This window comes from Acinetobacter sp. KB005 (assembly GCF_049949095.1).
GTDB lineage: Bacteria > Pseudomonadota > Gammaproteobacteria > Pseudomonadales > Moraxellaceae > Acinetobacter > Acinetobacter calcoaceticus.
The window spans coordinates 1441000-1498670 of the sequence record NZ_CP188191.1 but is presented as its reverse complement, the minus strand read 5'-3'; the positions used below and the strand labels follow the sequence as shown (position 1 = coordinate 1498670).

The window sequence follows — 57671 nt, the reverse complement described above, 5'->3', positions numbered from 1 at the left end:
CTTATTTAAACGCTGCAAGTAACATCTTGGCCTGCGGAATGAAACCTCGCGCTGTGTATTTATGGACATTACCGCTTTTCCATTGTAACGGTTGGTGTTTTGCATGGAGTATCGCAGCCAGCGGTGGAACAAATATTTGTTTGCGCAAGGTCGACCCAGAATTAGTCATACAACTCATTGCAAAACATAAAGTTGATTATTTCTGTGGTGCCCCTATTGTTCTTTCAATGATTATTAACTTACCTAAAGAAAAGCAAACTGACTTTGATCACCATGTTGAAGTAATGGTTGCCGGAGCCGCTCCTCCAGTTGCTATTATTGAAGGTATGCGCAATATGGGAATTAACGTAAACCATGTGTATGGCTTAACTGAAACTTACGGGCCTTCTGCCTTATGTGCTTCGCAATCTGGATGGAATGAGCTTTCAATTGCTGAACAAGCCCAACTTCATTCCCGTCAAGGCGTGCCCTATCCATTACAAGACAGTATGCGTGTATTAGACCCAGAAACCATGCAACCTGTACCAAACGATGGACAAACCATGGGAGAAATCATGTTCCGTGGCAATATTGTCATGAAAGGATATTTAAAGAATCCCCAAGCAACCCAAGAAGCTTTTGCTGGTGGATGGTTCCATACGGGAGACTTAGCAGTTTGCCATCCCGATGGTTATGCAAAAATTACTGATCGCTCGAAAGACATTATTATTTCTGGTGGAGAAAATATTTCATCTTTAGAAGTAGAAGATGTGCTGTATAGGCACCCAGCTGTTTTAACTGCTGCTGTCGTCGCCAAACCCGATGCTCGTTGGCAAGAAGTACCCTGCGCATTTATTGAATTAAAAATGGGCGCTACAGCAACCCCTGAAGAAATTATTGCACATTGTCAAAAAGAGTTAGCTCGCTTTAAAGTTCCCAAAGATGTGGTCATTACAGAAATTCCAAAAACATCGACCGGCAAATTACAGAAGTTTATTTTGCGTGAATGGGCAAAAGAACGCGCTGAGAATATATAAATAAAAAAAGCGACGCCTTGAGCGTCGCTTTTTTTATTTAAGTGCATTTAGCCTTGATCAGACAATAATGCAATTTGCTGTACATAGTTAACAAATTTAACTTTTGATGCCTCAATATCTGCTTCACTCGCCTGTTGAGTTTTATCGCGATTGATTCTCAACACATGCTGACGCAAGGTGTGACGTTCCGATGCATTATAAATTTTACTAAATTCAGTAATTGCAGGATCACCCTGTTCAATCATGCGGTCAACCCAACGCATTAATTGAGCCTGTCTTTTTGCGCCTTGCTGCGGGGTTAAATAAGACAAAATTACGGTCTCATCTTCATTGCGCAATAACTTACCAATACGTTGAAATTGGCGACGACGTGCTTCAAAAGAACTAATGTTCTGCACTTCCATTAAAGCATCAATTAAACGCTCATCAACTGGAAGTTTCTGAATTTGTTTAATAGAAAGTTGTGCGAGTTGCTCACCTAAAGCAGCCATGCGTTGCACTGCTTTTTTCTGTTCGGTTTTGCTTGCACGTCCTTCTAAAGAACCGAAATCTTCTTCAGTATAACGTTGGGAACCACGTGCCACGATTAATCTGCCTCATAAAATTTTGCTGCGAATAACGCCAGTACTTCATTTAATGCCTGTTCTTCGTCGGTACCATCAATGACCAATCGCAAAGTGGTCCCTTTACCTGCACCTAACATCAGCAAAGACATAATATTTTTTGCATCTACCAAATGATCGCCTTTCCCAATCTGGATCGACGAACGAAACTTTGTAGTGACCTCTATCAGTTTTCCTGATGCACGAGCATGTAAACCGAGTTTATTAATTACATCAACAGTTGTGTCTATCATGACCAGTGCTTCATTTCTCTGTGTAAGACCTGAACAGACCATTCTGCCTCAAGTGCTTGTTTTAGTCTATCTACGATATAAACCGAACGATGTTGCCCCCCAGTGCAACCAATAGAAATCGTCATATAGTGACGATGTCCTTCAGCAAATGCGGGAAGCCATTTTTTTAAGAAGTGAAGAATATCATCAAACATTTCGTTTGCTTGCGGACTTGCTTCTAAAAATAGTCTTACTGGCTCATCCAAACCAGAAAAACGTCTTAATTCTAAATCCCAATGCGGATTTGGTAAATGCCGTACATCAAAAACATAATCGGCATCTAAAGGAATGCCATGTTTATATCCAAATGACTGCAATATGACAATAAGCTTATCTGACTGCCCCAATTTAGACAGTAAAATATGCTTTAAATCATGAACGCTTTTATCTGTTGTATCAATATGAACCGTAGCGCGAAACTGAATTGGAAGCAGCAACTGCTTTTCTTCATGAATACATTGCAACAGACTTTTAAAACGGTTGGCTAATGGATGTGGACGACGCGATGCACTAAAACGCGCAATCAGATCCTGATCTTGCGTAGTAAGGTAAATAACATCAACCGTGCCATGTCTTTGTAATTGCTCAAAAACATGATCGAACTCTTGCATATCTGCCCGAGTACTTCTTACATCCACACCTAAAGCCAATTGCTCTAGGTTATTTTCATGATCTAGCTTTGCCACAATTTCAGGCAGCAATGCCAAAGGCAAATTATCAATACAGTAATAGCCCAAATCTTCTAATACTTGAAGGGCCGAAGATTTTCCTGAACCAGACTGTCCTGTCACGATAAGTATACGCTTCATGGCATGGCTGTCCTTTGATCTCTTTATTGGGGTGTAAAGGCAACTTCTAAATTGTCAATCAAACGGGTTGCACCCAGTTTTGCCGCGACAAACAACACAATATCACGATCAAATTGAGTAGCAGGTAACAGATTTGTCTGACGAGCTTCGACATAATCAACAACAAAACCATTATCTGTCAACTGAGTTTTGATATCTTCTACAACTTGTTGCAAATCTTTGCCTTGATGTAACTGTTGCTCTGCCTGCTTCAAACTTTGATAAATAACCGGAGCAATCTGACGGTGCTCATCGCTTAAATAACCATTTCTTGAGCTAAGTGCTAAGCCATCTGCTGCACGAACGATTGGCACACCAATCACTTCTAAAGGAATATTTAAATCTTGCACAAACTGGCGAATAACTGCTAACTGCTGGTAATCTTTTTGTCCAAAGAAAGCGTAGTTAGGTTGCACAATATTAAAGAGCTTAGTTACCACCAAAGCTACACCATCAAAGTGTCCCGGACGTGAACTACCACATAAAGCATCTGTAATCTGGTTTACACTTATGTTCGTTAAACGTGGTTGTGTACCGTACATTTGCTCAACTGATGGTGCAAAAATAATGTCACAGCCTACATCAGCCAATAGACGACTATCTTGTTCTAAAGTACGAGGATAGTTATCAAAATCTTCACCCGGTCCAAATTGAGTCGGGTTTACGAAAATGCTCACAACCACAACATCACATAACTTTTTCGCTTCACGAACAAGTGTGAGATGTCCTTCATGTAGATTTCCCATTGTTGGGACAAAACCAATAATTTTACGTGCAGCTCTAGCAGGATTTAAAGAAGCTGCAAGACCTTGTATGGTGGTTTCTGTTTTCATGAATTACAGCTCAACGTGAAAAGTATGTTCTTTGGCAGGGAATGACTGATCCTGCACAGCAGCATGGAAAGCTTTAAAAGCATCTAAAATGGCAGTTTCACCTGATTGCTCTTTCATAAAGTTACGTACAAAACGTGCAACTCGACCAAAAGTTAAACCCAACATATCTTGTACAACTAATACTTGACCATCGGTTGCATTACCTGCGCCAATACCAATTACAGGCGTATTTGGGAATAATTCAGCAATTTCTTGACCCAACTGGGCAGGAACACATTCAAGTAATAATACCGCTGCGCCGGCCTCAACCACTGCTGTACAATCAGCAATAAGCTGATCTGCTGCTTCACGTGTTCTAGCTTGTAATTTATAGCCACCGAATACATGCACAGATTGAGGCGTTAAGCCTAAATGTACACAAACAGGTACACCATTACGGGTTAAAACCTGCACGATTTCACTTAACCATGCACCGCCTTCGATTTTCACCATTTGAGCGCCAGCTTGCATGACTGTTCTTGCATTTTGCAAAGCATCATTCAAGGTTGCATAACTCATGAATGGTAAGTCTGTCATAATCAAGGCATGTTGATTACCACGGCGCACCGCTGCCGTATGATAAGCCATATCTTCAACGGTTACTGGCAAAGTTGAATCTCGCCCTTGAATTGCCATTCCAAGAGAATCACCAATTAAGATTGTATCAATTTCAGCAAGTTCCATTGCTTTTGCCATGCTTGCATCGTAACAAGTTAGACAAGAGAACTTACGTCCTTCGGCTTTAAATTTTCTTAAGTCACTTAGACTAATCATGATGATATCCTCTACAGGAGTTTGCAGAACATAATGAATCGAGAGCTTAAGCCCAAGACTCATCCGCAAGTACAGTCAGCGTTGGCTGCTGTATCAGTTCTAAATTTTTAAGTGGCTGATCATTAATTTGTAAATCAGCATCTAAATCTAATAAAGGAATTACAACAAAATCTCGTTGTAGAATGCCTATGTGCGGCACAGTTAAGCGCTCATTGTGAATTTTTTCATTGCCATATATAAGCAAATCCAGATCTAAGGTTCGCTCACCCCAACGACGAAGTCGTACACGACCAGCTTCTTGCTCAAAACGTTGTAAATGATCTAGCAAATCTAAAGGCGCAAGATCCGTATTTAATTCTGCAACTGCATTTAAATAATTTGGCTGGTCTTGAGGCCCCATAGGTGGACTTTGATAAAGTCTAGAAACTTTAACCATTCCTAAGGTTTTAAGCTTGGCAATGGCTTCAGATAAAATTTGACGGGAATCGCCTAAATTACTTCCTAAACCAATATAAGTGGTTATTGTCATTGCGTTGGCCCAAAAACAACTTGGCTTAAATCGCGTTGTACCCGCTTACGTTTTAAAATTGGATGATCGCCTATCACGCCTGCTTCAGAAGTAGTCGCTTTTTCAACAAATCGGCCAACTGCCTGATCTTGTCTAGTACGTTCTTTTTTCCCACGGCGAGTACGTGGTTCCGGAATATCAACCAACGGTTCAATTTCCGTATCAACTTTATTATTTTCAATAGGCTCAGCGGCAGCTTTACGACGGTTTCTAGCTTTCTGACGATTATAGTGGCTAATAGCAGCTTCTTTTTCGTCATTTGACATTTCTTGGTAGGATTCCCACCAGCTTCCCATTCCTTGTGTTGTGTCATCACCTGACTTTTCACGGAGTAATAAGAAGTCAAAACCAGCACGGAAGCGAGCATGCCCTGCCAATGCTTCTATTTGCTGTGGTTTTGGATTGAGCAAACGAGTTTGCATTTCCCAAACTTCACGAATAAAAGTTTCTGCAAAACGAGGAATAACTGTACGTGTCGCTTGACGTTTTAAGACATCTAAACCAGCCTGTGCACGCGCTTCGGCTGGCACAATACCTTTAGATAAATAAAATTCACAACGCTCTAAAAACGGCTGCCACAATAAAACCGCATAGAAAAATGCAGGGTTAATTGTTTTACCCACTTGTATACGTTGATCTGTATTCTTTGCTGCTCTTAAAATAAATGCAGTGAGATTAGGCTGAATATCGGCAAAAAGTTGCTTCCAGACACCGAACTCAATCAACATTGGCAAAACACGCGCCAAATGTCCCATTGTGAACAGCTTCTGAGATTCATCATATAAACGATGCGGCGAGACATCACGCAATAATTGCGTCATTTCAGCATCAAATATATCGAGAATATTTGAATCAATTTTGAAATTTAACTTGGCTGCAAAGCGTAAAGTTCGCAGCATACGCACAGGGTCTTCTTCAAAACGCTGTGTTGGATCACCCAATAAACGCAAAGTTTTGTTTTTAACATCGTCAATTGCTTTGCAAAAATCGAGCACAATAGCCTTACGCGGTTGGTAATATAAGGTATTGATAGAAAAGTCACGTCGAGCAAAGTCTTGTTCGATGGTACCCCAGTTATTGTCACGTAAAATCATGCCTGAGGCACTCGTAACTGCTTTTTTAGGAGGGGCACGGAATGTTGCAACTTCAATCAGCTCACGTCCTGAATAGACATGTGCCAATTCAAATCGACGACCAATGATTCGGCAACGTCGGCCAAAAACTTCTTTAATTTGAGCAGGTGTCGCATTGGTGACTGCATCGAAATCTTTAGGATTAAACCCTAGCATTAAATCACGGACACCACCCCCAACAATATAAGCTTCATAGCCAGCTTTAGTCAGGCTATCGATCACATCTAAAATCGAAGAAGGAAGTTGGGCTGTGGACAAACCACATTTTGACGCTCGCAAGGTTTGCAAAAGACGCTGTCTCCTACGTCAGGACGTAAATAACAAGTTGTCGCTAATCATAGCTCTAACGCACACAAAGGGCAATTTGATTCTCTGTAGTTTGCGCATGAAATGACAATTGACAAACACATGATTTATAAACTCAACCGCGTTTTATTCTTTTCAAAAATGGCTGGACCAATGCCCTTTACGTTTTTAAATTCATCAATATTTTTAAAACCACCATTCTTTTGGCGGTATTCTACAATCGCCTGAGCCTTTTTCTCACCAATCCCTTTTAGCTTTTGAAGCTCATCAATATTGGCTTGATTCAAGTGAACTTGCCCTGAAGAATCAGTCATTGTTGAACTTTTTGGGGCATTAGAGTGAGAGGAATGCTGCGTGCTTAACTTCTGATCATACATCTGCTGTTTAGCTTTCCACTCCTTAAAATTTTGATCAAAAGATTGGGCCTGAACAAAGCTTGAAGAAATCAGGCTCCAAAATAAAACAATAAAAATATAATACTTACTCTTCCAAAGATTCATGCTGAGCTGCATGTGTTTTTTCCCCTAACTTTAACTGCCGCTTTGCCTGATTCCACAATTCATCCATTTCAGACAAGGTCATGTCTTCTAATGTTCTTTGCTGTTTTTTCGCTTGATCTTCAATAAAAGCAAAACGGCTTCTAAATTTATGTATTGTTGATAAAAGTGATGTTTCACTTGAAATCGCAAGTTTACGTCCTACATTGACTAATGAAAACAGGCAATCTCCAAATTCATCTTGAATTTCATCAATATTTTGATTTTTTAGTGCTTGCTTAAACTCGTCTAACTCTTCTTCTAGTTTTCCATAAGCATCTTCTACGGTTTCAAAGTCAAACCCAACTTTTGCTACATTTTCTTGAATTTCTTGTGCCTGCAATAGGGCTGGTCCATGCTTTATTTCATCTAATCTTGATTGCGGCTTGCCTTGTTTTTCTTGCTGTTTAATTTGTTTCCAAAGCTCACTTACTTGCTCTGGCGTTAAGTTATTAAATTGATCTGCCTGAAAAACATGTGGATGGCGGCGAATTAACTTTTCACTTATTGCCTCAACAACATCTTGAAAGTTAAAAGCACCTTGCTCACTAAACATTTGTGATTGAAACACGACTTGTAATAACAAATCGCCTAGCTCATTTCTGATTTCATCGATATTACCCTGACGGACAGCAGCCTCAACTTCATATGCTTCTTCAATCGCATATTTAGTCAGTGACATTGGGGTTTGTTCTTGATCCCACGGACATTTTTCTCGTAACTCTTGCATAATTTTAAGCAATTTATCCATGGTAACCCTCAAGTTTAAAAAGTCGGTCAGTAAAACTAAGATCTTAATTTGTTATGATCAAAATCAAAGCGATTAAATCAGTCGCACTATTGTACTGACAAAGAGAAAAAAGATGAGATACAGTATTCTGATTAGTGGTGCCGCTCAAGGTATTGGGGCTGAAATTGCACGCGTATTTTACAAACAAGGATATAAAGTAGGCATTTATGATATTAATGAATCGCTTGCTCAAGAATTGGCAAACGACTTAGGGCCAAATGCCCGTGCCGGCTATCTGGATGTAAGTGATTACAATCAGTGGCAACATATATTAAAAGAATTTACTAAATGGGCTGGCGAACTCAACATCTTAGTAAATAATGCAGGTATTTTATATTCTGGTGCATTTGAAACGACTGATATTAAAGCTCACCAAAGAACAATAAATATTAATGTAAACGGTGTTATCAATGGCTGTCACGCGGCCCTACCTTATTTAAAGCAAGCGTCTTTTGCACGCGTTATCAATCTCTCTTCAGCTTCTGCAATTTATGGGCAAGCTGATTTGATTTCTTACTCAGCCAGTAAATTTGCTGTTCGCGGAATTACTGAAGGTTTAGATGTGGAATGGAAAAAATATGGTATTCGCGTTTTAGATGTGATGCCGCTATTTGTGCAAACTGCAATGGTTAACAATATGGATGCAGGTACAATTCAAAATATGGGGGTAGATTTAACTCCAAATGATATTGCTCAACAGGTGCTTTCACTTGTAGAGAAAAAGGCTCATTTCTGGACGCCAACTCACACTCCAGTTGGCATAAAAACCAAACTGCTTTACCAACTTTCAACTTTAAGCCCTCAGTTTTTAAACCGACTTACTAACATTTATTTATCGAGAAAATAATCCAATATAAAAAAGGCTGTCATTTGACAGCCTTTTTATTAAAAATATATTCATAATACAATAATTAAAAATACTAAAATTTAAGTTATTCTAAATCTAAAGCTCAAATAAAAATAAATAAAAGCAGCAACTGATTAAAAAATCTAAAAAAACAAAACATAAATATTAACAAAAACCAACCACTTCAATTATTTAAATTTACAAATTCATTTAAATCTAAATAAAATTTCAAATACACTTCAATAGTTAAGATTCAAATTATTATAAAAATTTAATTAGATGATTTATCAAACAAATAAACACTTAAAATATAAAACTTCAAAAACATTCAATGCTATATGACACAAGACTTTGCGGTTATTTTTCAATAGAATACATAAAACTAATAATAAATAAAATTATTGAAATACTCATCTTATAAAATTATAGTTCGTTTATTTTTGTAAACTTATGGGTGTTTTTTGTGACAAATTCTCTAATAAATAAACAATCACAACTACACAAAAAATTTCTTATCACTGCTCTATTCAGCAGTCTTTTTCCTATCGCTCACGCTGGTTTTTTTGATGATTACAATCAAACAGCTCAAAGCTTCCGTGCAAATATCAACCAACCCATTCCAGAAGAAACTCATAAGTTTTTAGATAAAAAAGTCAAAAGCAGTGATGCAGCACTCTACCTACTTGAAAAAGCTCGTTTGCAACAAGCTAATCATCAGTATGAAGAAAGCAAACAATCCTTTGAAGCTGCGTTTGCTCTGTTAGAACAAAGGAATAATAAAGCAAAGATCAGTGCTTCAGAACTTGGATTTAAAGCTCTTTCACTTGTAAGTAATGACAGCATTATTCCCTATAAAATCCCTGAGTATGAGCAAGTTTTGGCTCATGTATATCAAGCAATTAATTTTATAGCTCTTAACAATGCAGAAAGTGCTGGTGTAGAAATGCGCATTGCACAACGCATTCAGCGTGAAATTGAACTCGCTCATATAAAAGAAGCGGAGAAAGCTAAAGAAAAAGCTGGCTCCGATACCGATCAAAACTTCGATGAAGCTTTTGCTGGCTTAGATACAATCGCTGGGAAAGTTAAAAATACATATCAAAATGCTTATGCATTTTATATGGCAGCTACTCTTTGGGAGGCTCTTGGGGAAGAAAATGACGCCCTAGTTGATTTCAAAAAAGCTTACGAATTACAACCTAATGATTTTATTAAAAATGATGTCAAACGTTTAGACACTTCCTCTAATAAGAAATCTCAACAATATCCAGTTTTAATTTTTTTAGAACAAGGTTTAGTACCGCAAAAAATTCCTAACACGCTAGCTTTGCCTACTCCAAATGGCTTAGTCAATATTTCTTTTGCTAGCTATAACCCTGCAACCTACACAAGCCCCTCCAATCTTCAGGTGTTTGTAAATGGCAGACCTGTAACAAATACTTCGACGTTAACTGATATAGGTGCATTAGCTGTAAAAACACTAAAAGAAAATGTAGCAGCTAATATGGCCTCACAAATTGCACGTACGACAGCAAAATATATGGTGCAAAAAGAACTTGGGAACAGACTCGGCGCTATTGGTCAAATCGCTGGAAATATTTATAACACAGCTTCTGAAAAAGCTGATGTCCGTGCGTGGAACACTTTACCAAGTAACGCTCAAGTTGCTCGTCTCACTTTACCAACAGGCACTCATACGATCCAACTAAAGAATGGCTATATGACTCAAGAACTCAATATTAATGTAAAACCAAATCAAACAGTGTTCATTCATGGCATTGAAGCAAATCAAGAAATTTTAACCGATAGTTTTGCTATTACTCATTAATGATTAAAGGATCTTCAAAATGAAAAAGGCCGTAATTTATTTAAGCCTATTCTCAATTACATCCGTATTTTTTACGGGTTGTACAGCTCCAAATGCTATGCAAACAAAAACAGATATCGTAACAGGTAAAAGTACTGTCCGAACTCAGACAAGCAACCCTGTTTTAGCTACTCGCATTGGTGTTAGTAGAGTCAACATGACTACTTTAGGTGATATCAAACGTGCCTCACTTGCATTAAAGAATGGTTGGTTCTATGCCCAAGACTTTCAATACAAAGTTGTATGGTTTGATGCAGATGGAACTGAAATTAATCCAGAAGGCGCTATTTGGAAGCCGATTAGTTTACAAGGTCGTGAAGTTAAAACCATTCAATCTGTTGCTCCCAACCCTAGTGCGGTCGATGTATTAATTTACATGAAAAAAGATTAATTTTTTTAAATTTTCTTAACCTAAATTCACAACATTATTTAAAAGATAGATACAGGACATTTTAATGAAAATTAAATCACTATTCATGATTACAGCAATGAGTAGCGCTGCACTTTTTTCTGGCTGTGCTTCACAAACTGTTAGCTATGGTGATGCACAATCTGTTGAAACTTTAACAAAAGATTTTGGTTCGACGGACTTGCAGCAAATTGCAACAAAAATGGTAGATGACATGCTCGCCTTCCCACCAATTATTGACATGACAAAAAATCGTCGTCCTGTTTTATTTGTTGACAAAATTAAGAACAAATCTCAAGAGCATATCGATACAGAGTCTATTACAGATACGATTCAAAACCGTTTAATCAATTCAGGAAAATTCCGCTTTGTAGACATGACTTCTGTGGGTGCAGTAGCAGACCAGATGGCGTATCAACAACGTAGCGGAATGGTAGATAAACGTACTGCTGTACAGTCTGGCTCACAGATTGGTGCTGAGTATATGCTGAATGGTAACTTATCTAGCATCGTTAAAAACTCAGGCGGCAAAAGTGATGTTTACTATAAATTCACTTTAAAACTATTGAATTTAAAAACTGGAATCGTTGAGTGGACCAGTGAAAAAGAAATCCGCAAATCTGCAAAAAAATCAACTTTCGGCTTATAAGCTTTTCTAGTTAATTCCTTTATAGCATGGCACTTATCGGTTGCTATGCTATATAAATAAAAAGAGCCTTTATGAGAAAAATATTTTGTGCAGTACTATTAAGTCTTACTGCCACCTCTAGTTTTGCCGCGTTACAAGAAGTTATGAAAGAAGCTTCAGGTAGTGGGCCAACTCAGCAACAAGCTATTGCAGAAGCTTTACTTACTGCGGCTCAATCTGTGAATGGAACAAAAGTAAGTTCACAAATGGGGATGGCTGAAGAAGTTAATATGGTTATGACAGATCACCACTGGTCATATCAAGGCAAAAGCTCACCTATGTTTAGTGTCCAAACCGAATCATCAGGTGCCATTAATCGCTTTCAAGTTCTTAGTGTTTCTGGTTCAGGCAAAAATTATAAAGCTCGGGTTCGAGCCTATATTAGTAAATATCAATCAAATGTAGCTGATCAACATTTACGAAGAATGGCGGTTTTTCCTTTTCAAGTTGTTGAGTCAAAATTTAACTTAGCATCGGGTGAAGACCCATATGAGTTTGTGCAAGAAGTCGCGGACCTAATTGGTACGCAAATGGCAAATTCACGACAACTAAGCTTAGTAAGTCGAGATTATATTGAAGAAATGGCAAGTGAAAATGCATTCCTCTCTTGGGATGGTGCGCCATCAGAAATGGCAAGAATTGCCCAAAAAGTAGGTGCAGACTATATTCTCGTCGGTAGAATTAATGAAGCACGTACTGTTCAGGGTCAATCTTTTTACGGTGCAGTTCCTGCTGAACGTGATGCAATTAAACTTAACTGGCGTGTAATCGAAGTAAATACAGGCAAAATTGCAGCCGCTGGTTCTATTAAGCAACCACCGCAAGCAAATGTTGGTAATTTAGTCACACAAGATACCCCACCTTCTAGTACCGAAATTTTCGCAGATCAAGTGGTCAATGATGTATTACATGGTTTATCTTTGAAATCAAATCACTATTCTCAAAACCAAGATAGTTTTGAGAATCAGGTGAATTCTTCGCCATTATCAGATGCAGATCTTCCTCCAGGTTCTAGCGAAAAACCAATTCACTGGTAAATTAAAAAGGCTGTCATTTGACAGCCTTTTTACTCAATTTATTTAAACACCTTGAATCATGCGTCGCGCACTAATAATCCCAGGTTGCTGCTCTAAGCGTGCCAATAAGCGAGAAAGCTGTGCTAAACCCTTAACCTCAATTAACAACTTCATATTGGCAATACCATCTGCCTCAGAAATTGTATTAACCTGACGAATATTGATTTGGTCAGAGAAAATCACTTGAGTTAAGTCTTTAAGCAGACCACGACGATCATAAGCTTCAACTACAATTTGAACACTTTGACCACGCGTTGGCTGCATTTCCCAATCAGCTTCAACAGCACGCTCTGGTTCCTGCTTAATCATACGCTGATAATCTGAACAAATGACTTTGTGGATACTGACACCACGGTTCAAAGTAATATATCCAGCGATTGATTCACCATGCACGGGCTGACAGCACTGAGCAATGTGCAGCTCTACATTGTCTAAACCATCAATTAAAATTCCATGAGCCGACAATGTATGGCTAGCACGTGGATTTAATGCTGGTTTAAGCACTAGTTCAGGTTCATCCTGATCTAGATGCATTTGGCGGTTCACCTGATTAATCAAGGCATGTAAGCTAATATCACCGCTTACCAGACTCACCAAAATGTCATCACCTGTTTTTACATTAAAATGTGATGAATAATCATTTAGGTCGATACTTTTTGGGTGAATCGCTAGACGAGCTAACTCTTTATTAAGAAGTTCACGGCCAACTTCAAGATTTTTACTACGATCTTGTTGTCTAAACCAATGACGCAGCTTGTCACGGGCACGAGAGGTTTTAATATAACCTAAAGAATTCACCAACCAATCTCGGTTTGGATCACGATCTTTTTTAGTTAAAATCTCAACCTGTTCGCCAGTTTTTAAAGTATAGGTTAATGGCACATAACGCTGGTTAACTCGCGCTGCGTAACACTTGTTCCCTACTTCTGTATGCACATGATAAGCAAAATCTAAAACTGTCGAGCCACGTGGCAATTCCTTAATGTCACCATCACGACTGAAAACATAAATCTTCTCAAAACCTTCAAAATCTTGTAGTTGATCAAAGCCTTCTGTTTCATCTTCGTTTTGATGTACTGTCGTTTCATTGCGTTCTTGATAGTGCTCTAAAACGGCACGCAACGAATGCAAACGATGGTTAAAGGAATGGTCTGTATTCTTTGAACCTTCTTTATAGTTAAAGTGCGAACATACGCCTAACTCTGCTTCGTCGTGCATCTCATGAGTACGAATTTGTACTTCAAGCGATTTATTTTCGGCAATTACAGCAGTATGCAAAGAGCGATAACCATTTGCTTTTGGGTTGGTAATATAGTCATCAAACTGATGCGGAATATGACGCCAGATTTGATGAACAATACCCAAAGAGTGGTAACACTCGGGGACACTATTGACCAACACACGTAGGGCACGAATATCATAGAGCTGATCAAAACTCAGGTTTTTGCTTTTCATTTTTCGATAAATCGAATAAATGTGCTTTGCTCGACCTGTGATTTCTGACTCGATTCCGTAAGACGCCAACTCATTTTTTAAACGATCAATCACGAACTGAATATAATGTTCACGCTCTAAACGTTTTTCATTCAGTAATGATGCAATTTCTTTATAACGATCTGGAGCTAAATAGCGAAAAGCGAGATCTTCAAGTTCCCATTTAAGCTGAGCAATACCGAGTCGATGTGCCAATGGCGAATAAATAGTAAGAATTTCACGTGCTACACGTTCTTGACGTTCACGAGAGGAATTTGCCAGCTCTCGTAAAGAATAGGTACGTTCAGCAAGTTTAATTAAAACAACACGAACATCTTCGGTAACCGAAATCAGCATTTTATAAATGCCACTTAAATGTTCTCGTTGATTGTTATTGAAGTGGTCTTCTAACCGCTTATTTTTTTCAATGAGTTCAGAGAGTTTACCCATTGCCAAAGCGCCTTTGACAAGGTTATAGACCTGATCTCCAAATTTCTTTTTTACTTCTTCTATATCAGTAATGTCTTCACGCACACTACGATAGAGCATAGCTGCCGATAGAGTATCTTCATCTACATGGAGATGTGCCAAAATGTCGGCCATTCCAACGCCAGTAGCGAAAGTATTGGACCGATGATTAACCGTTGATTCTAACTCTTTTTGCAGGGTTTCATTCGCAACCTTTTCAAGCTGTTCAAGCTTCGCCCCATCTAATATTTCACGCACTCGATCCAACCATGAGGCTAAACCGATTTGCGTTTCGGCGGCATGCTCTACAGTCGTTTCCTCGGACAACTCAGTTAGTTGTTCAGGTAACTGTTCACGTACTGTGACCATACCATTCTCCTCAATATGTAACTCATGTTTTTAATCGTTTATCTCTTGAATTTTTTCAAATAGTGCAATGGATTCAACATGTTCTGTGTGCGTAAACATGTCCATCACCGCTGCTTTTTTTAACTGGTAACCATATTGGACCAAAACACCTGCATCCCTTGCCAGTGTAGCTGGATTACATGATACATAAACGATTCTTTTTGCTCCAAAATTTGATACATACTGCATAATTTCATATGCACCAGCACGAGGAGGATCAATCAATAATGCATCAAATCCTTGATTTGCCCAAGAATGATGCGAAAAATCTTTTGTTAAATCTTGTGAAAAGAAGGTTGCCTGCACCAAACTATTGCATTTTGCATTAGCTGTTGCCCGTTGAACCATTTCTTCACTCCCTTCCACACCAACAACTTGCCCACTCTCACCGACACATCGTGCTAACGGGAGTGAGAAATTGCCTAAACCACAAAATAGATCAAGTACTTTTTCACCTGGTTGCAATTGAAGCAATTCACATGCCAATTGGACCATTTGTTCATTTACTGTGGCATTGACCTGCGTAAAATCCAATGGCGAAAAAGCAAAATTTACATTAAACCTCTCTAAAGCATAATGTAAACGTAAAGCACCTTTTTCATCATCAATACGATGAATACTTTCAGGACCCTTAGGTTGCAAATACAACTGCCACCCCTTTTCTAACGCAAATTGCTTTAATTGGTTGACATCAGAATTGTTTAATTTTTCTACATGACGAACCAATAAAGAAATTTCATGATCACCTTTTGCTAATTCTACATGACCAATATGTGCTTTGCCTTTTAGACTTTGGAGTAAAATACGCAACTCAGGCAAACTATTTGATAAATTTTTATCCAAAACGCTACAACTATGAATAGAAGTTAAACGATTACTATGATGTTCACGAAACCCCATAATTAAGCGATCTGGCTTCGGCAAATAGCGCACACCAATTCGTGCTCGACGGCGATAATCACTTTGTAAAGACCGAATCGGCTCTAGCCACTGTTCAGGTTGAATACCTGCAAAATGCTGTAAATGTGATTGAAGTACACTTTGCTTTAAACGGATTTGTTCATCAGGATGGATATGCTGCATGCTACAGCCACCGCAAATACCATAATGAGGACAAACTGCATCTATACGATGAGTTGACGGTTCTCCTAACAACTGCACCATCTCAGCTTCTTCAAGACGCTTTGCTTGATGGGTAATCTTGGCCTTTACAGTTTCTCCGGGCAATGCATAACGAATAAAAACTTTCTTGCCATGCTTATCTGCGGGATGATCAGGATGAGAACCATAATGCGCAATTCCCCGCCCCTCATGAGAAAGTGTTTCAACCTGAAAAATATATTCAGGTTGTTGGGGCTTGCGAGATTTGGCTTGTTGTTTCAAAGGATGAACCTAAAAATCTGAAGGATTAAAATAATGTGAAGTAAATTCAGTATGTTTTGAGGTACGTTCCCATACTTCAAGAAAATCTGCTTGCTGAGGAATATTTTTCAAGTAATCAATACTAGAGTTTACCCAATCATTATGCTCATCTACAGTTAATTGTCCTTTTAATAACAACCAACGTATATAGACGAACCATGTATTAAGTACATCTCCTTCACAATAGCTGGTCAGTTTTAACCACTGCTGCGTACGGACATATTCCGGCACATGATAACCCGACTCACCGCGCTTACCCGGCAAACCTAAAATGCAGGCAATATCATCAAGTTTTTGAAAATTACGCCCGTTAAACATTGCCATCACATCCATTAAATCAATATGACGGTGGTGATAACGGTTTTGGTAATTATTAAAACGCTTTTGGCTATCAATCTCACCTTGATCAAACAAGCCCGGTGCAGAAAGCCCATGATACATGGCACGGAATAGAATGACGGGTAAATCAAATTGCGAGCCGTTCCAACTCACTAAAGTCGGATGACGTTTATCAAAAATTGACAAGAATTTCTGTAAAATTTCGGCTTCAGAATAGTTTTCCCGACTAAAAGAAAATAATCTAAAACCTGACTCATCAATCCATAGACCAGAAATACAAACAATTTCATGCAAAGGTAAGCGCTGAAAATCCATGCCTGATTCTTGACGGCGCAGTTTAGTCAACGCTTGCTCTACATCAGCCTCTGGCAAATCAAGATGATATAAATGCGCTCCCGCTTTTAAATCAGTTAAAGTTTCAATATCAAAAACTAAGGTTGGGAAACGCATTATTTCTCTCAATTATGAGTTATCGTCCTGTACTGAAAACAGTCCTGTAGACAAGTAGCGGTCGCCACGGTCACAGATAATGCAAACAATAACAGCATCTGGATTTTCTTCTGCAATCTTGATGGATGCCCATACTGCACCACCTGAAGATGTACCAGCACTGATGCCTTCCATACGTGCTAATTTACGCATAGTTTTTTCAGCATCAATTTGTGGAATATCAATAGTACGATCCACACGGCTACTATCAAAAATAGTAGGTAAATATTCTTTTGGCCAACGGCGAATACCAGCAATACTTGATCCATCTGCTGGTTGTAAACCGACAATCTGAATATCTGGGTTTTGTTCTTTTAAATATTTAGAAACACCCATAATAGTACCGGTTGTACCCATTGAGCTTACAAAATGGGTAATTTTCCCACCTGTTTGTTTCCAAATTTCAGGGCCTGTCGTTAAGTAATGAGCTTCAACATTGTCGGGATTACCAAACTGATTTAAAACGTGCCCTTTACCGTCTTTTTCCATTTGCAAGGCTAAATCACGTGCACCTTCCATCCCTTGCTGTGGTGTTACTTCAATCAGCTCTGCACCATAAGCCAGCATCGCATCTTTACGCTCCTGACTCATGTTGTTCGGCATAATAAGTTTCATTTTATAGCCACGCATTGCAGCAACCATTGCCAAAGCAATACCCGTGTTCCCACTGGTTGCCTCAATCAAAGTGTCACCTGGCTTAATTTGACCACGTTTTTCTGCCTGCATAATCATGTTATATGCAGGACGGTCTTTTACAGAACCTGCCGGATTATTACCTTCCAATTTTGCTAAAACCGTCGCTTGCGTATGAGAAGCCAATCGCTGCAAACGAACTAGAGGTGTCTTACCTACATAGTGATCTAACAAAAATTCGTCGGCTAAAAAGTCAGGTTGTGTATTACTCATGATCAACACCTATATCGAGGTGGGCCTATTGTATGAAAAAATGCTCGGTACTGCACCCATTTCAATATGCTTTTTCATGAAAGCGATTAAAGCTCGGTCATTTATAAAATGCCGTCTGTTTTAAAATAAAGCGTGATAAGATGCCGTACAGAGAGATAAATCTGATGTAGCCATGTCTAATTTCAATAAAACCTTATCGAAACGCTTACGTCTGAATCATGCATATGGGCAATTGATTGCTCTAATTTTTGTGCCTATTATGATTTTAACAGGGGTCGGTGCTTTTCTGGTTTTAACTGAAACGTCACATTCGGTAAAAAAACAACAGCTACATCACGCCTCAGCAATTTTAGCTCGCTATAATCAAATTGCGAAAGATTTGTATACGCTGGTCGAACTACAGCCCGATGAATACGATCATGCTCAGCACATCATGCAAAGCATGTTTAGCGAAAAAAATCTTAAACGCGCAGTACTCATCGATAACAACGGACAGACTTATTTAAGTATTGGTTATCGTGATAATCGTTATTGGCCTAGCTTTCCCAGTAGTAATAATTTTTTTGGTCCAATCTCTTATAACCACAACAATATTTATGGACTACAGATTAGTAATAAAGCTGGAAAAGCGCCAGTCTGGTTAGTGATTGAAATGGATAACCAGCCTTTAGAGTTGGCACGTTATCGCATTATGATTGCTCTCGTCATTACTGGATTAATGACCTTACTGCTACTTTTACTATGCTTGAATTTTTATTCTCGTCGCTGGATTGCGCCGATGTATGAAATTCGCATGCAGTTACAACGTCTAAATGCAGATACTCTAGACCAGCACCTAGTCATTAATAGTACTGGGGAGCTACGCTTACTACAGCGAGACATCGCAAACGTTGTTAAGCGATTGCACTTTAGCTTTTTGGAATTAAAAGAACACACTGAACAAACAGAAGAAGACTTACGCAGAACATTAGATACCTTAGAAGTTCAAAACATTACCTATCGTCAAGCACGTGACCAAGCGATTTCATCAAATCAGGCAAAGTCAGTTTTCCTTGCCAATATTAGCCATGAGCTTCGTACGCCTCTCAACAGTATTGATGGCTTTATTCATTTATTGCTTCGTCAGCAAAACTTAAATAATGAACAAAATCTTTATTTACAAACCATTCGCAAGTCATCTGCCCATTTATTGGCATTAATTAACGATGTATTAGATTTCTCAAAAATTGATGCGGGTAAGTTAGAGCTTGAAACAGCACCTTTTGATTTAGAAGAAGCCATTTTTGATGTCATGGATATGCTGTCTCCTTTGGCCGCTCAAAAACATATCGCCATGGCTTTTTACTATGCGGACAATATTCCACAACAAGTGATTGGTGATGCTTTACGCTTCAAGCAAATTCTGACCAACTTGATTTCTAATGCAATCAAGTTCACTCCAGATGGTGAAATTATTGTTCGTGTTCGTATGGAACATGATGATATTGGGCAATGTCTGCTACATTTTAGCGTTCAAGATAGTGGTATTGGCTTAAGTGGCACAGACCGTAAAAAATTATTTGAATCATTCTCGCAAGGCGATGCATCAGTTACACGTCAATTTGGCGGTACAGGTTTAGGCCTTGCTATCTCTAAACAGCTTGTTCATCTGATGCATGGTCAAATTGGCTTTGAGGACAATCAAGAACGTGCACCAACAGAAAAAGGCTCTACGTTCTGGTTTACCGCACAATTTGTGGTAGATGAAGATTACGAAATCGAACATCCGCACTTTGAGCATTTACAAGTGGTGTCTTATCTTGCTCACCCTGCTACAGCAAGTGTTTTACGTTATTACCTTGAAAACTACCATGTTCCTCATATCGAAACACAATCGATTCTAGACTTGTTTAGTCGCTTAAAACATCTCGATCAAAAAGATAATACATGGCTTATCGTTGATCATAGCGGTGATACCGAAGCGTTATTAAAAGAAATCCGTAGCCGTTATCAAGGTAATTTAGCCGTCTATGGTTATCAAATGACCCTTGAGCCAAACATGCTCAGTGAATATCGCGCTCGCCCTCTCTATCAACCATTAAGTCGAAGCGGACTCATTCAATTATTAAGCAACCAACCTATTTTTGAAGAAGAACAGCAAGATTTTAATGGCCAGGGTTTACACATTCTGGCAGTAGATGACCATTTACCCAACTTAATTGTTTTAGAAGCTCTACTAGGCGAACTAAATGTTAAAACAACTAAAGCGTTAAGTGGTCAAGAAGCGCTTAACCTTATTCAAGAACGAATTGATCAGAAACTTAAACCATTTGATTTGGTGTTTATGGATATCCAAATGCCGGTTATGTCGGGCATCGATACCACACGTGCTATCCGTTCTTTAGAGTCAACGCTCGATGGAGAAATGCAGCTTCCAATTATTGCGTTAACGGCTCACGCCCTTGCCGATGAAAAGCAAAAGCTTCTTAAAGTAGGCATGAATGACTATGTCACCAAGCCAATTCAAATGGAGCAAATCATCCAGATCTTAACGCAATGGACTAAAAACAACTTTACAGCAAAAGCCATAGATAAAGACCACCACGTAGTTGCAGAAGCTTTAGACCCGCAAATTTTAAACTGGCAACAAAGTTTGCAACTTGCAGCAAATAAAGAAGACTTAGCACAAGATCTACTTAAAATGTTAGTTGATAGTTTTCCAACTGAGCTAGACGAAATGCAGCAGCTCATTGAGCTTGAAGACTTCCCTCAACTTGAGCATGTTTTACATCGCCTGTATGGTGCCACTCGCTATGTAGGTGCCCCGAAACTACAGCAAGTTACAGGTGACTTTGAACAATTTATTTCAACGCTACGTAAAGAACGCCGTATAGCAGATGAAGGCTTCATTGAAGAGGTTATACAGCGCTTTGATGAATTAGGTCTTGTCGTTAAAGAGGTAGAAAGTGCTGCTCATCAGATCTTGGTGATACCTGACTAACATATCTACCAAATAGGCATGACTGAGCTGTCATGTTTCCAGATTACAGCCATGTTATGCTCCGTTCATCTATAAAAAAAGAAGCGGGAATCTCATGGCACTCTTACGTATTGAAAAAAATAATGGCATTGCAACGGTATATTTAAACCGTCCAGACAAACGCAATGCGATGAGTTTTGCCTTATTAAAAGAGTTAGTTTCAACTGCAAAAGCAATTAAAAAGGATAGAGATATTCGCTGTGTTATTTTGACAGGCGAAGGAAATGTGTTTAGTGCTGGCATTGACTTATCTGACCTCAACAACCCCAAAAACTCTGCTTTTGCCATTTGGGAACTTGTAAAACCAGGACAAAGCCTTTTCCAAAAAGCATTTCTGACTTGGCAGAATTTACCTGTACCTGTTATTGCGGCACTAGAAGGATATTGTTTCGGCGCTGGCATGCAACTCGCCTTGGCTGCTGACATCCGAATTTCTCATCCAGAAACAAAAATGTCGATTATGGAAAGCCGCTGGGGTTTAGTTCCTGACATGGGACTTACTCGCTCATTAAAAGGTTTAATTAGCGTTGACCTTGCAAAAGAACTCACCTTAACGGCCCGTGTTTTTGATGGGAACTATGCAAAAGAAATTGGTCTTGTAACTCATTTAAGTGACACTCCTTTAGAGAAAGCAAATGAGATTGCATCTGAAATGTTGCAGCGCTCACCTGATGCCCTCACTGCGGCAAAACGTGTACTTGACGCAATGGAACATCAACCAGAAAAATCATTACGTCTAGAAAAAATCTGGCAACTTAAATTATTACTTGGTAAAAATAGCAAACTTGCTCGTAAAAAAGACAAACATCCGGAAGTTAATTTTTTACCACGCCAATATAAATAAGAGCTTAGATTATGAATTTTGATCGCAACACCCCTATTGCTTTTTTAGGCATAGGGCTTATGGGAAGTCGGATGGCAACCCGCCTTATTCAAGCTGGCTTTCAAGTTGCTGTTTGGAATCGAACCGTCTCTGCATGTGACGAACTTATTGATATCGGTGCACAAGCTTTAGAACTTTCAGATATTGGTGAATATCCAGTTATTTTAATCTGTCTGGCAGATGACAAAGCAGTAGAAGCAGTATTTGAGCAAATTCAGCCTAACTTAAAAGCTAAACAGGTTATTGTTGATTTCTCGAGTTTATCTGTTGCCGCAACGAAAACACTTGCTCAAGCAGCTACTACCCATGACGTCACATGGATTGACTCACCTGTATCAGGTGGGACAGCGGGTGCAGAACAAGGCACACTTGTCATTTTTGCAGGCGGTGATGCTCAAACTATTACAGAATTAACTCCTATTTATAATGTTCTATCCCAACGTGTGACTCGCATGGGAGATACAGGAACCGGCCAAGCCACCAAAATTTGTAATCAACTTATTGTTGCAGCAAACAGCGCTCTTATTGCAGAGGCTGTCGCACTTGCAGATCGAGCTGGTGTAGATACAACTTTGCTTGCTCCTGCCTTAGCAGGTGGATTTGCTGACTCTAAACCCTTTCAAATTCTAACCCCCCGCATGGCAACTCATACCTTTGAACCAATTCAGTGGAAAGTTCAAACATTATCTAAGGATCTTAACAACGCAGTAACATTGGCTAACAATGTTAATTTAGACATCCCAGTTGCACAAAAAGCTCTACTACAGCTACAAACTCACCAAAAAAATGGCTTTGCTGAGAAAGATTTAGCTACTATGATTCAATTAGTAGAGCAAAAATAAACGGAGTTTGAGTATGGGTCGTCTTGCAGTCAATTTATCCATGATTTTTACCGAAGTTCCTTTAATTGAACGCTTTGTTCTGGCGCATGCACAGGGCTTTGAATATGTAGAAATTCAATTTCCTTATGAATTGGCTATTTCCGATATTCAAACTCAACTCGAACGCTACAAACTTAGCCTCTGTCTAATCAATGTGCCTGCTGGTGATCTTATGCAAGGCGGCAATGGTTTAGCTGGCGTCCCCGGTCAAGAAACAGCTTTTCGTGAAGCATTAGAATTAGCAATTAGCTATGCCACTGCTTTAAAAGTTCCCTGTGTTAACATTTTGGCAGGGAAACAACCTCTAGATGCAGACCTACTTCCTTGTTTGAAAACATTAGCAGCTAATTTAAAACTTGCCTGTAACTTACTCAGTGAACACGGTATAGAACCCGTTTTTGAAATGATTAACGGTACAGATATGCCACGCTTTTTGGTGCAGAACATTGCGCAGGGACAAGAAATGCTAGAAGCGGTCAACCACCCTGCTCTAAAAATGCAATATGACTGCTATCACATGGCGATGATGGGCGAAGATGTACTTGAGGGTTTGCAAGAAAATATTAACTTAATTGGACACATTCAATTTGCTGACTGTCCGGGCCGTCATGAACCAGATACAGCCCAAATTCCTTATGAACAAATTTTTTCTTGGTTAAAGCAAAGCTCTTATCAAAACTATATTGCAGCAGAATATAAGCCTGAAAATACTTCAAATCAGTCATTTACTTGGAAGAAAAAGTATTTTTCGGATGATGTAAATATATAAACTGTTACGACTTCTGATTGAAATTTAGCGTGAAAACCACTATATTAGATAGTGAGTAATTGTCAGGAAAATATACCCTATATGAATTTAGAACCATCGCCCAGCGTGTCTAATTCTCACGATTTCGCAATGAACACCTCAAATAAAGACGTACAGACTTGTCTCAAAGTTGTTCATGACGCTTTAGTTGATGTAAAAGCAAAAGATATTCTCCAGTTAGATGTTAGCTCAATTAGCAATGTCTCTGATGCTATTGTAATTGCAAGTGGTACTTCTACTCGCCATGTCAAAGCACTCGCTGACAATGTTGCAGAAGAAGCTCGAAAAGCCGGTTTCCGCCCGATTGGCGTTGAAGGTGAACGAGATGCAGAATGGATCTTGATTGATCTCGGCTTTGTTGTAGTACATGTGATGCTACCAACAGCTCGTAAATTCTACGATTTAGAAAGCTTATGGCGTACCGCTCCAGAGTCGGTTGCCTAAAATTTTGCTTTTAAAAAAAGCGGCTCTTTTGAGCCGCTTTTTTAATTCTTTATAAAAAGTATGCCCCTTCATAAAGTGGTATTTATATTTTTTTAAATAACAAAATCTTTAAATTTCATCGAATGCCTTATTGGCCATTAAAAGCTAATCATCGCCCATTTTTAAATTTGACATGACAAATTGTCAGATTTGCAGCAATATACAAACTCTTGAAGTCCCCACCAATAAATAGCATAACCGGAGCACAGAAAGTGAGAATATTAATTACGGGCGCCAATACAGGTATTGGTTTCGCCACAGCAGAACAACTCGTTAAACAAGGGCAACATATTATTTTAGCGTGCCGAAATCCAGAAAAAGCTCAAGCTGCACAAAATAAATTACGCTCACTCAATCAAGGACAAGTCGATTTAGTTTCTCTCGATCTAAACAGTCTTGAATTAACTCGAAATGCAGCCGACGAGATTGCAGATCGCTATGGCAGCCTTGATGTACTCATTAACAATGCAGGATTATTTGCCAAAACCAAACAACTGACTGTCGATGGTTTCGAGCAGCAATTTGGCGTTAATTATTTAGGTCATTTTTTACTAACTCAAAAATTACTTCCAGTTTTACAACAATCTCCGCAAGCACGGATTATTCATCTCGCATCTATTGCTCATTGGGTGGGCTCCATTAAACCCAACAAATTTCGTGCAGAAGGTTTTTACAATCCCCTGTTCTATTATGGGCAATCGAAGCTTGCAAATTTATTATTCAGCAATGCTTTAGCAGAACAGCTAGCTGGAAGCTCAATTACCAACAATGCATTGCATCCGGGTGGTGTCGCTTCTGATATTTATCGTGACTTACCAAAACCAGTTTATGCAGCGATGAAATTAGGCTTAGTCCCAACCTCAGTTCCAGCAAATCTCATTACAGAAATGGCAACTAGAGATGCATGGCAGAATCGTAATGGTGAATATGTCAGTGCGCATATGCCAGACTGGAAATCTTCACACGCAAAAAACCAACAACTGGCACGTGACCTCTATCAACAGTCAATGGACCTTGTAGAAAAATTTCTTTAAACAAATAGGCCAAATAAAAAAGCCACCCGAGGGTGGCTTTTACAATCCTGTTTGAGGTCAGATTAGTGACCGCCACCATTGATTGCTTTAGTCATATCTTCAACAACTTTCTTAGCATCACCAAAGATCATCATTGTTTTTTCGTTATAGAACAAATCGTTGTCCAGACCTGCATAACCTGTTGCCATAGAACGCTTAATCACCATGATCGTACGTGCTTTATGTGCTTCAAGAATCGGCATACCATAAATTGGTGAAGTTGGATCATCTTTCGCAGCAGGGTTTACTACGTCGTTTGCACCAATTACAAGCACCACATCAGTTGCAGGGAAGTCTGAGTTAATCTCATCCATTTCCAAGATGTCTTCATATGCTACGTCTGCTTCAGCAAGCAATACGTTCATATGACCAGGCATACGACCAGCAACTGGATGGATCGCAAAACGAACGCGAACACCTTGCTCTTTTAGAATTTCACACAATTCTTTTACAGCATTTTGTGCACGACCTTGCGCCATACCATAACCCGGTACAATCACAACGCTGTCGGCATTTGACATCAAGAAACCAGCATCATCAGCAGAACCTGAACGGTGGTTACGCTGAACTTGCTCACCTTTAGCAGCTGTAGCAACCGCTGCGCCACCCATTGCACCACCAAACAATACATTGATGATTGAACGGTTCATTGCTTTACACATGATGTACGACAGAATCGCACCAGATGAACCCACGAGAGAACCCGCAACGATCAACATGTTGTTTTCAAGAGTAAAACCAATACCTGCCGCAGCCCAACCCGAGAATGAGTTAAGAAGCGATACAACTACAGGCATATCACCACCACCAACTGGTGCAATCCATACCCAGCCAAATGCAAGTGCAAGTGCTGTCATTGCCCAGAATGCAGTCATGTTGCCAGTGGTAAAGAAGTAGAAACCACAAGCCAACATCGCAATAAAGATAAGCGCTTGAACCGGTTTAACCCATGCACCAGAAATCGTTTTCGCCCATTTTTTTGCAGCCAATTTACCGTATGCAAATACAGATGCAGTAAAGGTAATCGCACCAACAAAACAACCTACGAACAATTCAAATAAGTGAACACTGCTCATGTGTACATGTTGCACACCAGCCGCGGTTAAAGCTGCCTCATTTTGAGCAAACAATTCAGTGAGTTGGTTGTTATGTAAAATTGCAGCAATTGCAATTAGGACAGCAGCCAAACCAACTAACGAGTGCATCAACGCCACAGTTTCAGGCATTTGAGTCATTGGCACAGTACGAGCACGCGCAATACCAACGATTGCACCCAACACCATTGCACCAACAATCATCCAGATGACTGGGTTATTCGCAACAAAGAAGGTCGTAACTACAGCAATCGCCATCGCGATCATACCGTAACGGTTACCTTGAATTGCTGTTTTAGGGCCAGACAAACCACGAAGCGTCAAGATAAAGAGAATTGCGCCTACAAGGTACAACCAATTTGCATTTGCTTGAATAAATTCCATGTCAAAGCCCTCTTATTTCTTTTGCTTAGGCTTGAACATTTCCAACATGCGTGCAGTTACTGCAAAGCCGCCGAAAATATTAATGCTTGCCAAAAATACCGCAATCGCACCCAGTACGCTCACCACATTCACACTTTGAAATGCAACGTTAGCATCTACACCCAAAATAGGCAGACCCACTGTTTGCAACATTGCACCCACTACAATAATAGATGACAACGCATTGGTTACCGCCATAAGTGGTGTATGTAAAGCTGGTGTAACACCCCAAACTACGTAATAACCTACGAAGATGGCAAGGACGAAAATTGTAATAGTTTCAACCATGAGAAATCTCCTTAACCACGCTTAAGCAGTACTTGACCGCCATGAGTGACCAATAGGGCTTTTTGGATTTCGTCTTCTTGATTAATCGCAAAGTTTTTCTCTTTGTCGAATAAAGTTTCTACGAAATTGAATACGTTACGTGCATATAGTGCAGAAGCTTCTGTCGCTACAGTTGCTGGAATATTTGGAACACCCAAAATTTTCACGCCATTTTCTGTAAACACAGTCTCGCCAACTTTAGAGCCTTCAACGTTACCACCAGTTTCAACAGCCATATCTAAAATGACAGAGCCTGGTTTCATCTTGGCAACAGTTTCAGCCTTAATCAGACGCGGCGCATCACGACCCGGCAACAATGCAGTTGTAATCACGATGTCAGCGTTAGATACAGCCTTGTCAACAATCGCGGCTTGGTCTTTGATGTATTGCTCACCCGGCATCCATCCATAACCATTTTTAGCGGCGTCCGCTGCACGTTGTTGCTCTTCTTCAGACATTGGTACGTCTAACCATTTACCACCTAAAGATTCAACTTGATCTTTTGCGGTAGGACGTAAATCAGTTGCTTCAACAATTGCACCTAAACGTTTTGCCGTTGCAATTGCCTGAAGACCTGCAACGCCCACACCCATAATCACAACACGTGCTGGTTTTACAGTACCAGCAGCAGTCATAAGCATTGGGAACATACGTTGATATTCAGCGGCAGCAAGCAAAACTGATTTATAACCAGAAAGGTTTGCCTGAGAAGACAATACGTCCATGTTCTGCGCACGAGAAAGCGTACGAGGAAGCAATTCCAATGCAAAAGCAGAAACTTGCTGATTCGCAAACTGATCTAGCTCGGTATTACGATAAGGATCAAACATTGCTACAACAGCAGTATTTGCTGGAAGTTTTTGAATTTCCCCGCCTTGTGGCGCACGAACTTTCAAAATAATTTGACTACCCGTATAGGCATCATCCGTAATGGTTGCACCGACCTGTTCATAAGCACTGTCAATGTACGCAGCCTTTACACCGGCACCACGTTCAATCACAACGCTATGACCAGCGCTAATCAACTTCTTTACTGTCTCTGGCGTAGCAGCTACACGATTTTCACCGACGACAGTTTCGGTTGGGATTCCGATTTGCATGAGCGTTCCTCAAGCTAATTTCTCATTGTCAAAAACATTGCAACCTGCAATGTTTCCCCCATGTGTATTCTTTGTACAGAATTTGGATTCTAATTGAACTTTTTTAAAATACCACCCAATATTTATTTAATAAATACCCATATTTTGAACTGATGATTCACGATATTTGATTTGAGGTGTAACATAGGAAGCTTTTTCTTTTTTTGCAGACAACAGTCTCTCTTATACAGTCTTGTATATGAAAATTTCTTTATCTTCGTTTCAAATCGGGTCTTTTTTTGCTCTTTGCTCTGCTTTTCTATTCAGTACAAAAGCAATCTTCATTAAACAGACTTATGCCCTTTCTCCATTAGTAGACGCCACAGTCCTGATGGCTTTACGCATGTTAAGCGCTTTACCGTTCTTTCTATTAATTTGCTGGTTTAACAGGCATCATAATCAGGGCATAAAAAAGAAGGATTGGCTAATTTTAATTTTTGCCGGTCTATTAGGCTACTACTTTGCCAGCTGGCTCGATTTTATGGGTCTGATGTTTATTAGTGCTTCACTCGAACGAATTATTCTATTTTTATATCCCACACTCACAGTCATTGCCTCAAGCTTCCTATATAAACAAAAATTAGATGCAAAAAGTTTATTTGCCATTTTTCTTAGTTATGGTGGAACTGTATTGGTCATGCTTCAAGAGCACAACAATGCACCAATTCAGGGCAACTTCTGGTTAGGCACAAGTCTCGTGTTTGCGAGTGCTGTGGCTTTTGCAGGCTATTTACTACTGACCCCGCCATTAATTAAAAAATTTGGTTCTTGGAATTTCACTGGTTTAGCTTTAACAGTCGCTTGTATTGGTACATTAACGCACTATGTATTAAGCACTCCTCAGCCGATTCAACTTCTATTACAACTTCCATCTAGTGTAATTTGGTACGGCGTCGGACTTGGCTTTTTAGTCACTGTTTTACCTACCGTTATGCTCATGCAAAGTATTGAGCGACTTGGCGCCTCTCAATCTGCCATGATTGCTTCGATAGGACCAGTTTTAACTATTTTACTCGCGGTTACTTTTTTAAATGAACATCTTAATATGTGGCAATGGGTAGGCTGTATTTTAAATATTGCAGGTGTCATGATAATTACCCTCAGAAAGAAAAGATTAAAATACTAATTTCTCTTGACCTCAACTTAAGTTGAGGTTGGATACTCATCTAAATTTTACTGAACGGTTGAGATCCATGAATAAAGAAACTTTTAAAATAATAAATCCATCAACATTATACGACCCTACTCCAAATGCTTATAGTCATGTTGCTGTGGTAGAAAATTTTAAAAAGATTATTCATATTGCAGGTCAAGGTGGCGAAAACTCAAAAGGTGAATTAAGCCCAAACTTTGAAAAACAAGTTTCTCAAGCTATTGATAATATTAAGCATGCTTTAATTGCTGCCAATGCAGAGCTTAGCAACATTGCCGTATTAAGAGTTTTAGTTGTTGACCACTCGGTCGAAAAACATCAAATTTTAATTAAAGTTATGCAAAATTTATGGAAAAATCATCCTTTTCCAGCCTGTACACTTATTCCTGTACCACGCCTTGCATTAGAGCATATGCTCATTGAAGTCGAAGCAACCGCATACACCTAATAAAATCGAGAGAACATCATGTCTACCCCTGAAGATATCAGTCAAAATAAACCTTTACTTTGGTTGATGGCAGCAGCATGTGGCTTATGTGCAGGTGTGAATTATTATTGCCAGCCTCTTATTCACTCCATTCAACAAGACTTTGCTGTTACTCAAGCACAAGCCGCATTGACCGTTACATTTGCTCAGGTGTCTTATGCCCTCGGACTGCTCTTTATTGTTCCGATGGGTGATATCGTCAATAAAGCCAAGGCTATTCCTTTTTTGATGGTGCTTTGTGCAGTTGGCCTATTTACTTCTGCTTTTGCTGTTAACTTACCCATGCTATGGATCGGTACAATTTTAGCGGGCTTATTTTCTGTGGCAGCTCAAGTGCTTATTCCACTTGCTACAATGACTGTAAAACCTGAAAAAACTGGCGAGATCATTGGTTTTTTAATGAGTGGCCTATTGGTTGGTATTTTACTCTCTACCAGTCTGGCTGGCCTATTTTCTAACTTATTCCACTGGAAAGTGGTTTATGTGGTAAGCGGCATATTAATGCTTCTGTTGGCATATACCTTAAAAAGTCGTTTGCCTTATGTTTTACGCATGAAAATGAATTATGGACAGATATTTGGTTCCATGGGTCAGCTTTTAAAACAAGAGAAAAGACTATTATTAAGAGCGCTTACAGGTGCTTTCGCCTTCGCATCTGTGAGTATTTTATATTCCACCATCGCATTACTCCTCACCTCAGCACATCATTTACCTGATCTGTTTATTGGACTAGTACCTTTAGTCGGTATCTTTGGTGCCTTATCAACCCGTTATATTGGTAAATATGCCGATCAGGGACGTACCACTCTACTCACATGGATAGGCTGTGGTTTATTCTTGTTAAGCTGGCTCTGCTTTTATTATGGACAAACTTTGCTTGCGAGTTATATTGCTGGTTTTGCTTTAATTCAGTTAGCACTAGCACTTGTACACACGAGCAACCAAAGCATTATTTTCCGTTTACGACCAGATGCTAAATCTCGTATTAATGCCATCTATATGACCACTTACTTTATTGGAGGCGCAGGAGGTTCAGCATTAGGAATTTTTGCGTGGAACCGTGGCGGATGGACCATGACTTGCCTTGCTGGTATTGGGCTAGTTGTACTTTGTATTTTGTTTAGCTTGTTTGATGCTATCTTACAAAAAAAGAAAATGATTTCCCAATAAGGTAACTTGTTATAAATCATCTCCCTATATTCAACACAAGGGTGGTTATAAATTACTCGGCTAAATGCCTCTGTCGATTCAAGCATAAACCTCGTATAATGCTGCCCTTTCATTAATTTAGCGACTTTTGGGCTATTGGTTATGCAATCACTTCAATCGTTACAACCTCGTATTTCTGTCGCACCCATGATGGATTGGACAACGAAGGATTATCGATTCTTTGCGCGCTTGTTTAACCCAAATGTTGTGCTATACACCGAAATGGTGACCACAGGTGCGATTCTATTTGGTGATGCTAAACGCCATTTAGACTACAGTGCACAAGAGCATCCTATCGTATTGCAACTTGGTGGCTCAAACCCACAAGAGCTTGCGACCTGCACAAAAATGGCTGAAGACTGGGGTTACGATGAAGTTAACCTCAATGTAGGCTGTCCAAGTGACCGTGTACAGAACAATAAAATCGGTGCTTGCTTAATGGCAGAACCAGATTTGGTTGCTGAATGCATTCACACTATGCAAAAAGCAGTAAACATTCCAGTAACGGTGAAACACCGTATCGGGATTGATGACATGCACTCTTATGAAGAGATGCTTCATTTTGTAGATACAGTTGCAGCAACAGGTTGCACTCATTTTGTAGTGCATGCCCGTATTGCTATTTTGAAAGGCCTGTCACCAAAAGAAAACCGTGAAGTTCCACCTTTACGCTATGAAGATGTCTATCGTTTAAAACAAGAGCGCCCATATCTCACCATTGAAATTAACGGCGGGATTAAAACGTTTGCTGAAACTCAAACACATCTACAGCATGTTGATGGCATCATGATTGGCCGTGAAGCCTACCATAATCCGTACTTACTCGCGGAAATGGGTCAGCTTTGGAATTTGGAAGCTCCAGATCGATTCGAGATTATGGAACAAATGCTACCTTATATTGAACAGCGTATGGCTGAAGGTGCTCCACTCTCCATCATTACACGTCATATTTTGGGTTTATTCCAGAATTTACCTGGTGCGCGTAAATGGCGTCAGGCGCTAAGTGGCGGAAATGCAAAAACTTTAGGTGATGTTGAACAGGCTATTAGCAACATGCAAGCAGCTTTAATTCGTACTGAGGAATATTTAAAAGAACATCAGGCTTAAGCATGGATGGCTTCTTAAATTGTAAGAAAATGTGGCATTTTAAATCAGGGACTTAGATTTTGAGTATATTCGCAATGACTGAATTAAAATATTCAAATTTAAGCTCTGATTAATTATTTTTAAATAAAAATATCAATAACTTAAGTTAAATTGTTTTTGTGCTTCATTTTAATAAGTATCTTTTTATCTCTAAGTAGCAATATTTGAAAAAAAGATACGTTATTACATAACGCAAACAAAACTTTTAAGGTACGCCTATTAGTATCTCTGAACGCCACAGGTAGGTGGTGATTTTTTTAATATGGATATAGATAATACGGTAGAGATTTCACGATGATTATTTATGACGGACAAGTAGCTGATAATTATATGTATCAGGATTCAAATCAGGCAGCCATTGTTGTATCCCACAGCACTCCAAGTCTCCCTTATCCTTTCACCATGAAGCCTAGTAATCATCAAACTGAAACTTCCGATACTCCAGCAATAGATGTTGATAGATTCGTAGCTAAATTAGAAAGTATTACCTCAAGACGTAGCAAAGCCCGTTGTGCACGTAGCATCCGCCTTGCTCTCGAATCTGCTGGTGCAGATATTCGGAATCACCCCATTGCAGCTTCAGACTGGGGAGATACCTTAAAAAAGATTGGCTATAAAGAAATTAATCCAGCCTTTGATGAACCACAAGAAGGTGACATCTATATCATTCACAGAACCCGCAATCACGTTTATGGACATATTGCTGGATACACAGGAAGTGAATGGGTCTCTGACTTCAAACAAAATAGTTATGATGTCTATAAAGATGACAGCGTCACTTATACTTACTATCGTTTAGCAGCCTAAATTAATTTTCTAAGATTGAAACGTTTTATGAATGAGTTCGGCACAATGCTGAATAATTTCATCGTTCTCTTTGATTTGCAGCAACAAACTGCAATTTTGTGAAACCTTACGAGATTGAATGGAAGCCTTCTGGGCTGTAAAACCAGCAACTAAACATAGATTTGAAAAAGGCATGCCCAAACATAAGAGCATGCCTTTTTAATATTTAAATTACGCTTTCTTTAAATCAAGTTTCTTTAAAACTTCGGCTACTGCAATCATGGCAAAACTTGAAGTCACAACCACCGCTGAACCATAGCCACCACAGCGTAAACCAGCCGATGGACACACATCTACACTTGAGAATGGGTTATCAATCGAATAAATACAGGTAATTCCAAATTTCTCTTTTGGTTTTTTACAAATACCACGAGCGCGAAGCTGGCTACGTAACTTCGCCAACATCGGATCTTGTTCGGTTTTTGATAAATCCGCGACACGAATTTTAAGTGGGTCGAGCTTACCGCCTGCTCCACCAGAAACAATCAAAGGAATTTTGTTAAAACGGCAATGCAGCATTAAAGCCAACTTCGCTTTAACGTCATCAATACAGTCTAGAACAATATCCGGTACAGGATTTAAAAGCTCTGTGACATTCTCAGGTGTAAGGAAGTCATCAATAATATTTACTTTAATACGTGGGTTAATCTGGCGACAACGCTCCGCCATGATCTCCACTTTTTCACAGCCTAATGTAGAGGTCATCGCTGGTAGCTGACGGTTCACATTTGATGCCGCGACAACATCCATATCCACTAATGTGATTTCCCCAATTCCGGTACGAGCCAAAGCCTCTACAGCCCAACTGCCTACACCACCAATACCAATCACCATTACATGACTTTGCTCGTAATGTTGAAACGAGGAATCACCATAAACTTTGGCTACACCTGCAAAACGACGTTCATATTCATCTTGTTGGAGATCGGTCATTGTTTCTCTTTGGGGGTCACGAAATACGGTAGCTATTTTACCTGAATCAATTAGGCATAGGATATCTTTTACGATATTATAAATAGCAAAAGTCCCTTAAAATTTATTAATAATGAATCAAGAACTTAATCAAAAAATTGTCTTATGTATCCCCGGTGTTTGGGAAAATCATCAAGCTCTATTACATGCACTCCTCACTAATGAAACAGGATATATTTACGCAGGCTCAATTATTAAATCTTTAACAAATGAGTATTATGCTGAAATTGAAGAGTATGAAAATGATCCTAATGTAAGTCAGATTTTTAGGTCATTGAGTATGGGCCGTTTTTCTGAAAGTGAATTAGAAAAAATTGATCGACATAATATGGTTATTTATGTTGTTTGTGAGGGTGGATCGATCGAGTTAGCACAACAAGCTCTGTTGTTAGGGCAAGCCCTCATCAAAGCAGGTGGCTTAGCAATTAAAGTTGAGACTTCTGGACTTACACATATTAAAAGTGATTGGCTTAGTTATAGTGCTGAAAATACCCTAGATCTGTTTAAAGGCTTTATTCCTATTATTTCCGACGATAATTTACTTTATTCTTGTGGAATGTATCAATTCGGCAAACCAGATGGATGTATAAATCTAAAAGTAGATCAAGCATCCTATATCCTGAATCATTTCTTGTTATATATCCTTATCGAAAATCCAGAGTTGTTAGAGAATCAAACTTTTTCGATAGATGAAAATTCAGAATTATTAAAGCTTTCCCGAAAAGCATCTAGGGATTTCTTTGATTTAGATTCACTATATTTTAATCCACTCGATGTTTGGATGCTAACTACTTCATTTAGCTGGAAGAAATTATTTAAGTTCAGTTAAGTTTCAAAAAAAGAAACCCTGTAATTTACAGGGTTTCTTTTTCAATTATTCTGCAATCAAATTTCGAAGTACATAATGCAAAATACCACCAGCCTTAAAGTACTCGACCTCATTTAACGTATCAATTCGGCACAACACATTAAAATGACTCGCTACCCCATTGGGCCGTTTTACATCAACTTCAAGAATTTGATGAGGTTGAATCCCATCCAGCAAACCACGGATTGATATCACTTCATGACCCGTTAAATTAAGAGATTGACGAGTTTGCCCATCAACAAACTGTAATGGCAACACTCCCATACCGACTAGGTTTGAACGATGGATACGCTCAAAACTCTCTGCAATCACTGCTTTCACACCTAATAAATTTGTTCCTTTTGCAGCCCAGTCACGTGAAGAACCTGTTCCATATTCCTTACCTGCAATAATCACAAGAGGTGTGTTTTCTTGTTGGTAAAGCATCGCTGCATCATAAATGGCAAGCTTTTCACCACTTGGAATGTAAATAGTATTACCACCCTCTTCACCACCAAGCATTTCATTTTTAATACGAATGTTGGCGAAAGTTCCTCGCATCATCACTTCATGATTACCACGTCGAGAACCATAAGAGTTAAAGTCTTTTGGATCAACTCCTTGCTCTTGCAGATACCGACCCGCAGGACTATCTTTTTTGATATTCCCCGCTGGTGAAATATGGTCGGTTGTGACTGAGTCACCTAAAACAGCCAAAATACGCGCCTGTTCAATATTCTTAATTGGCTTTGGTGGCTCTCCTATCCCTTCAAAAAAAGGAGGATGTCGGATATACGTCGAGTCATCGGCCCATTCATAGGTTTTGCTCTTTGGGATCTGAATCGCTTGCCAACTCGCATCACCATCAAAGACCGCTGCATATTCTTTATGGAACATCTCTGTATTTACTTTCTGCAAGACAACATCAATTTCTGCCTGACTTGGCCAGATATCTTTTAAATAGACGGGCTGTCCATCTTTGCCCTCACCAAGAGGCTCTCTTGTCAGGTCGGTACGAATATTCCCAACCAAACCATAAGCCACTACAAGAGGCGGTGAAGCTAACCAATTGGTTTTAACTAATGGATGTACCCGTCCTTCAAAGTTACGGTTACCAGAAAGTACAGATGCAACATTCAAATCATGACATTGAATTGCATCTTCGACTGGCTCGGGTAATGGGCCTGAATTACCAATACAGGTTGTACAGCCATACCCCACCAAGTTATAACCCAACTCATCTAAATACGGCGTAAGCCCAGCAGCCAACAAATAATCAGTCACGACCTTAGAACCAGGTGCAAGAGAGCTTTTCACCCATGGTTTTCGTTGTAAGCCTTTTTCAATAGCTTTTTTAGCAAGCAAGCCTGCCGCTAACATCACGCTTGGGTTAGAGGTATTAGTACAAGAGGTAATCGCAGAAATAACAACATCACCATGATTTAACGGGTATTCCTGCCCTTCAATCACGCAAGATGGACTTTCATGTTGAATATTTGCTTTTTTTGCCTCTACAGCAGTACCACCACCTTCATTTTCTAGACGTTCTTTTGCTTCTTTTGCTGGTTTTAGCGTTAACTCCATGAGTGCATTAAACGCTTTAGGTACTTCTGATAACAGCACTCGGTCTTGCGGGCGTTTTGGTCCAGCCAAACTTGCTTGCACCGTAGTCATGTCTAAACTTAAAGTATCTGTAAAAACAGGTTCATCACCAGCATTTCGCCATAAACCTTGAGCTTTACTATAGGCTTCAACGAGCTCAATACGGTCTTCATGACGGCCTGTCAGTTTCAGGTATCCTATAGTCACTTCATCTATTGGAAAGAAACCACAGGTTGCACCATATTCTGGTGCCATATTGGCAATGGTTGCACGGTCAGCAAGAGGCAAATCTGCCAAACCATCTCCATAGAACTCTACAAATTTACCCACCACACCTTTTTGGCGAAGCATTTGAGTAATAGTGAGTACCAAGTCTGTTGCTGTAATACCTTCTGGTAATTTTCCTGTAAGTTTAAAACCGATGACTTCAGGAATAAGCATAGAGATGGGTTGGCCCAACATTGCAGCTTCAGCCTCAATACCGCCTACGCCCCAGCCTAAAACACCCAAGCCATTAATCATGGTCGTATGCGAATCTGTTCCCACTAAGGTGTCAGGAAATGCAAAAGTTTTGCCTTCATCTTCTCCCAACCACACTGCTTGGGCCAAATATTCTAAATTGACCTGATGGCAAATCCCCGTACCTGGCGGCACTACACTAAAATTATTAAATGCAGACTGTCCCCAACGTAGAAATTGATATCGTTCGCCATTACGCTGCATTTCAATATGTACGTTTTCTTCAAAAGCCTGATCATCGGCAAAATAGTCAACCATCACCGAGTGGTCAATCACCAAATCGACAGGAGATAAGGGGTTAATCTTCTCTGGGTCTCCACCAGCTTGAGCCATGGCTGCTCGCATTGCTGCCAAATCGACTACAGCGGGTACCCCTGTAAAATCCTGCATTAAAACTCGAGCAGGTCGATATTGAATTTCCTGTTCAGAACCTTTGGTTTTTAACCATTCTGCTAAGGCATAGATGTGTTCAGTTTTAACGCTAAGTTGGTCTTCGAACCGTAATAAGTTTTCCAATAATACTTTTAAAGATTTCGGTAGTTTGGCAATATCCCCTAGCGTTTTCTCTGCTTGGGCTAAGCTAAAAATCTGATAATTGCTGGAACCTACTGTTAGCGTCTGTAAAGCATTAAAACTATTGATATTGCTATACTTAGCCATTGGGTTATCCTCCCATGTCTGGCAATGTTATTTTTCACGTTTTTACATGTTGTTTTCTTACTTTAAGCTTCTTTTCTAATCGCTGTGTTTTGTTTTAGTTACTATTTCTAATCTTTGATTTTTATTACGATAATTTCAACGCCGAGAGCGAGTTTTCCCAAAGCTGTACGGCCAAATCTGACGCTGATATGTTTAAGTTTTCTGCCAAACTTTGCAAAACATAAGGCAAATTAACTGGGGTATTACGGGTACGCTCTTCAGTTGAGGTTTGACAGCAAAGCGGTGTCATATCTGGGCAATCTGTTTCTATCACCAAGTGCTCGGCACCTATGGCCTGCACAACAGTATGAAGTTTTTTTGCATTCGGATTAGTAATTTGCCCAGTCACACCAATTTTAAATCCCAGTTTAATGAGACCTTTTGCTTCCTCTATGCCACCACTAAAAGCATGAGCAATTCCACCCAGTTTAAATTTCTGAGCTTTTAATATTGCGAGTACATCGCCATGTGCTTTTCTAATATGGAGAAGTACTGGTTTTTGATATTGGGTTGCCAGCTCTAACTGATCGGCAAAATATTGTTTTTGCTTCGCATAGATATCTGGCTGCTTATGCTCTTTTAAGAAAGTATCTAAACCAATTTCGCCTACTGCCACACATTCTTCTTTCTGTAAAATTTGCTCAAGATGAGAAAGATGTTCTGGCTGATGTTGCTCAATATAAAATGGGTGTAAACCGGGTGCTAAATATGAAGTCGGTACATTTTCCCAGCTATTTAACTGATGATGGGTTTGTAGCAACTCATCAAAACGTGACTGCACAAAACCAATTAAAACCAGTGCATCAATCCCAGCTTTTTTGGCATTAAGCGCTAACTGTTGCCGATCTTCATCAAAATCGGCAACATCAAAATGCGTATGCGTATCAAATAGGCGCATTAGCTTCCACTTTTTGCAACAGGTGCTGAAGCTGGTTGCGCTTTAGGCTGCGGCAAATATTCTTTTTTCAAGACTTCCTGTAATTGATCATACGGAATGACTAATCGAGGTAATCCCACCACATATGGTCCAATTTCATATTCACCATATTGAAGGATTAAACCTTGTTCACCCAATAAGAAATTATCGGATAATTTAAATGGCCAAGCTTGTTCATAATCACTGACATTATCAGCCAGTTTAGAGTCTGTAACCCAAGTCTTAAAGGCTTCATGCGCCAACTTCTCTAACGCTGCCTTTTGCTGTGGACGCAACAAGTCTTCAAGCTTGATCTGCTTTTGTTCTTTTAAATCAAAATTATAATAATGCTGTGCAGCAGAACCATGAGCACCACCTAAATAGCTACTGCTATTAAGTACAACAGTGACCACTTTACCTTGAGCCTGCAAGATCTTAGGTTTAACTAAAAGATTAATTTGATGACTACTACTTAAAGCTTTTAATTCATTGTCCAAACCAATAAATGAATTTGCATAACGTTGAACTTGGGCATCAAAGCTATTTTTTTGCTCTGCACCCGCAACCGCTGAAGCTTCTGTTTTTTGATCTGGTTGCTTCACTTTAGTATCAGGTTCAGCAATCTCTAAAATTTGATCTAGAGCCTTTAAGATTTGCTGATCTACAATTTTATCAATAAATGGAAAATTACTCTGTAAACGCTCAACTGTAAATTCGGGACAAGTTTTACCATCACAATCAGGTAAAGCAACCTTACTCGGAATTGTTTCACCCTTCAAAGTCAGCTCTACTGGCTTTTGTTCTTCGACTGCTGGTTTCTGCTGTTCTTGAGAATCCTTAGGATCGGCTTTAGGTTGGCATGCCACCAAAAATATAGCCGAAGCAAGCAAAGTTAATCGCAGTGAAACTTTAGAAGATAACATCATATTTTGCCTTTTATTCTAAGGAGATTACGCAGTGCCTTTTCTAAGAAATTAGCGCATATAAATAGAGGTTGCAAATTCTGCTACCATCTTAAAACATTTGTTCATAAACCTCGGGTTGTAATATTTTTTTTGTTTGTTCTGTAGATAAATAAATATCGAGCTGTGGTGCCTCTTTAGTAATTTGGTTTGCCTGATAATGCAGTCCAATGCCTTCACCATCAAAGAACCAATCCGCTTGTCCCCAATATAAAGTTTTTGGTGCTTCTTTTTTTATTTCAACAGTCTGCTTTTTTAACCAGTCTTGATAGGCTACCTGCACCATTTGATGCATAGCTGTTTGTTGATCTTTTTTTAAAACATCTAACAAACTTAAACTTTTATGCAATTTTCGGTCGGCCACGAAAAAGTAATAACGATCTTTAATCGTGAGCTCTTCTTGCTTGGTATCAAGCCCTAATTGCAATAAAACATATTGATTACGCTGCGAAGCAATACGTGTATGAAGATGCAATTCATAAGCTCGATTCTTTGAATATTTATCTTGCCATTCATCAGACTTTTTTACATAGGCATTAATCGCCTGCTGCAAGCTCAAGTCTTTTTTCAAATCAATTTGATCTTGAATCACTTTTGTCTGACTTTTCGCGATCCAGTCATTTATCCATGCGTCTTGAGTCTTTATCGTTTGAATATCAACATCAATACAATTTTTCTTCTCACAAAATGGCAAAGCATAATCGGCTTTTACTTGTTGTAAGTTGAGAAATGGCAGTACTTCAGCTTTTTCAATATTTTGAGTTTGTGTACCCGCTAGTTCCGTTTGAGAAGAGGATGAAGACTGAGAGCTTTTCCAGACAAAAATAGAAATAGCAGAAATTAATGTTATGACTGCAACCACCAGCGCAATAATTGTCTTTTTACTCAAGTTCATTTCATCATCCTTTTTTATTTTTCAAAACAAAACAGCTTCTATTCGAAGCTGTTTGTCACATTAAAATGATCAGTGTTCACGTGTGTTACGGAACTGAATATCAGGCCAACGCTCTTGCATAATCTGCAAGTTCACTCGGCTTGGAGCAAGATAAGTTAAGTGTCCGCCGCCATCGATAGAAAGTTGGTCATGTGCTTTCTTCTTAAATTCATTCAGAATTTTTTCATCATCACAGTGAATCCAGCGAACGGTATTCACGCTTACAGGCTCATAAACACAGTCAACCTTATATTCTTCTTTCAAACGATACGCAACCACGTCAAACTGGAGCACACCTACCGCCCCAACAATCAAGTCATTGCTGATTTGTGGCATAAATACCTGAGTCGCCCCTTCTTCAGACAACTCTTTCAAACCTTTTTGCAATTGTTTTGACTTTAATGGATCTCTTAAACGCACACGACGGAACATCTCTGGCGCAAAGTGAGGAATACCTGTGAAGTGCAGATTTTCACCACTTGTGAAAGTATCACCAATTTGAATCGTGCCATGGTTATGTAAACCAATAATATCGCCTGGCCATGCTTCTTCTAAATGTTCACGCTCACCAGCAAGGAATGTCAAAGCATCACTAATGCGGACATCTTTACCAAGACGCACGTGGTTCATCTTTAAACCTTTTTCATATTTACCAGAGCAAATACGCATGAAGGCAATACGGTCACGGTGTTTCGGGTCCATGTTGGCTTGAATTTTAAATACAAAACCAGAAAAACCTTCTTCTTTCGCATCAACTACACGCTCTTGTGTAGGGTGCGCTTTAGGTTCAGGTGCCCAGCCCATGAAAGCATCTAGTACATGGTCAACACCAAAGTTACCTAATGCCGTACCAAATAGAACCGGAGTTTGTTTACCTTGTAAAAATAATTCACGGTCTAATGGCTCATTCGCCATTTGTACGAGCTCAAGCGACTCTTCAAAAGATGCCCAAGCCAAATCACCTACTTTTTCACGAATATCAGCATGATCATAGCCATCACGTACTTCAATATCTGTAATGGTTGAACCAAAACCTGCTTTATAGACATACAATTTATTTTCAATAATGTTGTATACACCAGCAAAATCACGGCCCATTCCTAATGGCCATGTAATAGGTACACAGCGGATATTGAGGACATTTTCAATTTCATCAAGTAACTCAAGTGGCTCACGAATCTCACGGTCCATCTTGTTTACGAATGAAATGATAGGCGTGTCACGCATACGACACACTTCCATCAATTTGATGGTACGTTCTTCGACACCTTTTGCACCATCAATCACCATTAACGCTGAGTCAACTGCGGTTAAGGTACGATACGTATCTTCCGAGAAATCTTCATGTCCCGGTGTATCGAGTAAGTTAATGGTATGACCTTTATATGGGAACTGCATAACAGAGGTGGTAATAGAAATTCCACGCTCTTTTTCCATTTCCATCCAGTCAGATGTAGCTGCGCGGTCAGATTTACGGCTTTTTACCATCCCTGCAACCTGAATTGCTTTACCCCATAACAGTAATTTCTCTGTCATAGTGGTTTTACCGGCATCGGGGTGGGAAATGATGGCAAATGTGCGGCGTTGAGCAACCTGTGCCGCTAACTCATCTTTAAAACTCATGAAATACACCTACTGCGGAGATTGCAGTGCCAAAGATCTAAAGTCGATCAAAATAAAAATTGGCGTAATTGTAGCAGATTTATAGAAGTGTTTAATGATTGTTGATATGCCATCAGTCACTCATAAGATTTTTGAACATTTTTTGAGAATACAACCTCGTTCATTAGAGATTTTACAATCAAAAAAGCCCATCCGATTGCGGATGGGCTTTTTTAGGACTTAGCAGAATATCTTATGCCAGTTTCTTTTCTTCAATAAATTGCACATCGGCAATTTGTACATTCCAGAACTCATTCCATAAAGCACAATAATCAATACATAGCTTGGTTAAGCCTTCATAATCATCTTTTGTAATTGCTTGCGCCAAGGTAAACCAAAGGTCATCCTGATGGTCATCATCAGCGGCCTCAGACGTTTCATCAGTAGATACACCATGCACATGGTAATATCCGCCACCTTCAACATCGATATTCACAAATTTGGTCGCTTGACGTAATGGAGGGCTAAACAGAATAACCTCTTCTTCGGCAACTGCTAACAATGCAACTACATTGATATAACTATCATAAGAAGATTCTAAGAATGAACGAACCTGATCTGCGGCTTGTGAAGGTTTATAATTACGGCGATCATCTTCCGTTAGACCATAATCATTAAGTAAATCTTCATACAATGGATAATGAGCATATTCAGGATTCCCCAAATAATAATCATCTTTACCTAATCCCGGTCTAAAACCGAATTCATCAAGTACATTTAAACTTAATAATACACGTGGAAACATTTTAGCTCCAGAATGGAGTTTTGGTTCCAGTTGTTTTGTTTGGAACTGCGCTTGTAATAAAGCATCAGTAAAAATCTGTACAATTGCATGACGATATTCTAAATGAATATGAGTTAAAGTATCCTTATCTAGATAACCGTGATTTAACATTTCAATTGCAGGATGTTTACAAACTGGTAATTCTGCAATTTTATTTCTTAACTGTTTGAGAAAATTTAAATTTTCATCCCATTGTTTTGCAGGAATACTATTTCTCATCCCCTGCAATGCTTTTTCTCGTGGATTATTAAAATCTTCAAATTTTTTTGACATAATCATTCTCAATAAAAAGTTTTTTCTTATAGTTAAGTGGGGTATTCCCTTATTTCAATTTGCATTCAATTGCTAAAATAAAATCCATATACCCATCCTTAACAACCTGATATTATGTCTATTAACTCAACAAATCAATGGATTAATTAATAATATTTAAAAAAGTAAATTATTGCCAACCAAATATATAAAATATTATTTTTTAAGATTAACCAAACTATTGAATAAATATAGTTTTTTAAATATTATAAAATAAGTTTTATTTAAGCTTTAACACTTACAATAGCAAAGTTAATCAAAAATATTCGCGACGGTGAACACGATGACAAAAAGAGAAAATATTATAACAACAGCAACATCCCTTTTTAACCAGAAAAGCTATACATCTGTTGGTGTTGATAAGATTATTGCTGAGTCCAATGTGGCAAAAATGACTTTTTATAAGTACTTTTCTTCTAAAGAAAACTTAATTGAAGAGTGCCTTCATGAAAGAAATTTAGAAATCCAATCTTCAATATTAGGAAAAATTAATAATATTAACAATCCTTTAATTAGACTTAAAACCATTTTCAACTGGTATATCGACTGGATTAATGCAGATGATTTCAATGGTTGTTTATTTAAAAAAGCCACCATTGAAGTTCTACAATTGTACCCATCTATTAAAGATCAGGTTAATAAATATCGAGAATGGATTTACAAATTGGTTTTCTCAACATGTGTAGAATTAGAAATAAAAGATGCCCATACACTTACCAGTCTTTTCCTTAATATTATTGATGGCATCATTATTGATGGCACAATAAATAAATCAAAAATTAATTCTGAACAAACATGGTCTTATATAACAAAGCTTATTAATTTTGAGGAAACTCAAGCGTGCTCCGCCGCTTAATATATCAATTTAATAGTTTTAGGTGTTTTGTAGAAGAATTAAAATATCATTAAAAAATGAGTAGAGCATGAATTACAGCTCTACTGATAAAATCCATCTAAATTATTGTCACCCCCCTATAAAAGCAAAGCCCCTGCTATTTTAAATACAGGAGCCACTCTCATTTCCTTTACTTTAATTTTATAATTTATATAAATTTAAGGCGTTAAAATAAGAGTTTTATTAAGAATAACTAAACCTTTACTACTTATAACTATGCACATTTATATATTATTAATCCATCGCTATATTCCGTAAGAAATACTCCAATAACGCATCTCTATCATCCACACTATTTTCACCTAAAAGCTGAACCATAGCCCCATCCACCACAAATAAAAACATGTGTGCATCTTCTTTTGATGCCTCTGAGTTCTTTGTTAAAAGCAGTCTATAAATCTCGCTAATGAGCCAGTTTCTGTACTCAACCACTATTTGATAAGCCTTTGGGTAAAGCTTTTCAATTTCAAAAATAGCTTTAAATAGCAGATGATAAAGGCCTTCTAAATCTGCATGTAAGAAGTAAATTTTGCGGAGTTTTTCAATTACGGTTAATTCTTTCTGAACATAGATGATTGAAAGCACCTCTTGTTTTAAACCATCCTTTTGAAAGGTTAAACTCATTTCAATGAGTCTTTCTTTTGAGTGAAAGTAATTATAAAAGGTAGCTTTGGGGAGTTTTGCTGCTTCAATAATTCGGTCTACCCCGACTTTGTGAAAACCATAATTATTAAAGAGATATCTTGCAGAATGAAGCACGCCTAAAGCACGAAATGGGAGATCTAAATGTTGCATAGTTTTACCGTTATAAAAATAAGTTCTTGTTGTGTCTCAATGAGATAAAACTGCCTAGGCTCTTGTTTTAAGCAAAAAAAGGCATGCAAAGGCCCTCGAAAGACTGCCTCAGCGCATCTCAAGTTTTATTGTTGATATGATTTTTTTGGTTGTGACGAGCTAATGCTTGAAAACCCAAAGGTCATCAAACCGCGCTATAGACTAGTCTGGAGGTATAAAAATAGAATGCATAGCCAACTCCTTTATATGGGGAGTTCTGCCAAAGCATTAATCAAGAATTATGGTGGCAGAACGAAAGAGGGTTAGCAGACTGGTGAAAGATTTAACCAGCACACCCGAGGGTGTCCCTCTCCCGTCCTGAACTGCACCCCATAAGTTAGACTTTTTAAACTTATAAGGTGTGACCTATGCCAGTTCCAAAGCATTCAAAAGAGTTAAAACTCAAAGTAATTCAGGCTTATTTAGATGGTAGTAAAGGCTATAAAATTCTTTCCAAAGAGTTTAATGTAGATCTCCAAACCATTCGGTTATGGATTGAAAACTATAAGGCACATGGTACTGATGGGCTTAATATTAAAATTCAAAAAACTTATTATTCTTCAGAATTTAAAATCAATGCAATACAAATGCTTCTTGATAAGATACCCGTAAGAGAAGTAAGAAGACGGTTAAATCTGAGCGGGACGTCAATTTTAAGAAGATGGCTAGCTCTGTATCATAAAGAAGGGATTGCTGGGTTTAATACTAAACGGACTTATACCAATATGACTAAGCAAGATAAAACTAAAACAGTGAAACCAACAAGAGATGATAAAGACAAGTCTCAGCAAGAGCTCATTGATGAGCTTACAGCTTTACGCGCAGAGGTCGCTTTTTTAAAAAAGCTAAAAGCCTTAAAACTGAAGCAACGTACTTAAATTCAATTTGTACTGCAGACAGTGTTCAAATTATTTCAGAATTAAGGCAAATTTATCCATTAAAGCTCTTACTCAGTATTGCCAAGATAGCCCGTAGTACTTATTTCTACCACATGAAAGCTGTACGTACTAATGATAAATATACTGAGTTAAAACAGCAGATTAAGTCCATATACCATAAGCATAAGGGATGCTATGGCTATCGTAGAATTACTCTTGCTCTGAAAAGTACAGGAATAATGATTAACCATAAATGTGTATATCGACTCATGAAAACTATGGGACTTAAATCACGTATCAGAGCACTAAAATATCGCTCATATAAAAGTGGTTGTGTCGGGATAGTGGCTGATAACGTTTTAAAACGGCAATTTAAAGCAAATCGACCAAATCAGAAATGGGCAACTGATGTAACGGAATTTAATGTGAACGGTGAAAAACTTTACCTATCCCCGATTATCGATTTATTTAATGGGGAAATTATTACATTCCGAATCCAACGCAAACTCAATTATGAGTTAGTAAAAGATATGCTCATTCATGCTTTGGCTAAACTTAAACGACATGAAAAACCAATTCTCCATTCCGATCAAGGATGGCAATATCAAATGGCTCATTACCAACAGCAACTAAAACAACATGGTTTAATTCAAAGTATGTCTCGTAAGGGAAATTGTTTGGATAATGCTGTAATAGAAAGCTTCTTTGGAATATTAAAATCGGAATGCTTTCATGGTGAAAAATTTCAATCAATTGATGAATTAGAGAAAGCTATACAAGAGTACATTCATTATTATAATCATGAGAGAATCAAAGTGAAGCTACAAGGTTTATCCCCTGTACAATATAGAAATCAGTTTTTAAAAACTGCTTAATTAACTGTCCAACTTTATGGGGTCAGATCATCCTACCGCTACGGGAGGAGACGAGGAGTTTACGCATAAGACTATCCCTCAGACGGAATAACTCTGATGCGATCTTTCATCACGGTCTGCTAAAACCGACTGGCAATGTAGGCCAGCTTGCAAAGGATAATCTGAGAGTTTATAGGTGTCAATGTAGCTTTTATGACAAGATTTTAAATTTCTTATTGTTTTTCATTAGATTAAATTAATTATTATTTTAAATATTATATATAATCAAATAATTTTAATTGAAAATTTATTGAGAACTCAGTCAGCAGTCTTTTAAAAAATTGGAGTAACCTAATCTATCTATTAAGACTAAGCAAAATGAGCGCCTTGAGACTCAATGAGCTGATCAACCTGAACTGGCATTCCCAATAAATAACCTTGGAATTGCTGACATCCTAAACGGGTTAAAATCTCAACCTGCTGCTGAGTTTCCACACCTTCTGCCGTTACGGTTAAACCTAACTTTTTCGCTAAATGAATAATACTTTCTAGAATAACTTCTTCTTTTGAACCGGGTTTTAAATCAACAATAAAGCCACGGTCAATTTTCAATTCATCTACAGGTAAGTCTTTTAAATATAAGAAGCTCGAATGCCCTGTTCCAAAATCATCAATGGCAACACGAATTCCCATGTCACGTAAGCGCTCACAAGCTCGGATACTCAAGTCAATATGCCGCATTGCGGTTGATTCAGTAATTTCAACAATTAAGTGGTGAGGTTGAATTTGATATTTTTTTAATAATGCTTCGAGTGTACTAAATAACTTTTTATTTTCAAATTGTAGTGCCGATAAGTTCACAGCGACTGGATAAAATGGCGTGTTACTGCGCTCCCACTCCTGAATTTGCAGGCAAGCTTGCTCAAGCGCCCAATATCCCATTGGAATGATCAAACCAGTTTTTTCCGCACCTTCAATGAACATATGCGGAGTAAGTATTCCTAACGCTGGATGGTTCCAACGGATTAATGCCTCAACTCCACAAACTTCAAGATTGGTATTAAATTTTGGTTGGTAATATAAGATGAACTGTTTTTCTTCTACGGCTTTATAAAGATCATTGATCAGTTTTGACTGACTTCTGGTTTCTTGCTGATGGGTTGAATAACTAAAGATGGTATACGTATTTCGGCCTTGTTCTTTAGACATGAGCATGGCGGCATCAGCGTTCATGAGTAAGTCCTGAACATTCTGTCCATGCTCAGGAAAGAGTGCCACACCCAAACTTGCAGAAATATTAATTTCCTTACCAGAAATTTGATAGCTTTCCTGAATCAGTTGTAAAACCTTCTCGGCTAAAACAACCGCTTCGTCTGCATTTGTATTTTCTGCAATAAGCAAAAACTCATCACCACCGATTCTAAGCAGCTTACATTTTTCATTGAGTTGCCAATGCAAACGATTCGCCATTTGAATGAGTAATTGATCACCGATATGATGCCCAAAAGCATCGTTAACCGATTTAAATCGGTCTAAATCAATATATAGAAAAGCAATTTTCTGGTCTTTATATCGATGATCTGAAAGTAATACTTCTGCATAATCAACCAAGTAAAGACGGTTTGGTAGTTTAGTTAAATTATCTTGTATAGAGAGGTTTGCTAATTCTTTATTTGCCTTACGCAACTCTAAATTTTGTTGAGTAAGCCGCTGTTCCAACATCGCAACAATAAAACTTGCGACCAGTACCAAACATGTGACCAAGATAATCGTAAATAATAATAGGTCATGTTCAGCCTGATATTGACTAATAAATTTATCAGTAATATTCGTCGCAATGAGCGCTGTATAGTGCATTCCCATAATACTTAAGGTCATCATTACCGAAAATGCGATTTTCAAAGTTAGACGATGGCGTTCGGTATCTTTTAATTTATAGGCTAATAAAAATGCCAGCCCTGAACCGCTCATCGCAATTAATACAGAAAATAATAGCAAGAAAGAGGTGTAATCTTTTTTGTAGATATTAATATTCCAGCCCAACATACTAATGTAATATGAAGCTGAAATTCCGATTCCCATAATAATAGAACTTAAAATGAGCCGGAATAAAGGTAGCGTAAAACGTGAAGTCAACCACATGGCGATGCACGATAGCAAAGCACTAATGGCAAATGAAACGGTAATTAAAGGAATATTCGAGTTGACTGTTTCAAACAGATGATAAGCTTGTATACCAATAATATGAACAATGCTAATTGCTGATGCCAGCAATAATCCATTGATAAATAGAATTAAAAACTCAAATTTTTTATAGATTTGCTTGAATATTAATTGTTCCATGGAAATTACAAGAAAGCAAATGATGCCAGCTGCAATAAAAGAGCCGACGATCAATGTGCTATCGTAATCAACATGACCCATAGTGGACTTCCATGATTATTCAATACTTTTTTTTATTTTGTTCAACTCATTGCCCAAAATACAATTAAACATGTTAAAGAAATTTTAGTAAATTTGACTTATTCAGTCAGTTATAAACAATAACATTATCTATCTTTTGGTCAAGTATTTTTTACTTTATAAATCAATAGACTAAATAAAAAAATAAGCAGCCAATTATATGAAAAATATAGAATTTATTTAATCCAGTCAAGTTGACTCAATCGCTCTTTTTCATATTCAAATAAAACAGTATAAAAAAAGAACCCTGCTTAATGCAGGGTTCTTTTAAAGCTTTTTTAGAAAAAGAAAATTAGTTCTTTTCTTTGTCTACGATTTTGTTTGCTTGAATCCAAGGCATCATCGCGCGTAACTTATTACCAGTTACTTCAATACCATGCGCAGCATTTTGACGACGACGAGCAGTCATAGATGGGTAGTTTAATGCACCCTCTTGAATGAACATCTTCGCGTATTCGCCAGATTGAATACGTTTCAATGCATTACGCATTGCTTCACGAGACTGTTCGTTAATTACTTCAGTACCAGTTACATATTCGCCATACTCAGCATTGTTAGATACTGAGTAGTTCATGTCAGCGATACCGCCTTCGAACATTAAGTCAACGATCAATTTAAGTTCGTGTAAACATTCGAAGTAAGCCATTTCTGGTGCATAACCAGCTTCAACTAAAGTTTCGAAGCCCATTTTCACGAGTTCAACCGCACCACCACAAAGAACTGCTTGCTCACCGAATAAGTCAGTTTCAGTTTCTTCACGGAATGAAGTTTCGATAATACCAGTACGACCGCCACCTACACCTGAAGCATAAGAAAGAGCAACGTTACGTGCATTACCAGAAGCATCTTGGTGAATTGCGATTAAGTCAGGAACACCTGAACCACGTTGGTATTCTGAACGAACTGTGTGACCAGGTGCTTTCGGAGCAACCATGATTACATCTAAGTCTTTACGTGGAACAACTTGGTTATAAAGAATTGAGAAACCATGAGCAAATGCTAAAGTTGCGCCTTCTTTGATGTTTGGCTCAATCACGTCACGGTAAAGTTGTGATTGGAATTCATCTGGAGTCAAAATCATTACGAGGTCAGCTTGCTTAACAGCAGCAGGAACTTCTGCAACTTTAAGACCAGCATTTTCAGCTTTCTTCCAAGAAGCTGAATCTGCGCGTAAACCGACAGTTACGTCTACGCCTGAGTCTTTAAGGTTAAGTGCATGAGCATGACCTTGAGAGCCGTAACCAACAATCGCTACTTTCTTGCCTTGGATGATTGATAAGTCACAGTCTTTATCGTAAAAAATTTGCATTTGTGTTCTCCGCTAAAATACTTTTAAAAAATTAAATGGCTAATACTTTTTCGCCACGGGCGATACCAGATACACCTGAACGAACGACTTCTAGAATAGTGTTTTCTGCAAGCGCATCGATAAAACCATCTAATTTTTCAGTTGTCCCTGCTATTTGAATGGTATAGGTAGTTGGTGTCACGTCTACAATTTGCGCACGGAAAATATCCGCTGTTCGCTTAATTTCAGCACGTGAAGCACCTAACGCTTTTACTTTAATCAACATCAGTTCACGCTCAATGTGTGAACCTTCTGATAAATCTACTACTTTTACAACTTCAACAAGTTTGTTGAGCTGCTTTGTAATCTGTTCAATCTTATGGTCATCGCCATAAGTAGTTAACGTCAGACGTGATAAAGTTGGGTCTTCGGTTGGAGCTACATTCAACGTTTCAATGTTGTAGTTACGTTGACTGAATAAACCCACCAAACGAGAAAGCGCACCAGCTTCGTTTTCAACGAGTACAGAAATAATATGTCTCATTATGTACGCTCCCCTTTACCTAACCACATATCCTTCATTGACTGACCTGCGATCAGCATTGGATAAACATGTTCTGTACGATCAACCATGACATTAATGAATACACATTTATCATTAATTGCCATTGCTTCAGCAAGCTTCGACTCTAGTTCATCAGCATGATCAATTTGGATACCAACATGACCATATGCTTCCATTAACTTGCCAAAATCAGGTAATGATTCAACATATGAGCTTGAGTGACGGCCTTCATAGTTCATATCTTGCCATTGTTTAACCATACCTAAAGCACGGTTATTCAAGCACAAGATCTTCACGTTCATACCGTATTGCTTACAAGTTGAAAGCTCCTGAATACACATCTGAATTGAAGCTTCACCGGTAATACAAACTACCTGTTGATCTGGGAAAGCTAACTTGGCTGCCATTGCATAAGGTAAACCTACGCCCATGGTGCCTAATCCGCCTGAGTTAATCCATTGACGTGGACGTTTGTACTTGTAATACAACGCACCAAACATTTGGTGTTGACCCACATCCGAAGTAATGATGGCATCACCATTGGTCGCTTTATATAAAGCTTCAACAACTTGCTGTGGCTTCATTGTGCCATCAGCCAGTGTTTCATACTTCAAGCCATGAACTTTACGCCATTCATTAATTTGATCCCACCATGCAGCAATTGCTTCAGGGTTAGGCTTAGACACATTCAATTGTTTCAATTGCGTCAACATTTCCTGAAGTACAGGCTCAACTGCCCCTACAATCGGAATATGCGCCATGATCGTTTTTGAAATGCTCGCCGGATCAATATCAATATGAATAACTTTGGCATTCACACAAAATTTTGCAGGATTATTGGTTACTCGGTCATCAAAACGTGCACCAATTGCAAGAATGACGTCAGCATTATGCATCGCCATGTTTGCTTCATAAGTACCGTGCATACCCAACATGCCCACAAACTGTGGATCATCGCCAGGGAAGCCACCAAGACCCATAAGTGTATTTGTCACTGGGTAGCCCAACAAATGAGCTAACTCAGTCAATAATGCAGATGCATTACCTTGAACAACACCGCCACCAGTATAAATTACAGGGCGTTTAGCACTTAAAAGCTCATCAATCGCTTTGCGAATTTGACCAGAATGACCACGTGAAGGTGGCTGATAAGAACGCATCTTCACTTTTTCAGGATATTCGTACGCAAATTTTTCTGCAGGATTTGTCGCATCTTTTGGAATATCGACTACAACTGGGCCAGGACGGCCACTTGATGCAATATAAAATGCTTTTTTGATAATTGCAGGAATTTCACTTGCGTGACGAACTTGGAAGCTGTGTTTCACGATAGGACGTGAAATACCCACCATATCAGTTTCCTGGAAAGCGTCTTCACCAATAAGATGTGATGCAACTTGGCCAGACAAAATCACCATTGGGATTGAGTCCATATAAGCTGTTGCAATTGGAGTCACAGTATTAGTTGCGCCAGGTCCAGAAGTGACCAGTACTACGCCAGTCTTACCTGTCGCACGCGAGTAAGCATCTGCCATATGACCAGCAGCTTGTTCATGACGTACGAGGTAATGATTAATTTTGTCTTGTTGAAATAGCGCATCATAAATATGTAATACAGCGCCGCCTGGATAACCAAAAACATGTTCAACGCCTTCGTCCGCAAGAGCACGAACGAGCATTTCACCACCAGATAAAAGTTCCAACGTGATTCACCCTAAATTCTTTATCACTATTTATGGAAGGCACAAATAGTGTTTCATTCATTGAATTGTCTGCACTGTTATAGCACACATATTGTCTAGTTTTCGTTGCAATAGAAAAATTTCTGTTTTTCAGCCGTATAAGCTTTTTTAACATTAATAAAGCATGTCTGGATATACATACTTTAAGTAAAATCAATCTCTCGGCTAGAGAGAATGTCTATTACAAAACATGACGGTTATTCGAAGGGTGATCAAATAATCGCATATAAAACTAAAGGAAGCATTTTTGTTGTTTAATTCACTAAAGTCAAGATTAAAGAAAAGGTTTTTCCATAAAAATTTTTAGCTGCTTCTTTTTTAATCTAAAATTAAATCGTAAATTTGGTAGTTCTAATCCCTATTTATTAAAAATAATTATTCTTTTTATATAAAACCATACATTGTAAATTGCTTATTTATAAACTTTATTTAAATATAGTCAGCTTTTTTGGGGAAGATCTGATATGAATTTATCTTATTTAAAAACAAGCTTATATACAGTAGTAACAACGGTAATTTTAATTTACTCAAGTCAAAGTCAGGCACAGCAATATTATAAATGGATGGATAAAAGTGGCTCTACACATTACACCACGACTCCGCCACCTAAGAGTGCAAAACATTTGAACAAAGTTTCAACTTACGGCAGCCAACCATCCGTAAAAAATTCGACACCCACCTCAGAACAACAACCTCAAGATAAAACAGATAAAGTAGTGCAAGAAACAGCGAACGTAGAACAGGACAAAGGTGTACCCGCTGTACCAGTTCCGCCCGCCCCATCCGCAGCAGCACGATAACTAAAATGAGAGTGGTGAATATTTTCACCACTCTTCTATTATTTAAAATAAAGAAGAATAGATTGAGAAATGTTTATTGCTCATATTAAAAGATAAAATCCTGATCTAAAAACTGACATTTCCCCTTATTTTGCGCTATGCTGTGCAGCAATCTTTCATTTCAATTTTCGTTGTATAGCTTACGTCTATGACTATTTCTCACATTGACCCCGAATATCAAGCAAACACGATTGAACCATCAGTTCAACAAGATTGGGAAAATCGTAAAGTCTTTAAAGTTGCCGACACTGTCGAAGGTAAACATCGCTACATCCTGTCAATGTTTCCTTACCCAAGCGGCAAGCTGCATATGGGGCATGTGCGTAACTATACAATTGGCGATGTTATTAGCCGTTTTTACCGTTTAAAAGGCGAAACCGTGCTACAACCTATGGGTTGGGATGCATTCGGTCTACCTGCTGAAAATGCAGCAATTGCCCATAAAGTTGCTCCGGCAAAATGGACATTTGAAAACATCGCTTACATGCGTGACCAATTAAAAAAATTGGGTCTATCTGTAGACTGGGATCGCGAGTTCGCAACTTGTACACCAGAGTATTATCACTGGGAACAATGGTTATTTGTTCAGCTTTATAAAAAAGGCCTGATCTACCGTAAACTTTCAACAGTAAACTGGGATCCAGTTGACCAAACAGTTTTGGCAAACGAACAAGTTGAAAATGGTCGTGGCTGGCGCTCAGGTGCATTGGTTGAAAAACGCGACATTCCAATGTACTACTTCCGTATTACGGATTATGCACAAGAATTATTAGACGATCTTGACACCCTACAAGACGGTTGGCCTCAACAAGTGTTGACCATGCAACGTAACTGGATTGGTCGCTCTACTGGCATGGAAATTACTTTCCCATCTGCCAATACTGAAATTTATGCTGACGGTTTAACTGTTTATACAACACGTGCCGACACGCTAATGGGTGTGACATATGTTGCTGTTGCAGCAGAACACCCCCTTGCGCTTAAAGCTGCTGAAACTAACCCTGAATTGGCTGCATTTATTGAAGAATGCCGTATGGGTTCAGTTGCAGAAGCGGACTTGGCGACAGCTGAGAAAAAAGGCATGGCAACAGGCTTGTTTGTAAAACATCCTGTAACTGGTGAAGAGCTTCCTGTTTGGATTGCAAACTACGTATTAATGTCTTATGGCTCTGGCGCTGTTATGGCTGTGCCTGCACATGACGAACGTGATTTTGAATTTGCTAACAAGTTTAATTTAGCAATCAAGCAAGTGATTGATGCTAAAGGCGCTGAAGATGCAGACTACTCTGCAACCCAGTGGCAAGAATGGTACGGTTCTAAAGAAGGTAAACTTGTTAACTCTGGCGAGTTTGACGGTTTAGAATTCCAAGCTGCTTTTGATGCATTCCTTGCAAAATTAGAACCACAAAATTTAGCAAATTCTAAAGTTCAATTCCGTTTACGTGACTGGGGTGTATCTCGTCAACGTTACTGGGGTTGTCCAATTCCAATGATTAACTGTGATACTTGTGGTCAAGTCACAGTACCTGAAGATCAACTGCCTGTTGTATTACCAACAGACGTTGTACCAGATGGTTCAGGCAACCCGCTTAATAAAATGCCTGAATTTTATGAAACTAAATGTCCTTGTTGTGGCGGCGATGCACGTCGTGAAACAGATACTTTAGATACTTTCGTAGAGTCATCTTGGTACTATGCACGTTATGCTTCTCCAGACTTCACTGGTGGTATGGTTAAACCTGAAGCAGCTCAAAACTGGCTTCCTGTAAACCAATACATCGGTGGTGTTGAGCACGCAATTCTTCACTTACTTTATGCACGTTTCTTCCACAAATTAATGCGTGATGAAGGCGTTGTACAAGGTAATGAACCATTTACCAACTTGTTAACTCAAGGCATGGTGCTTGCAGATACGTTCTATCGTGAAGCAGAAAATGGTAAGAAAACTTGGTTTAACCCAGCTGATATTGAGCTAGAGCGCGATGAAAAAGGTCGTATTCTTTCTGCAAAATACTCAGGTGATGGTCAAGAAGTTGTCATCGGCGGACAAGAAAAAATGTCTAAGTCGAAAAACAACGGTATCGATCCACAAGCGATTATTGATCAATACGGTGCAGATACTGCTCGTGTATTCATGATGTTTGCTGCTCCACCAGATCAATCTTTAGAATGGTCTGATGCAGGTGTTGAAGGTGCAAACCGTTTCTTGAAACGTGTATGGCGTCTTGTAGCAGGCTTCCTTGAAAAAGGAAACTCAACTTCTACAATCGATACTGCAAACTTGTCTAAAGATGCTCAAGATTTACGTCGTAAAACACACGAAACCATTCAAAAGGTAAGTGATGATATTGAACGTCGTCATGCATTCAATACTGCTATTGCTGCTTTAATGGAGTTATTAAATGCGAGCAACAAGTTTGAAGCAAAAGATGACAACGACATTGCTGTAGAACGTGAAGCGATCACTACACTTTTAACTTTGCTCGAACCATTTGCACCACATTTAAGCCAAACTTTATTGGCTCAATTTGGTACAGATGTTACAGCAGCAACGTTCCCTGAAGTGGATGCTTCTGCATTAACACGTAATACGCAAACGATTGTTGTACAGGTTAACGGTAAACTTCGCGGTAAACTTGAAGTTTCTGTTGATATTTCTAAAGAAGATCTATTAGCTCAAGCTAAAGCTCTACCAGAAGTTCAACAATTCTTAACCGGACCAACAAAAAAAGAAATTGTGGTTCCAAATAAACTAGTTAACCTCGTGGTTTAATTAAAGTTATTAATGAGAGGATCAAGCATGCACTTAGCCAAACGTTTAGCCGCTGTTGTTTTAACCTTAGGCCTTAGTGCAGGCTTAGTCGGGTGTGGATTTCACTTAAAAGGAACCAACCCGACTGCGACTCCGCTTGTTTATAAAAAGTTAAGCCTTGAGTTACCAGCTAAAACTGATGATTTGGAAACGCAGTTAAAAGTGTATTTGGCTGCCAATGGTGTTCAATTCAGTAATGATAGTGATGCCTATGTACTCCGTGTTTTGGAATACACACCACGTCGTCAGCTTTTAAATGGAAAACTGACAGAAGTATTATTACGCCTAACCGTAACCTTCCAGATTGAAGATCGTCAGGGTAATAAAATTACTGAACCACGCTCATTAACTGCATCTCGTAGTTATCAATATGACTTGGCAACAGTCAACACTGAAAATCAGCAAGAAACTTACTTACAACATATTGTGATTGATGATATTGCACAACAAATTACTCGTCAGATTTCAGCAAATCGTTTGCCAAAAGCTCAGCCTTAATCTGTATTTTTGCCTGCAATGAAAATTGACTATTTACAAGCCTTAAAACGTACTCCGGAAGCTCGGGGTGCGTGGATTTTGCATGGGCAAGAGCCCTTATTAGAACAAAATTTATTAGATGCCTTTCGCAAAAGCTGGCAACAACAAGAAGTTGAAAGACAGCGCTATGATATTAGTAGCGTGAGCGACTGGAAAAATGTCTTTAATGCACTTAATAGCTTATCTTTATTTTCTCAACAGCTTGCTATTGAAGTACATGGAAATATAAAACCTGATGCAAATGGCTTAAAACAACTTAAAAGTTATATACAACATAATGAACATAACCTGTTATTAATTGTTTTACCCAAACAAGATAGTAGCAGCTTAAAATCTGCTTTTTTTCAAGTTGTTGAAGCAAATGGGGTTGTAGTTGCTCTAACGGCAAATTACCCACAAGACCGTCAACGTATTTTAAACGTAGAAGCAGAAAAGCTAGAGATTCAACTCGACAATGATGCTTGGCAGTGGTTAATGCAACATCATGAGCACAATTTGCTTGCAGCTAAAAATAGCTTGATGCGTGTAAGAGACACATTTCCAGACCAAAAACTGATTTTGATTGAGCATTTATATGCTTGTTTACAAGATCAATCACGCTATACCACCTATGATTTAAGTGATGCGTTATTAGAAGGCAACCTTGGCCAATCT

53 protein-coding genes and 1 pseudogene (2 of these 54 only partly in view) are annotated in these 57671 nt (G+C 38.7%); 25 read left to right on the top strand and 29 right to left on the bottom strand.

Translation table 11 applies throughout. The features are described 5' to 3' along the window. Positions 1 to 1016, top strand: partial view of an acyl-CoA synthetase gene (locus ACPF64_RS07315; RefSeq protein ID WP_426455909.1) — the 3' portion only. It extends 622 nt beyond the left edge of the window; only the last 1016 of its 1638 coding nucleotides appear in the window; its start codon lies off the left edge, out of view; the stop codon is at positions 1014 to 1016. A gap of 47 nt (positions 1017 to 1063) precedes the next feature. On the opposite strand, the gene yjgA is transcribed toward ACPF64_RS07315, so the two are convergent. The 9 genes from yjgA to mazG form a co-directional block, all read right to left on the bottom strand. Beyond that, positions 1064 to 1600: a ribosome biogenesis factor YjgA gene (yjgA, locus tag ACPF64_RS07310; protein ID WP_005036793.1), complete on the bottom strand. Its 537-nt coding sequence runs from the start codon at positions 1598 to 1600 to the stop codon at positions 1064 to 1066. A 2-nt stretch (positions 1601 to 1602) separates the two neighbouring features. Continuing rightward, positions 1603 to 1872 (bottom strand): HPr family phosphocarrier protein, encoded by a 270-nt coding sequence (locus ACPF64_RS07305; protein WP_013198928.1) that lies wholly within the window; start codon positions 1870 to 1872, stop codon positions 1603 to 1605. After that, on the bottom strand, positions 1869 to 2720 hold the full coding sequence (rapZ, locus tag ACPF64_RS07300) for an RNase adapter RapZ (RefSeq protein WP_004794551.1): 852 nt from the start codon (positions 2718 to 2720) through the stop codon (positions 1869 to 1871). Before rapZ ends, ACPF64_RS07305 begins: the two co-directional genes overlap by 4 nt. Before the next feature lie 23 nt (positions 2721 to 2743). Further along, entirely contained in the window at positions 2744 to 3592 is an 849-nt protein-coding gene (gene panC / locus ACPF64_RS07295; RefSeq protein WP_426455908.1) for a pantoate--beta-alanine ligase, read from the bottom strand. 3 nt (positions 3593 to 3595) lie between these two features. Continuing rightward, complete coding sequence (gene panB, locus ACPF64_RS07290; RefSeq protein WP_004794557.1) at positions 3596 to 4405, bottom strand: 3-methyl-2-oxobutanoate hydroxymethyltransferase; 810 nt, start codon at positions 4403 to 4405, stop codon at positions 3596 to 3598. Between the two features lie 46 nt (positions 4406 to 4451). After that, positions 4452 to 4934, bottom strand: a complete 483-nt coding sequence (gene folK / locus ACPF64_RS07285; protein ID WP_013198930.1) for a 2-amino-4-hydroxy-6-hydroxymethyldihydropteridine diphosphokinase — start codon at positions 4932 to 4934, stop codon at positions 4452 to 4454. Continuing rightward, a complete protein-coding gene (gene pcnB, locus ACPF64_RS07280) occupies positions 4931 to 6394 on the bottom strand; it encodes a polynucleotide adenylyltransferase PcnB (RefSeq protein WP_426455907.1) in 1464 nt (487 codons plus the stop codon). Before pcnB ends, folK begins: the two co-directional genes overlap by 4 nt. A gap of 125 nt (positions 6395 to 6519) precedes the next feature. Beyond that, the gene (locus ACPF64_RS07275) at positions 6520 to 6924 is read right to left on the bottom strand and encodes a ComEA family DNA-binding protein (protein WP_198078978.1); all 405 of its coding nucleotides are present in this window, start codon (positions 6922 to 6924) and stop codon (positions 6520 to 6522) included. After that, a complete protein-coding gene (mazG, locus tag ACPF64_RS07270) occupies positions 6893 to 7699 on the bottom strand; it encodes a nucleoside triphosphate pyrophosphohydrolase (protein ID WP_426455906.1) in 807 nt (268 codons plus the stop codon). The genes ACPF64_RS07275 and mazG overlap by 32 nt, the downstream gene beginning before the upstream one ends. Positions 7700 to 7811: 112 nt before the next feature. Between mazG and ACPF64_RS07265 the strand changes: the two genes are divergently transcribed. From ACPF64_RS07265 to ACPF64_RS07245, 5 genes are all read left to right on the top strand, one after another. Beyond that, positions 7812 to 8585: an SDR family oxidoreductase gene (locus ACPF64_RS07265; RefSeq protein WP_426455905.1), complete on the top strand. Its 774-nt coding sequence runs from the start codon at positions 7812 to 7814 to the stop codon at positions 8583 to 8585. Positions 8586 to 9099: 514 nt separating this feature from the next. Beyond that, positions 9100 to 10413 carry a COG3014 family protein gene (locus tag ACPF64_RS07260; RefSeq protein ID WP_426456116.1) on the top strand — a complete coding sequence of 438 codons (1314 nt, stop codon included), beginning with the start codon at positions 9100 to 9102 and terminating at the stop codon, positions 10411 to 10413. 19 nt (positions 10414 to 10432) lie between these two features. Next, positions 10433 to 10843 carry a YcfL family protein gene (locus ACPF64_RS07255; RefSeq protein ID WP_426455904.1) on the top strand — a complete coding sequence of 137 codons (411 nt, stop codon included), beginning with the start codon at positions 10433 to 10435 and terminating at the stop codon, positions 10841 to 10843. Between the two features lie 64 nt (positions 10844 to 10907). Next, positions 10908 to 11510, top strand: coding sequence for a penicillin-binding protein activator LpoB (gene lpoB, locus ACPF64_RS07250; protein ID WP_056482767.1), 603 nt, complete (start codon positions 10908 to 10910; stop codon positions 11508 to 11510). A gap of 71 nt (positions 11511 to 11581) precedes the next feature. Further along, entirely contained in the window at positions 11582 to 12586 is a 1005-nt protein-coding gene (locus ACPF64_RS07245; RefSeq protein WP_426455903.1) for a CsgG/HfaB family protein, read from the top strand. 42 nt (positions 12587 to 12628) lie between these two features. Here ACPF64_RS07245 and ACPF64_RS07240 read toward each other — a convergent pair whose 3' ends face one another. Genes ACPF64_RS07240 through cysM form a run of 4 tightly spaced genes read right to left on the bottom strand, consistent with a single transcriptional unit; the run spans position 12629 to position 18130 of the window. Next, positions 12629 to 14935 (bottom strand): RelA/SpoT family protein, encoded by a 2307-nt coding sequence (locus tag ACPF64_RS07240; RefSeq protein WP_003655013.1) that lies wholly within the window; start codon positions 14933 to 14935, stop codon positions 12629 to 12631. Positions 14936 to 14965: 30 nt separating this feature from the next. Further along, complete coding sequence (gene rlmD, locus ACPF64_RS07235; RefSeq protein WP_426455902.1) at positions 14966 to 16357, bottom strand: 23S rRNA (uracil(1939)-C(5))-methyltransferase RlmD; 1392 nt, start codon at positions 16355 to 16357, stop codon at positions 14966 to 14968. Positions 16358 to 16366: 9 nt separating this feature from the next. Beyond that, complete coding sequence (locus tag ACPF64_RS07230) at positions 16367 to 17185, bottom strand: 3'-5' exonuclease (RefSeq protein WP_426455901.1); 819 nt, start codon at positions 17183 to 17185, stop codon at positions 16367 to 16369. A 12-nt stretch (positions 17186 to 17197) separates the two neighbouring features. Further along, entirely contained in the window at positions 17198 to 18130 is a 933-nt protein-coding gene (cysM, locus tag ACPF64_RS07225; protein WP_004641224.1) for a cysteine synthase CysM, read from the bottom strand. A gap of 172 nt (positions 18131 to 18302) precedes the next feature. On the opposite strand from cysM, the gene ACPF64_RS07220 reads away from it, so the two are divergent. The 6 genes from ACPF64_RS07220 to ACPF64_RS07195 all read left to right on the top strand — a co-directional run bounded on the left by ACPF64_RS07220 (position 18303) and on the right by ACPF64_RS07195 (position 25238). After that, entirely contained in the window at positions 18303 to 21110 is a 2808-nt protein-coding gene (locus tag ACPF64_RS07220; RefSeq protein WP_056482776.1) for a GacS-like sensor histidine kinase, read from the top strand. Between the two features lie 94 nt (positions 21111 to 21204). Beyond that, entirely contained in the window at positions 21205 to 21993 is a 789-nt protein-coding gene (locus ACPF64_RS07215; protein WP_004641220.1) for a crotonase/enoyl-CoA hydratase family protein, read from the top strand. 11 nt (positions 21994 to 22004) lie between these two features. Further along, complete coding sequence (locus tag ACPF64_RS07210; protein ID WP_426455900.1) at positions 22005 to 22874, top strand: NAD(P)-dependent oxidoreductase; 870 nt, start codon at positions 22005 to 22007, stop codon at positions 22872 to 22874. A 13-nt stretch (positions 22875 to 22887) separates the two neighbouring features. Then, positions 22888 to 23682 (top strand): hydroxypyruvate isomerase family protein, encoded by a 795-nt coding sequence (locus ACPF64_RS07205; RefSeq protein ID WP_426455899.1) that lies wholly within the window; start codon positions 22888 to 22890, stop codon positions 23680 to 23682. Between the two features lie 81 nt (positions 23683 to 23763). Beyond that, positions 23764 to 24165 carry a ribosome silencing factor gene (rsfS, locus tag ACPF64_RS07200; protein WP_003654998.1) on the top strand — a complete coding sequence of 134 codons (402 nt, stop codon included), beginning with the start codon at positions 23764 to 23766 and terminating at the stop codon, positions 24163 to 24165. A 251-nt stretch (positions 24166 to 24416) separates the two neighbouring features. After that, on the top strand, positions 24417 to 25238 hold the full coding sequence (locus ACPF64_RS07195) for an SDR family NAD(P)-dependent oxidoreductase (RefSeq protein ID WP_426455898.1): 822 nt from the start codon (positions 24417 to 24419) through the stop codon (positions 25236 to 25238). Between the two features lie 62 nt (positions 25239 to 25300). Here ACPF64_RS07195 and ACPF64_RS07190 read toward each other — a convergent pair whose 3' ends face one another. From ACPF64_RS07190 to ACPF64_RS07180, 3 genes are read right to left on the bottom strand one after another with little or no spacing between them, the layout of a single operon-like run. Then, positions 25301 to 26755: an NAD(P)(+) transhydrogenase (Re/Si-specific) subunit beta gene (locus tag ACPF64_RS07190; RefSeq protein WP_017391250.1), complete on the bottom strand. Its 1455-nt coding sequence runs from the start codon at positions 26753 to 26755 to the stop codon at positions 25301 to 25303. 12 nt (positions 26756 to 26767) lie between these two features. Next, positions 26768 to 27082 carry a proton-translocating transhydrogenase family protein gene (locus tag ACPF64_RS07185; RefSeq protein ID WP_003654992.1) on the bottom strand — a complete coding sequence of 105 codons (315 nt, stop codon included), beginning with the start codon at positions 27080 to 27082 and terminating at the stop codon, positions 26768 to 26770. Between the two features lie 11 nt (positions 27083 to 27093). Then, the gene (locus tag ACPF64_RS07180) at positions 27094 to 28221 is read right to left on the bottom strand and encodes a Re/Si-specific NAD(P)(+) transhydrogenase subunit alpha (protein WP_004641209.1); all 1128 of its coding nucleotides are present in this window, start codon (positions 28219 to 28221) and stop codon (positions 27094 to 27096) included. 238 nt (positions 28222 to 28459) lie between these two features. Here ACPF64_RS07180 and ACPF64_RS07175 point away from each other — a divergent pair, with 238 nt between their 5' ends. The 5 genes from ACPF64_RS07175 to ACPF64_RS07155 all read left to right on the top strand — a co-directional run bounded on the left by ACPF64_RS07175 (position 28460) and on the right by ACPF64_RS07155 (position 33062). Next, entirely contained in the window at positions 28460 to 29386 is a 927-nt protein-coding gene (locus ACPF64_RS07175) for a DMT family transporter (RefSeq protein ID WP_426455897.1), read from the top strand. Positions 29387 to 29453: 67 nt separating this feature from the next. After that, a complete protein-coding gene (locus tag ACPF64_RS07170; RefSeq protein ID WP_426455896.1) occupies positions 29454 to 29861 on the top strand; it encodes a RidA family protein in 408 nt (135 codons plus the stop codon). 18 nt (positions 29862 to 29879) lie between these two features. Beyond that, entirely contained in the window at positions 29880 to 31070 is a 1191-nt protein-coding gene (locus tag ACPF64_RS07165) for an MFS transporter (protein WP_005036838.1), read from the top strand. Between the two features lie 141 nt (positions 31071 to 31211). After that, positions 31212 to 32216 carry a tRNA dihydrouridine(20/20a) synthase DusA gene (gene dusA, locus ACPF64_RS07160; protein ID WP_426455895.1) on the top strand — a complete coding sequence of 335 codons (1005 nt, stop codon included), beginning with the start codon at positions 31212 to 31214 and terminating at the stop codon, positions 32214 to 32216. A 333-nt stretch (positions 32217 to 32549) separates the two neighbouring features. After that, a complete protein-coding gene (locus ACPF64_RS07155) occupies positions 32550 to 33062 on the top strand; it encodes a hypothetical protein (protein WP_045435071.1) in 513 nt (170 codons plus the stop codon). A 9-nt stretch (positions 33063 to 33071) separates the two neighbouring features. Here the strand turns inward: ACPF64_RS07155 and ACPF64_RS07150 are convergent. After that, positions 33072 to 33227 (bottom strand): annotated as a pseudogene (locus tag ACPF64_RS07150) (LysR family transcriptional regulator); the annotation flags it as partial. Between the two features lie 45 nt (positions 33228 to 33272). Beyond that, positions 33273 to 34034, bottom strand: a complete 762-nt coding sequence (locus tag ACPF64_RS07145; protein WP_426455894.1) for a tRNA threonylcarbamoyladenosine dehydratase — start codon at positions 34032 to 34034, stop codon at positions 33273 to 33275. A gap of 112 nt (positions 34035 to 34146) precedes the next feature. Between ACPF64_RS07145 and ACPF64_RS07140 the strand changes: the two genes are divergently transcribed. Further along, positions 34147 to 34902, top strand: coding sequence for a hypothetical protein (locus ACPF64_RS07140; protein WP_426455893.1), 756 nt, complete (start codon positions 34147 to 34149; stop codon positions 34900 to 34902). A gap of 45 nt (positions 34903 to 34947) precedes the next feature. Here the strand turns inward: ACPF64_RS07140 and acnA are convergent, their stop codons facing one another. The 6 genes from acnA to ACPF64_RS07110 all read right to left on the bottom strand — a co-directional run bounded on the left by acnA (position 34948) and on the right by ACPF64_RS07110 (position 43271). Then, positions 34948 to 37701 (bottom strand): aconitate hydratase AcnA, encoded by a 2754-nt coding sequence (gene acnA, locus ACPF64_RS07135; protein ID WP_426455892.1) that lies wholly within the window; start codon positions 37699 to 37701, stop codon positions 34948 to 34950. 124 nt (positions 37702 to 37825) lie between these two features. Continuing rightward, entirely contained in the window at positions 37826 to 38638 is an 813-nt protein-coding gene (locus ACPF64_RS07130) for a TatD family hydrolase (protein ID WP_426455891.1), read from the bottom strand. Further along, positions 38638 to 39579, bottom strand: a complete 942-nt coding sequence (locus ACPF64_RS07125; protein ID WP_426456115.1) for an RsiV family protein — start codon at positions 39577 to 39579, stop codon at positions 38638 to 38640. The genes ACPF64_RS07130 and ACPF64_RS07125 overlap by 1 nt, the downstream gene beginning before the upstream one ends. 91 nt (positions 39580 to 39670) lie before the next feature. Then, positions 39671 to 40513: a hypothetical protein gene (locus ACPF64_RS07120; protein WP_209831599.1), complete on the bottom strand. Its 843-nt coding sequence runs from the start codon at positions 40511 to 40513 to the stop codon at positions 39671 to 39673. A 69-nt stretch (positions 40514 to 40582) separates the two neighbouring features. Continuing rightward, the gene (locus tag ACPF64_RS07115; protein WP_005044796.1) at positions 40583 to 42175 is read right to left on the bottom strand and encodes a peptide chain release factor 3; all 1593 of its coding nucleotides are present in this window, start codon (positions 42173 to 42175) and stop codon (positions 40583 to 40585) included. Positions 42176 to 42407: 232 nt separating this feature from the next. Next, positions 42408 to 43271: a hypothetical protein gene (locus ACPF64_RS07110; RefSeq protein ID WP_270903928.1), complete on the bottom strand. Its 864-nt coding sequence runs from the start codon at positions 43269 to 43271 to the stop codon at positions 42408 to 42410. A 322-nt stretch (positions 43272 to 43593) separates the two neighbouring features. On the opposite strand from ACPF64_RS07110, the gene ACPF64_RS07105 reads away from it, so the two are divergent. Further along, a complete protein-coding gene (locus ACPF64_RS07105) occupies positions 43594 to 44166 on the top strand; it encodes a TetR/AcrR family transcriptional regulator (RefSeq protein WP_005036868.1) in 573 nt (190 codons plus the stop codon). A 273-nt stretch (positions 44167 to 44439) separates the two neighbouring features. Here the strand turns inward: ACPF64_RS07105 and ACPF64_RS07100 are convergent, their stop codons facing one another. Further along, the gene (locus ACPF64_RS07100) at positions 44440 to 45000 is read right to left on the bottom strand and encodes a TetR/AcrR family transcriptional regulator (protein WP_426455890.1); all 561 of its coding nucleotides are present in this window, start codon (positions 44998 to 45000) and stop codon (positions 44440 to 44442) included. Between the two features lie 407 nt (positions 45001 to 45407). Here ACPF64_RS07100 and ACPF64_RS07095 point away from each other — a divergent pair, with 407 nt between their 5' ends. Continuing rightward, positions 45408 to 45917, top strand: coding sequence for a helix-turn-helix domain-containing protein (locus ACPF64_RS07095; RefSeq protein ID WP_270902241.1), 510 nt, complete (start codon positions 45408 to 45410; stop codon positions 45915 to 45917). 5 nt (positions 45918 to 45922) lie between these two features. Next, on the top strand, positions 45923 to 46792 hold the full coding sequence (locus tag ACPF64_RS07090) for an IS3 family transposase (RefSeq protein ID WP_426456114.1): 870 nt from the start codon (positions 45923 to 45925) through the stop codon (positions 46790 to 46792). A 348-nt stretch (positions 46793 to 47140) separates the two neighbouring features. Here the strand turns inward: ACPF64_RS07090 and ACPF64_RS07085 are convergent, their stop codons facing one another. The 4 genes from ACPF64_RS07085 to ACPF64_RS07070 all read right to left on the bottom strand — a co-directional run bounded on the left by ACPF64_RS07085 (position 47141) and on the right by ACPF64_RS07070 (position 52790). Beyond that, positions 47141 to 49195, bottom strand: a complete 2055-nt coding sequence (locus ACPF64_RS07085) for a bifunctional diguanylate cyclase/phosphodiesterase (protein WP_080026294.1) — start codon at positions 49193 to 49195, stop codon at positions 47141 to 47143. Positions 49196 to 49526: 331 nt separating this feature from the next. Continuing rightward, positions 49527 to 50543, bottom strand: a complete 1017-nt coding sequence (ilvC, locus tag ACPF64_RS07080) for a ketol-acid reductoisomerase (protein ID WP_003654954.1) — start codon at positions 50541 to 50543, stop codon at positions 49527 to 49529. A gap of 31 nt (positions 50544 to 50574) precedes the next feature. After that, complete coding sequence (gene ilvN, locus ACPF64_RS07075; protein WP_001215920.1) at positions 50575 to 51066, bottom strand: acetolactate synthase small subunit; 492 nt, start codon at positions 51064 to 51066, stop codon at positions 50575 to 50577. Continuing rightward, positions 51066 to 52790 (bottom strand): acetolactate synthase 3 large subunit, encoded by a 1725-nt coding sequence (locus tag ACPF64_RS07070; protein WP_003654952.1) that lies wholly within the window; start codon positions 52788 to 52790, stop codon positions 51066 to 51068. The genes ilvN and ACPF64_RS07070 overlap by 1 nt, the downstream gene beginning before the upstream one ends. Positions 52791 to 53293: 503 nt before the next feature. Between ACPF64_RS07070 and ACPF64_RS07065 the strand changes: the two genes are divergently transcribed. The 4 genes from ACPF64_RS07065 to holA form a co-directional block, all read left to right on the top strand. Then, positions 53294 to 53629 (top strand): DUF4124 domain-containing protein, encoded by a 336-nt coding sequence (locus ACPF64_RS07065; RefSeq protein WP_426455889.1) that lies wholly within the window; start codon positions 53294 to 53296, stop codon positions 53627 to 53629. A gap of 187 nt (positions 53630 to 53816) precedes the next feature. Continuing rightward, the gene (gene leuS / locus ACPF64_RS07060; protein WP_426455888.1) at positions 53817 to 56441 is read left to right on the top strand and encodes a leucine--tRNA ligase; all 2625 of its coding nucleotides are present in this window, start codon (positions 53817 to 53819) and stop codon (positions 56439 to 56441) included. A gap of 27 nt (positions 56442 to 56468) precedes the next feature. Then, entirely contained in the window at positions 56469 to 56978 is a 510-nt protein-coding gene (lptE, locus tag ACPF64_RS07055) for an LPS assembly lipoprotein LptE (protein ID WP_092707358.1), read from the top strand. Positions 56979 to 56996: 18 nt separating this feature from the next. Further along, positions 56997 to 57671, top strand: partial view of a DNA polymerase III subunit delta gene (gene holA, locus ACPF64_RS07050; protein WP_017391267.1) — the 5' portion only. Its footprint extends 315 nt past the window's final position; 675 of the gene's 990 nt are visible here — the first part of the coding sequence; it begins with the start codon at positions 56997 to 56999; the stop codon falls past the right edge of the window.

What these genes read in the sequence shown, in the direction of transcription:
- ACPF64_RS07305 (WP_013198928.1), bottom strand. Translation starts at nt 1,872, where the DNA reads ATGATAGACACAACTGTTGATGTAATTAATAAACTCGGTTTACATGCT.
- rapZ (WP_004794551.1), bottom strand. Translation starts at nt 2,720, where the DNA reads ATGAAGCGTATACTTATCGTGACAGGACAGTCTGGTTCAGGAAAATCT.
- panC (WP_426455908.1), bottom strand. Translation starts at nt 3,592, where the DNA reads ATGAAAACAGAAACCACCATACAAGGTCTTGCAGCTTCTTTAAATCCT.
- panB (WP_004794557.1), bottom strand. Translation starts at nt 4,405, where the DNA reads ATGATTAGTCTAAGTGACTTAAGAAAATTTAAAGCCGAAGGACGTAAG.
- folK (WP_013198930.1), bottom strand. Translation starts at nt 4,934, where the DNA reads ATGACAATAACCACTTATATTGGTTTAGGAAGTAATTTAGGCGATTCC.
- ACPF64_RS07275 (WP_198078978.1), bottom strand. Translation starts at nt 6,924, where the DNA reads ATGCAGCTCAGCATGAATCTTTGGAAGAGTAAGTATTATATTTTTATT.
- mazG (WP_426455906.1), bottom strand. Translation starts at nt 7,699, where the DNA reads ATGGATAAATTGCTTAAAATTATGCAAGAGTTACGAGAAAAATGTCCG.
- ACPF64_RS07265 (WP_426455905.1), top strand. Translation starts at nt 7,812, where the DNA reads ATGAGATACAGTATTCTGATTAGTGGTGCCGCTCAAGGTATTGGGGCT.
- ACPF64_RS07255 (WP_426455904.1), top strand. Translation starts at nt 10,433, where the DNA reads ATGAAAAAGGCCGTAATTTATTTAAGCCTATTCTCAATTACATCCGTA.
- lpoB (WP_056482767.1), top strand. Translation starts at nt 10,908, where the DNA reads ATGAAAATTAAATCACTATTCATGATTACAGCAATGAGTAGCGCTGCA.
- ACPF64_RS07245 (WP_426455903.1), top strand. Translation starts at nt 11,582, where the DNA reads ATGAGAAAAATATTTTGTGCAGTACTATTAAGTCTTACTGCCACCTCT.
- ACPF64_RS07240 (WP_003655013.1), bottom strand. Translation starts at nt 14,935, where the DNA reads ATGGTCACAGTACGTGAACAGTTACCTGAACAACTAACTGAGTTGTCC.
- ACPF64_RS07230 (WP_426455901.1), bottom strand. Translation starts at nt 17,185, where the DNA reads ATGCGTTTCCCAACCTTAGTTTTTGATATTGAAACTTTAACTGATTTA.
- cysM (WP_004641224.1), bottom strand. Translation starts at nt 18,130, where the DNA reads ATGAGTAATACACAACCTGACTTTTTAGCCGACGAATTTTTGTTAGAT.
- ACPF64_RS07220 (WP_056482776.1), top strand. Translation starts at nt 18,303, where the DNA reads ATGTCTAATTTCAATAAAACCTTATCGAAACGCTTACGTCTGAATCAT.
- ACPF64_RS07215 (WP_004641220.1), top strand. Translation starts at nt 21,205, where the DNA reads ATGGCACTCTTACGTATTGAAAAAAATAATGGCATTGCAACGGTATAT.
- ACPF64_RS07210 (WP_426455900.1), top strand. Translation starts at nt 22,005, where the DNA reads ATGAATTTTGATCGCAACACCCCTATTGCTTTTTTAGGCATAGGGCTT.
- ACPF64_RS07205 (WP_426455899.1), top strand. Translation starts at nt 22,888, where the DNA reads ATGGGTCGTCTTGCAGTCAATTTATCCATGATTTTTACCGAAGTTCCT.
- rsfS (WP_003654998.1), top strand. Translation starts at nt 23,764, where the DNA reads ATGAATTTAGAACCATCGCCCAGCGTGTCTAATTCTCACGATTTCGCA.
- ACPF64_RS07190 (WP_017391250.1), bottom strand. Translation starts at nt 26,755, where the DNA reads ATGGAATTTATTCAAGCAAATGCAAATTGGTTGTACCTTGTAGGCGCA.
- ACPF64_RS07185 (WP_003654992.1), bottom strand. Translation starts at nt 27,082, where the DNA reads ATGGTTGAAACTATTACAATTTTCGTCCTTGCCATCTTCGTAGGTTAT.
- ACPF64_RS07180 (WP_004641209.1), bottom strand. Translation starts at nt 28,221, where the DNA reads ATGCAAATCGGAATCCCAACCGAAACTGTCGTCGGTGAAAATCGTGTA.
- ACPF64_RS07175 (WP_426455897.1), top strand. Translation starts at nt 28,460, where the DNA reads ATGAAAATTTCTTTATCTTCGTTTCAAATCGGGTCTTTTTTTGCTCTT.
- ACPF64_RS07170 (WP_426455896.1), top strand. Translation starts at nt 29,454, where the DNA reads ATGAATAAAGAAACTTTTAAAATAATAAATCCATCAACATTATACGAC.
- ACPF64_RS07165 (WP_005036838.1), top strand. Translation starts at nt 29,880, where the DNA reads ATGTCTACCCCTGAAGATATCAGTCAAAATAAACCTTTACTTTGGTTG.
- dusA (WP_426455895.1), top strand. Translation starts at nt 31,212, where the DNA reads ATGCAATCACTTCAATCGTTACAACCTCGTATTTCTGTCGCACCCATG.
- ACPF64_RS07155 (WP_045435071.1), top strand. Translation starts at nt 32,550, where the DNA reads ATGATTATTTATGACGGACAAGTAGCTGATAATTATATGTATCAGGAT.
- ACPF64_RS07145 (WP_426455894.1), bottom strand. Translation starts at nt 34,034, where the DNA reads ATGACCGATCTCCAACAAGATGAATATGAACGTCGTTTTGCAGGTGTA.
- ACPF64_RS07140 (WP_426455893.1), top strand. Translation starts at nt 34,147, where the DNA reads ATGAATCAAGAACTTAATCAAAAAATTGTCTTATGTATCCCCGGTGTT.
- acnA (WP_426455892.1), bottom strand. Translation starts at nt 37,701, where the DNA reads ATGGCTAAGTATAGCAATATCAATAGTTTTAATGCTTTACAGACGCTA.
- ACPF64_RS07130 (WP_426455891.1), bottom strand. Translation starts at nt 38,638, where the DNA reads ATGCGCCTATTTGATACGCATACGCATTTTGATGTTGCCGATTTTGAT.
- ACPF64_RS07125 (WP_426456115.1), bottom strand. Translation starts at nt 39,579, where the DNA reads ATGTTATCTTCTAAAGTTTCACTGCGATTAACTTTGCTTGCTTCGGCT.
- ACPF64_RS07120 (WP_209831599.1), bottom strand. Translation starts at nt 40,513, where the DNA reads ATGAACTTGAGTAAAAAGACAATTATTGCGCTGGTGGTTGCAGTCATA.
- ACPF64_RS07115 (WP_005044796.1), bottom strand. Translation starts at nt 42,175, where the DNA reads ATGAGTTTTAAAGATGAGTTAGCGGCACAGGTTGCTCAACGCCGCACA.
- ACPF64_RS07110 (WP_270903928.1), bottom strand. Translation starts at nt 43,271, where the DNA reads ATGTCAAAAAAATTTGAAGATTTTAATAATCCACGAGAAAAAGCATTG.
- ACPF64_RS07105 (WP_005036868.1), top strand. Translation starts at nt 43,594, where the DNA reads ATGACAAAAAGAGAAAATATTATAACAACAGCAACATCCCTTTTTAAC.
- ACPF64_RS07100 (WP_426455890.1), bottom strand. Translation starts at nt 45,000, where the DNA reads ATGCAACATTTAGATCTCCCATTTCGTGCTTTAGGCGTGCTTCATTCT.
- ACPF64_RS07095 (WP_270902241.1), top strand. Translation starts at nt 45,408, where the DNA reads ATGCCAGTTCCAAAGCATTCAAAAGAGTTAAAACTCAAAGTAATTCAG.
- ACPF64_RS07085 (WP_080026294.1), bottom strand. Translation starts at nt 49,195, where the DNA reads ATGGGTCATGTTGATTACGATAGCACATTGATCGTCGGCTCTTTTATT.
- ilvC (WP_003654954.1), bottom strand. Translation starts at nt 50,543, where the DNA reads ATGCAAATTTTTTACGATAAAGACTGTGACTTATCAATCATCCAAGGC.
- ilvN (WP_001215920.1), bottom strand. Translation starts at nt 51,066, where the DNA reads ATGAGACATATTATTTCTGTACTCGTTGAAAACGAAGCTGGTGCGCTT.
- ACPF64_RS07065 (WP_426455889.1), top strand. Translation starts at nt 53,294, where the DNA reads ATGAATTTATCTTATTTAAAAACAAGCTTATATACAGTAGTAACAACG.
- leuS (WP_426455888.1), top strand. Translation starts at nt 53,817, where the DNA reads ATGACTATTTCTCACATTGACCCCGAATATCAAGCAAACACGATTGAA.
- lptE (WP_092707358.1), top strand. Translation starts at nt 56,469, where the DNA reads ATGCACTTAGCCAAACGTTTAGCCGCTGTTGTTTTAACCTTAGGCCTT.